The organism is Micromonospora sp. NPDC049900, from assembly GCF_044461025.1.
Lineage (GTDB): Bacteria > Actinomycetota > Actinomycetes > Mycobacteriales > Micromonosporaceae > Micromonospora.
This window is the reverse complement of sequence record NZ_JBITKM010000018.1, coordinates 1-57,671: the sequence shown is the minus strand read 5'-3', so window position 1 is coordinate 57,671 and position 57,671 is coordinate 1. Positions and strand designations below refer to the sequence as shown.

Below are 57,671 nucleotides of genomic sequence, written 5' to 3'. Positions count from 1 at the left end.
CGGCGCAACGACAGGTCTTCGAGCGGGTGCTGCCCATCCTGGTCGCCGACGGCAACGTCCGCACCGACACCGAGGCCCGCGCGGCGCTGGACAGCATCTTCGAGCCCCGCTTCGCCCAGGCGCGGGCCGAGCCGTGAGCGCGGGCAGTCCGGTGGCGGTGCAGCCGCCACCGGCCCGCCCGGTCGAGCCACCGGCCCCGGCCACCGCCGGAACCGGCCGGGGCTGGACCACCCGGATGGGGTACGCCGTCGCCGGGCTGCTGCTTCCGTTGGCGCTGCTCGTCGGCTGGCACCTGCTGGCCACCTCCGGCGGCTACTCCCGCGCACAACTGCCGCCCCCGTACGACGTGCTGCTGGCGCTGCGGGAACTCCTCGCCCGGGGTGAGCTGTGGCAGCACCTGGCGATCAGCGTGCAGCGGGTCCTGCTCGGGTTCACCGCCGGATCCGTCGCGGGACTGGCGCTGGGTGCCCTGGTGGGGCTCTCCCGGGCAGCCCGCTCGCTGGTCGGCCCGACCATCCAGGCGGTCCGGGCCATCCCGTCGCTGGCCTGGGTGCCGCTGCTGCTGCTCTGGTTCGGCATCGGCGAGACGCCGAAGATCACCCTGGTTGCGATCGGGGCGTTCTTCCCGGTCTACACGACCGTGGCCGCCGCGCTGCGGCACGTCGACCCGCATCTGGTCGAGTTGGGCCGGGCGTACGGCCGTTCCGGCGTACGGCTGCTCGGCACGGTGCTGCTGCCCGCTGCCACACCGCCGGTGCTGGCCGGGCTGCGTCTGGCGATGGCGCAGTCGTGGCTCTTCCTGGTCGCGGCCGAGCTGATCGCCTCGTCGATGGGGTTGGGTTTCCTGCTCATCGACAGCCAGAACACCGGCCGCACCGACGTGATCCTGCTCGCGATCGTGCTGCTGGCGGTGCTGGGCAAGCTCGCCGACACCCTACTCGGCCTGCTGGAGCGGCGTTTCCTCGCGGTCTGGACGTGACCCGCCGTCGGACGGACGAGGCGCCGGGCCGGTCAGAGCTGGCCGTGACGCGGCGGTGGAGTGCCGTCGAGCAGCCACCGACCGATGTGCTGGACCTTCCACCGAGTGGGATCGTGCAGCGTGTGGGTACGCGCGTCGCGCCAGTACCGGGACAGGTTCAGCGCGCCGGCGGCCGAGCGGGTGCCGCCGAGTTCGAACAGCGCCGAGGAGACCTCCACCGAGGCGCGGGCACCGGCCACCTTCGCCACGGCGGTCGCCACCGAGGCGCGGGCCGTACTGTCGTCGGTCAGGTCCGCCTCGGCCGCGTCGATCGCGGTCGCCGCCTCACGCAGCAGCGCCTCCGCGCCGCGTACCAGGATCTCCAGCTCCCCGGCCTGCTGGACGAGCAGCGGCTCGTCGGCGGCCCGGTCGACACCGGACTCGAACCACGGCCGCGCCCGGGCCACCTGCGCCACCGCGGCGTCCAGCGCGCCCCGGGCGATCCCGGTGTCCAGGGCGGCGTGCAGCACCTGGGCCCGCGCGCCGTAGGTGGTCGCCGCACCGAAGATCGACGTGTACGGCACCACCTGCGTCTCGTCCACCGGCACCTGCTCCAGCAGCACCGTCCCGCTGGCGGTGGTGCGCTGCCCCATCCCGTCCCAGTCGTCGCGCACCGTCACCCCCGGGGTGTCCCGAGGCAGGTAGGCCAGCACCTTCGCGGGTGGGCCGCCGTTCGCCGCCGGGTCGCCGTTCGCGCCGGAGTCACGGAGCGCAGCAGGATTGTCGGACGCCGCGTGACCGTCGGGCTCGGCCGGGTCGGCCAGTACGGCCCGGACCACCAGCCAGTCGGCGAACAGCGCACCCGTGCAGTAGAACTTCTCGCCGTGCAGCACGTATCCGCCGTCGGCCCGGCGGCGCAGAGTGGTGGCGTCGTCGGCGACGGTCCGCCCGCCGCGCTCGGACTGGGCGTTGGCGAACCGCTGCCCGGCCAACGCGGCGGCGAAGTAGCGCCGCTGCTGCTCCTCGGTGCCCTGCAGGCGCAGCGCCTGGAGGAAGACGACGTGACTGTGCGGGATCTGGGCGAGGCTGGCGTCGGCCGCCGCGAGCGTCCGGAACACCTCGGTCAGCGTGGCGACCGACACCTCGGCGCCACCGAACTCGGCGGGCACCGTGACGCCCAGCAGACCGGAGGCGGACAGCTCGTCCACCTCGGCCTCGGGCAGTCGTCGGTCCCGGTCCCGGACGCCGGCCTCGTCGGCGAAGACGGCCGCCAGTTTCCGGGCGACCTCGACGGCCTCCTCGTCCGTCCGGATCACACGCGTCATCCCGCCGACCACCTTCCCACCGAAGACTGTGAATCCTATCGGTTGAATAGGGTTAGTCTCGCCCTCGGCGGCGCCTGGCGTCAATTCCGCCGTACCACCAGACCGCGCTGCCGTTCCGACGTGATCTCACCGCCAGCTCGGACAGCACCCGATCCCGGATCGAGTGGTCTCATGGTCGTGGGAAGGCCACTCGATCCGGGATCGAGCACGATCTTGCGCGGTACGCGTCGGGATCGACGAGGCGCTCGCTAGTGCGACGGCGCGAGGGTCGGTTCCTCCGAACGCTGGGCGGGCGCGGTGACCGTGGTGGTGGGGCTGCCCGGCGTGATCCGGATCCGCACCGGCGAGTCGACCTGGATCCCGAGCGCGTGGAACTCGTTGCGGGTGAGCGTCACGATCACCGGCTGACCGCCGGAGGTGGTCACCTCGACCCGGATCTCGAAACCGATCCGGGTGATCCGGGTGACCCGGCCGACCACGCCCGCGCTGTCGCCGCCGTCGGCGGTGAGCTGGAGGTCGTGCGGACGCACCAACTCGTCGCCGAGCTGGGTGACCGGACCGAGGAAACGCATCACGAACTCGTTGGCCGGACGGTCGTACAGGTCGTCGGGCGAGCCGATCTGCTCCACCCGCCCCTCGTTGATCACCACGATCTCGTCGGCGACCTCCAGGGCCTCCTCCTGGTCGTGGGTGACGAAGACGGTGGTGACGTGCACCTCGTCGTGCAGCCGGCGCAGCCAGTCGCGCAGTTCCTTACGGACCTTGGCGTCCAGCGCGCCGAACGGCTCGTCGAGCAGCAACACGGTGGGCTCGACGGCCAGCGCGCGGGCCAGCGCCATCCGCTGGCGCTGGCCGCCGGAGAGCTGCGACGGCAGCCGTTCGGCGAACTGTCCGAGGTGGACGAGCGCCAACAGCTCGTCCACCCGCCGGGTGATCTCGTCCTTGGTGCGCTTGCGGATCTCCAGCCCGAAGGCCACGTTGCGCCGGACGGTCAGGTGCTTGAACGCCGCGTAGTGCTGGAACACGAAGCCGACGTTGCGTTTCTGCGGCGGCAGGTTGGTGGCGTCCACGCCGTCGATCTCGACCCGCCCGGTGTCGGCACGTTCCAGTCCCGCGACGATCCGCAGCAGCGTGGACTTTCCGCCGCCGGAGGGACCGAGCAGCGCCGTGAGCCGACCGGCGGGGATGCTGACCGATACGTCGTCGAGCGCGACGAAGTCTCCGAAACGCTTGCCGACCTGGGAAATCTCGATGCTCAACGGTCTTCCTTCGGCCTGAGGACGGATACGACGATGATGCAGGCCACGGCGACGAGGGCGAGGAGGAAGGCGGTGGCGTACGACCCGCCCTTGTCGAAGTTGAGGTACTTCTCCTCGACCACGAGGGTGGCCGTCCGGGTCGCCCCGAGCACGTTGCCGGAGACGATCTTGACCGCGCCGAACTCACCGAGCGAGCGGGCCAGACTGAGCACGACGCCGTAGATCACGCCCCACTTGATCGACGGCAGGGTGATCCGGCGGAACGTCTGCACGGCGTTCGCACCGAGACTGCGGGCGGCCTGCTCCTGCTCGTCGCCGACCTCCTCGAGGACCGGGACGACCTCCCGGATGACCAGCGGCAGCGCCACGAACACGGTGGCCATCACCATGCCCGGCACGGCGAAGATGATCTGGAGCCCGGCCGCTTCGAGCGTCGGGCCGAACCAGCCGTCCCGGCCGCCGTAGACCAGGATCAGCGCCAGGCCGACGACGATCGGTGACACCGACAGCGGCATGTCGAGCAGGGCGTTCAGCGTCCGTTTGCCGGGGAAGTCGTAGCGGACCAGCAGGAGCGAGATACCGACGCCGAAGACGGTGTTGATGACCACCGCGACGACCGCGACGAGGACGGTCAGTTGCAGCGCGTGGATCACGTCGGGGTCGGTCAGGATGTCGTTGAGGTTGACGAAGCCGTCCGCGAACGCGTTGCGTCCGACCAGGTACAACGGCCAGGCCACCAGGAAGAACAGGTACGTCGTCACGACGAACCGCAGGACGTACCGGCCGGGACGTCGGCCGACCCGGGTCCGGGTGCCGGTGGAGCGCTCAGCCACGGCGCATCACCCTCCGCTGAATGACGTCGAGTACGACGATGACGGCCAACGAGACGGCCAGCAGCACCACCGCGACCGCCGCCGCGCTGTCGGGGTTGTCGTTCTCGATGCTGCTGAGGATGCGCACCGAGGCCACCTCGGTCCGCATCGGCAGATTGCCGGTGAGCAGGACCAGCGACCCGTACTCACCGACGGCGCGGGCGAACGACAACGCGGCGCCCGCCGCGATGGCCGGGGTGAGACTGGGCAGGATGATCCGCCGGAAGGTGGTGAACCGGCTCGCGCCCAGCGACGCCGCCGCCTCCTCGGCGTCCGGGTCGAGTTCGGACAGCACCGGTTGCACGGTGCGCACGATGAACGGCAGCGTGACGAAGAGGAAGGCGAGGAAGACCGCGATCCGGGTGTTGGCGATGTTGACGCCGAGCGGGCTGTCCGGCCCGTACAGCGACAGCAGCACCAGGCCCGCGACGATCGTCGGCAGGGCGAACGGGACGTCGATCAGGATCTCCAGTGCCCGTTTGCCGAAGAAGCGGTCCCGCACCAGCACCCAGGCGATCAGCGTACCCATCACGACGTTGACCAGCGTGACCAGCAGTGCGGCGCCGACGGTCAGCCGGAGCGTGGCGGCGGTCTGCTCGTTGGTGACCGTCCGCCAGAATCCGCCCCAGCCGCCCTCCGAGGCGGTCACCACGACGGCGGCGAGCGGGATGAGGACCAGCAGGCTGAACCAGACCATCGCCACGCCGAGCCCGAGTCCGGAGACCCGGGTGAGCGGGAGGCCGGCCCGGGCCGACCGGCGGTTGCCCGCCGGTCGGTCCGGAACCAGGGTCGCCGAGGTCACTTCGCCTTGCCGGAGGCTGCGATGATCTTGGTTACGATGCCGTCACTCTCGTCGAAGAACTTCTTGGACAGCGCCGACCAGCTCTCGAAGTCCTTCTCCACGGTCAGCAGCTTCTGCGGGGCCGGGAACGGGTTGTTCGGGTCGATCGCGCCCTCGACGCCGCTGGTGTCGACGCCGTCGATGATCGGCCGGAAGCCGGTCAGCGCGAACTGCCGCTGCCCCTGCGGGCCGAGCACGAAGTCCAGCCACTCCTTCGCCTTCGGGTCGGCGTCCTTGAGGATCGCGCCCGGGTTCTCGATCAGCATCGTGGTCTCCGGCAGGACCCAGTCCAGCTTCTCGCCGTTCTGCCGGGCCAGGATCGTCTCGTTCTCGTACGCGAGCAGCACGTCACCGGTGCCGCCGAGGAACGCGGTGGTGGCGTCCCGCCCGCTGTTGGGCAGCGACACGACGTTGCCGAACAGCTTGGTCACGTACTCCTGGGCCTGGGCCTCGGTGCCGCCGTTGGCGGCGATGTGCCCCCAGGCGGCCAGGGCGTTCCACCGGGCCGCACCCGAGGAGGCCGGGTTCGGGGTGACGATGCCGATGCCCGGCTTGATCAGGTCGTCCCAGCCCTGGATGTTCTTGGGGTTGCCCTCGCGGACGGCGAGCACCACCACCGACGACGAGACGATGCCCTTGGTCGGGCCGTCGTCCCAGGTCGCCTCGACCAGTCCGGCGTCGACCAGGCGGGTCACGTCGCTGCTGACGGAGAAGTGCACGTAGTCGGTCTTCAGGCCGGCCACCACGGCGCGGCTCTGGTCGCCGGAGGCGCCGTACGAGGTCCGGAACCGGACCCCCTTGCCGGCCTCGGTCTTGTTCCACTCGGCGGCGATGGCCTTGTTGGCCGCCTCGGGTACCGCGAAGCCGACGATGCTCAGCGTGGCGGAACCGCCGCCGGCCGCCTCACCACCGCCGCAGCCCGACAGCGCCATGCCGGTGACCATGGCGAGAGCGATGGCCGCTCTGATCCGGTGCCTCATCGGAAGCCGTCCTCCTCCAGTGCGTGACCGCACTACATAAATCCGACCGATTAAATAGGGAATATGCCCGTTTTGAGCTGCCGTGGACCGAGCAGTGGTGGGTGCGGCCACGGACCGGGCGTCGATGCCCGGCCGGCACGACGCCGATCCCCGTCGCACCCGACTCCACATCGGGCGCGGCAGGTCTGATCGTCCGCGCCGACCGCGCACCGAATATCCCACTAACTCGACAGGTTTTCAAGCCTTGGGGGACCGGGGTGACCGACAGGCTCGACGCGGCGATCCGTCACGCCACCCGGGGCGGCCGATCGACGGCCTCCCGCCCCCGCCCGTCGGCGGGCGCGAGCAGATCCGCCAGAGTGGCGTGGTCGACCACGTCCTCGATCGCCCGGTGCACCGACAGCCACACCTCACCCAGCCCGGCGGCCACGCCGTGATAGCTGGCCACCTCGGCGGGCGCACCCCGGACCGTCGTCAGCGCCCCACCCGTGGCGCGCAGCACGTCGCCCACGGTGATCCCCTCCGGCGGGCCGGTCAACGCGTAGCCGCCGTCCGCGCCGCGCAGGCTGTGCAGCAGGCCGGCCCGACGCAGGTCCAGCAGGATGCCCTGAAGGAAGGAGTACGGAATGTCCTGGCTCGCGGCCAGCACCGCCGCCTTCACCACCGCCGGGTGACGCTCGGCCACCGCCAACATCGCCCGCACGGCGTAGTCCGATCGCGCTGAGACGTACACGTCACCCCACCAGCACCCTACATAATCCATCAAACATATAGGAATGGTGGACAGTCGGAGGCGGTCCGTCAAGGTGTCGGGCCGGGTCGGCTACTCGGCGCGCATCGCGCGGACCGCCTCCCCGGCGAACAGGCAGGCGGCCCGGTGCCCCGGAGCGACCTCGACCGGCGGCGGATCGGTCTCGGCGCAGTCCGGCCGGGCCTGCGGACACCGCGTCCGGAAACGGCAGCCCTCCGGCGGGTCCACCGGGCTCGGGATGTCACCACCCAGGATGATCCGCCGCCGGGCCCGCTCGACCTGCGGATCCGCCACCGGGATCGCCGACAGCAGCGCCGCAGTGTACGGATGCGCCGGCTGCTGCCAGATCCGGGACGGCGTACCGGACTCCACGATCCGCCCCAGGTACATCACCGCCATCCGATCGCTCATGTGCTCCACGGCGGCCAGGTCGTGCGCGATGAACAGATAGGTCAACCCCAGGTCCCGTTGCAGCCCCCGCAGTAGGTTCATGATCTGCGCCTGCACGCTGAGGTCCAGCGAGGCGATCGGCTCGTCCAACACGATCAGGTCGGGCTCACCGGCCAGGGCGCGCGCGATGCCGACCCGCTGCCGCTGACCGCCGGAGAGCTCGTGCGGATGCCGGTCGGCGAGATCATCACGCAACCCGACCATGTCCAGAAGTTCTTCGACCCGCCGCCGTCGCGCGGTGCCCCGATCGGTGAGCCGGTGCACGGCCAGCGGTTCGGCGATGCTCGCGCCCACCGTACGGCGCGGATCGAGGGACGCCTGCGGATCCTGGAAGACCATCGCCACCCGGCGACGCAGCGCGCGCAACCGCCGCCGCGACCAGTCGGTCACGTCTTCTCCGGCCACCCGCACCGTGCCCGAGGTCGGGTCGACCAGCCGCAGCAACGCCAGCCCGGTGGTCGACTTGCCGCTGCCCGACTCACCGACCAGACCCAGCGTCTCGCCCCGGCGTACCCGCAGCGACACCCCGTCCACCGCGCGGACCACGCCCGCCGGGGTCGGGAACCACACCGTCAGGTCGTCGAGTTCGGCGACCACGTCAGCCGGCCCGCCGGGCCGATGGCCGGTCAGGTGCGGCTCGGTCCGCTCCGCCGTCATCGGGCCTCCCCGTCGTGCCGTCGCGGATAGAAGGTGCGCACCTCGTGCCGCGCCGACACCGGCACCAGCGGCGGCGGCTCGTGTTCACAGCGGGCGTCACCCCGCACCGGACAGCGAGGCCAGAAGGCACACCCGGGCGGCAGGTCAAGCGGACTCGGCGGGGCACCCCGGATGGTGACCAGTTCGCCGCCGCCCGCCGCCGGGTCCGGCCGCGCCGCCAACAGCGCGCTCGTGTACGGGTGTGCCGGCCGGCCGAACACCGCGTCGACCGGCCCCTGCTCGACGATGCGGCCGGCGTACATGACCGCCACCGTGTCCGCGATCCCGGCGACCACGCCCAGGTCGTGGGTGATCCAGACGACCGCCGTGCCGAGTCGTCGCCGCAGGTCCGCCACCAGCTCCACGATCTGCGCCTGCGTGGTCACGTCCAACGCGGTGGTCGGCTCGTCGGCGATCAGCAGATCCGGCTCGCAGGCCAACGCCATCGCGATCACCACCCGCTGCCGCATACCACCGGAGAACTGGTGCGGGTACGCGTCCACCCGCCGCTGCGCCGACGGGATGCCGACCATGTCGAGCAGTTCGACGGCGCGGGACCGGGCCGCCTGCCGACTCAGGCCGAGATGCTCCTCGCTCGCCTCGGCCACCTGCCGGCCCACCGTCAACACGGGGTTGAGCGACGTCATCGGATCCTGGAACACGAAACCCACGTGCCGCCCACGCAACCGACGACGCTGCGCCTCCCGCAGCCCGGTGAGCTCCGTACCGAGCAGGTGCACCCGCCCGGTCACCCGGGCCGAGCGCGGCGCGAGCCCGGTCGCGGCCAACACGCTCATGCTCTTGCCGCTGCCCGACTCGCCGACCAGGGCCAGCGTCTCCCCCGCCCGCACCGACCAGTCCACCCCGACGACCGCCCGCGCCGGTCCTTGGCGGGTACCGATCGTCACGGTGAGGTCCTCGATCCGCAGCACCTCACTCCGGTCGCTCACGCCGGCACTCCGCTACGCTCCGCGCCGCCATGAGGCACCACCACACCGCACCGACGATTCACTCGCTGACGCTCGCTCATGCCGGCACTCCGCTGCGCTCCGCGCCGCCACGAGGCACCACCGCGCTGAACCTGATGATTCGCTCGCTGACGCTCGCTCATGAGGTGCTCCTTCGGGCTTCGGCGACGGTGAGCTGTCGGGGATCGAGCACGTCCCGCAACGCGTCGCCGACCAGGTTGAACGCCAGGACGGTGAGGAAGATCGCGGCCCCCGGGAAGACACCCAGCCACCACGCGTCGGTGACGAACTCCCGGCCGTCGAAGAGCATCCGGCCCCAGGCCGGTTCCGGCGGCTGCACGCCGAGACCGAGGAAGGAGAGCGCCGCCTCGGAGAGGATCGCGAAGGCCAGCGACAACGAGGTCTGCACGATCAGCGGCGCCGCGATGTTCGGCAGCACGTGTTGACCCATGACGCGCAGGTCAGACGCGCCGATGGAGACCGCCGCCCGGACGAAGACCTGCTCCCGCACCGACAGCACCCCGGCCCGGGTGACCCGGGCGAAGATCGGGGTGTAGACCACCCCGATCGCGATCATCGCGGTGAGCAACCCGGGGCCGAGCACCGCCACGATCGCCACCGCGAGCAGCAGCACCGGGAACGCGAACAGCACATCCATGCACCGCATCAGGATGTTGTCCAGCCAGCCGCCGTAGTAGCCGGCGAGCAGCCCGAGGGTCACCCCGACGGCCAGGGCGATCCCGACGCTGACCAGCCCCACCTGGAGCGACACCCGGGCCGCGACCATGACCCGACTGAGCACGTCGCGACCCAACTCGTCGGTGCCGAACGGGTGCGACCAACTCGGCGGCTGGAACATCCGGTCGACGTCCACGTCGTTGATGCCCGACGGTGCCAGCCAGGGACCGGCCACCCCCACCACGACCAGCAGGACGAGCACCGCGCTGCCGCTCAGCGCCAGCGGATCGCGCCACAGCGCCGACAACGCGCGACGCACCTGACCGTCACCGCCGCCGCCTCGCAAGCCCCGGCCGGTCCACGGCGGTACGAATCGTCCGAGCCGCCCGCTCATCGGACCCTGATCCTCGGGTCGAGGCGGGCGTAGAGAACGTCCACCAGCAGGTTGACCAGCAGGAACAGTGCCGCGACCAGCAGCACCGCGCCCTGTAGCACCGGATAGTCCCGGGCCCGGACCGCGTCGAAGGTGAGCCGGCCGATGCCGGGCCAGGCGAACAGCACCTCGATCACGATCACACCGCCGAGCAGGCTGGCCAGTTGCACCGCGACGACGGTCACCACCGGGATGAGCGCGTTGCGCAGCACGTGCCGCAGCACCACCACCCGGGCCCGCAACCCCTTCGCCTCGGCGGTGCGGACGTAGTCCTCAGAGAGCACCTCCAGCATCGAGGAACGGATGAAACGGGTCAGGATCGAGGCGGTGACCAGGCCGATCGTGGCGGCGGGAAGGACCACGTGCGAGGCCCACCGTGCCGGGTCCTCGGTCAGCGCCACGTACCCCGACGGCGGGAACCACCCGAGCACCCCGGCGAAGAGCAGGATGCCCATGATGCCCATCCAGAAGTCGGGCACCGAGACCCCGAACTGGCTGAACACCCGAACCGCCTGGTCGACCAGCGTGCCCCGGCGGATGGCCGAGACGATCCCGAGCGGGAACGCCACGAGCATCGCGAACAGCACCGCGGTGAGCGCCAGCGACAGCGTCGCCGGCAGCCGTTCCAACAGGATCGCGGTGACCGGTCGGCCACTGCGGAAGCTCACACCGAGGTCGCCGGTCAGCGCCCGGAAGAGGTAGTCGAAGTACTGCGGGACCAGTGGCTTGTCCAGCCCGGACCGGGCCCGCAGCGCCTCGTACGTCTCCTGGTCGAACCGGGTGCCCAGCGCGACGCGTACCGGGTCACCCGGCACCAGTTGGATCAGCAGGAACACCACCAGGGTCACGCCGATCAGCACGACACCGGACTGCACCAGCCGGCGGATCACGAAGCGGGCCACCTGCGGTCCCCGCCCCGGTCACTTCGCCAGCGCCGCGTCGCGGAACCGGATCGCCCGGTCGGTGCGTACCTCGTAGCCGGTCAGACCGCTGGACCAGCCCTGCGCCACGTCCGGGTTGTAGAGGTAGATGTAGCTGGCGTCGTCGACGATCTGCTTGGCCACCTGCTCGTACCGCTGCTTGCGGGCGCCCTGGTCGGTCTCGGTGCGGGCCTGGTCGAGCAGCCGGTCCACGGTGGGGTTGGCGTACTTGTGGAAGTTGAAGGTGCCGCCACTGTGGTGCTGGGCGTAGTAGAACTCGTCCGGGTCGATGTTGCCCAGCCAGCCGAGCATGAACGCGTCGAAGTTGCCGTTGCCCTGCTCGTCGAGCCACTGCGCGAAGTCCAGCGTACGGATCTTGACGGTGACGCCGACCTCCGCCAACTGTGAGGCGATCACCTGGGCGGCGGTGACGGTCTCCGGGTACTCGCTGGTGACCATCAGGTCCAGGGTCAGCCCGCTGACACCGGCCTGGTCCAGCAGTTGCCGGGCCTGGTTCACATCGTGCGTGTACGGCGCGTACTCGTAGTGGTAGGCGCTGTTCTGCGGGATGGCGGTCTGGTTGACGGTGGCCAGCCCGAACTTGGCGGCCTTGGTGATCGCCTCCCGGTCCAGGGCGAAGGCGATCGCCCGGCGCACGGCGACGTTGTCGTACGGCTTACGGGCCTGGTTGAGGGCGAGGTACCAGTAGTCGGTGGACGGCACCGAGCGCACCGTCAGCTCGTCGGCGTCGAGCAGCGCGGGCACCTGCTGCGGCGGCAGGTTGTCGGTCCAGTGGACCTCACCGCCGCGCAGGTTCTGCAGGGCCACGGTGGGATCGCTGACGAAGGTGAAGTGCACCCCGTCCACCTTGGGCTTCTCGCCCCAGTAGTGGTCGTTGCGGACCAGCCGGATGCTGTCGCCGCTGGTGTAGGAGCCGATCGCGAAGGGGCCGCTGCCGACCGGCTTGGTGGTCACCTCACCGGACTCGACGTTGGCCTTCTGCACGATCGCCACGCCCTTGAAGCCGCCCAGGTTGGCGAGCAGGTTCGGGGTGGGGGCGGTCAGCGCGACGACCACCGTGGTGGGATCGGGCGCGGTCACCGACTTGACGGTGCCGAACTTGTAGGCGGTGTTCAGCTTCTCGTCGATGATCCGGGTGTACGAGTAGACGACGTCCTCGGCGGTCAGCGGTGACCCGTCGGAGAACTTGACGCCCTCGCGGAGGGTGAACGTCCAGGTGAGCTGGTCGTCGCTGGTGGTCCACCCGGTGGCCAACGCGGGCTGCATCTCCAGGTTCGCGTCCGGCTCGACCAGGGTGTCGTAGACGTTCTCCAGGACCTGGAAGCTGTAGTAGGCGGAGGTCTTGTGCGGGTCGAGTTGGTCGGGCTCACCGCCGATGGCGGCGTTGAGGACGCCGCCCGCGTTCGCCCCGTCGGCCCCGTCGACGTCGACCCCCTCGCCCGTGGTGCAGCCCGCGACCGCGACGAGCATCAGGGTGAAGGTGGCGCCGGCCAACCGGAATCTGGTGCTGGACATGGTCCTCCCCTGGATTCTTTCGGCTACTACTGAAAGATTTTGGCGAGTCTGGCCTGCTCTCCGGCGGTTGTCAACATAAATCGGGGTATATCTGGCAGGACGCGGTGCCGCCGGCTCCCTCCTGGACCTCACGCTAACCGCAAACGGCCGTGACGGCAGGACGCGTACGGCGGCGGGATCACAGGCAGGACCAGCAGTAGAGGTGTTCGTCGGCGTCCCGGGCCCGTCGGGCGAGCGCGCTGACCTCCTCGATCACCGGCTGCATCTGGTCGTCGGGGAGCGGCCCGTCCCAGGCGAGTTCCGCACCGCTCCCCCACCGGGCCGACAGCTCCGGCACCTGGTCGGCGGTGATCGACGCCAGCGTGTCCCGGGTCGCATCGTCGAGCACGGTCAACCAGGGGCCGTCCTCGGCGCCGCTCCACACCAGCCGGTCCTCCACCAGGTCGTCGGCCTCGGCCGGACCTCGCACGAGAGCCACCAGCTCCCCCAGCGTCGCCGACGGGTCGATGCCCTTGCAGTCGATCGCGTCGACCCCGGGTCGTCCGTCGGCCACGACGACCGGCCCGCCGTCGATCTCCGCCATCAGCCGCACCGCCGCGGCGTCGTCGGCCGCGCGAAAGTAGTCGTACAGAACACCCATGCCGGTATCCCAGCAGAGGGGTCCGACACTGCCGTCCTCGCAGCTTCCTCAGGGTTGCCCGTCGGGGCAGTTGTTGCTGGTCAGCTTCATCGTGTACTCGGCGTCGTCGCTGGTGATGCCGGACGGCACGCCGTCGAACCAGGTCTCCACCTTCTGCCAGCCCACCCGCTGCTCGTAGTGCAGGTGCGGGGCGCCCGAGTTGCCGGTGCTGCCGATCCGCCCGATCTGCTCACCCTGGGCGACCCGCTGCCCTTTCTCGACCAACGGCGGTTCGAGCAGGTGCAGGTACTGCGTCTCCCAGCGTCCGCCGTGATCGATCTTGACCCAGTAGCCGCCGCCCCGACCCCGGGGGCCGTCCGGGTTCTCCGGAGTACGCCCACCCAGCGACCCGTTGATGCCGGCCACCGTGACGGTGCCCCCGTACGAGGCGAGCACCGGCTGCCCCCACTGCTCACCCTGAAGCGGGAAGAAGTCGACGTCGTACTCGCCGTGGCCGGGGTAGGTGCCCACCTGCCACGTCTCGCCGCAGCCCACCGGCATCTGGAACAGCGGGCGCGGACCTGGCGGCAGCAGTTGCGGCACCACCACGTAGGCGACCGCGCCCAGGGCCGCGACGGCACCGAGCGCGAGCAGGAGCCACCAGGGACGGCGGGTACGACGATGGGTGCGGGGATGGCCGGTCGTCACCCTGCCAAGCATGGCAGAGCCCGACGAGTGGCCCCACCGCTGCCGGGCCGGACCGCGACGGCCACGTTCGACGGGGCCGAGTTCGGGTAACGCCCCGGTATGGCGCGGTACACGAAACCGGAGCTCCGGGAGCAGATCAAGGCGGAGATCATGGCCTCCGACCGGGGCGGACGCCCCGGCCAGTGGTCGGCCCGCAAGTCGCAACTGCTCACCAAGGAGTACGAGCGGCGCGGCGGAGGCTTCCTGGGGCCGAAGGACTCGCGGCAGCGGTCGTTGGAGCGCTGGGGCGCGGAGAAGTGGCAGACCAGCTCCGGCTCCACCCGGGCCCGCAAGGGCAACGAAACGGCACGCTACCTGCCGAAGAAGGCGTGGGACAAGCTCTCGGACGAGCAGAAGCGCGACACCGAGGCCAAGAAGCGGCAGGCGTCGCGAACCGGTCGGCAGTTCGTCGCCAACACCGGACCGGCCAAACGTGCCCGCAAGGAGGTGACCTCGCCCCGAGGCCGGGCTGCCACCTCGGCCGAGCGGCTGACGGAGCTGACGGTCCCCGAGGCCAGTCGACTCGTACCCGGCCTGGACAAGAACCAGCTCCGGGCGGCGCTGCGACGCGAACGCGGCGGCAAGGCCCGCAAGACCCTCCTGCAACGCCTCCAGTCGGAACTCGACCGCCGCTGATGCGCACGCGTCCCTCGGACGCGCATTGGTGCAAGGAAGGGTCCCCTGCTAACGCCTGGTGCATAGCAGGGGACCCTTCCTTGCATTCTCGCGGGCGCAGGGCGCGAGGCGCGGGCGCGCAGTCCGGGACGCACTCGCCGACACGATCCGCCATCCCGACGCGCCCGGGACGGTCGTCTCGCTGGCCGCCACCCTCGGGGTGAGCTGAGCCGAGCGATCAGCTACGGCACAGCAGGGCGTCGGGTTCCCTGCCGGGAGACCAGATCCAGGCGCGGTAGGCGACCCCGACGAGGTGCTCACCGACGGCACACTGTCCCTTGTGGTGGCCGGTGGCGAAGTCGCCGCCCGGGTTGCCGGTCGGCCGGTTGTCGCCACGGTCGAACCAGACCGTTCGTCGGGTGCCGCCGACGGTGGTGCCCGCGTCGCGGCAGAGCACCGACGACAGGTTGGCGCCACGGACGGCGTACCCGACGACCGTCTGGTGCGGCGGGCACTGCAGCTTGGTGAAGCCGGAGGCCCAGTCGACGTCGACGTACGACTCGTCGCGGACCACCACGTGACCGCCGGTGTCCGGGGCGTCGGTGCACAGGCCCCGGTTGCCGGTACGGCTCAGGCCGATCAGCCGTTGGTCGTCGGGGCAGGCCGCCTTGCGGGCGCCGGCGTCCCAGTCCGGTACGGCGCGCATCCGCACCGACTGGTTCAGGTCGGCGTGGTCGAGGGTCAGCATCGACCATTCCCGCACCGGGGCGATCGGACCGGTCCGGCCACCGGAGACCAGGCGACGCCAGGTGTCGGCCCGCCAGTCGTCGCCGTCGTAGAGACCCATCCGGTGGCCGGTGGCGTCCCAGTGCAGCAGCGCCCAGCCGTTGCCGCGCCGGTTGTCGTGCCAGCCGACCAGGGGCCAGTACGCGAAGTCGGCGTCGACGGCGATCAGGTGGTCGACGAAGTGGTGGAACCAGTCCCGCGAGCGCTGATCGGTGTTGTCCCGGCCACCGACACCGAACTCGCTGATCCAGACCGGTGCGGTGAAGTGCCGGTCGGCGTCGAGCGCCACGTACGTCGCCTGCCGGCGGACGGTCTCCACGAGCTGGTCGCGGGTGAGGTCCTGGTAGCGGGGGTCGCTGGTCTCACCGATGCCGGTCGCGCCGCTGTGATTCGGGCCGGTGTAGCCGTAGAAGTGCGCCGAGTAGACCAGTTTGTGGGAGCGCACGAGGGTGTGTGAGAGCCGGCCGACCGGTTCGAGGGTGGGGCGCCCGTGCGGGAACCCGTCCACCGGCAGGCCGTACCAGTTGATGCCCTCGATGATGATCAGCAGGTGGGGGTTGGCCTCGGTGAGGATCCGGTCACCGGCCCGCTGGGCGGCGGCGTGCCAGTCGTGCCGGTCACCGAGTCCCCAGTTCGGGTCGTCGAGGACGGTGCGGCGTACCTCGTTGTAGAGATCGGCGCCGACGACCCGGGGGTTGCCGACGTACCGGCGGGCCATCGACAGCCAGTCCTGTTCCCACTGGGCGGTGCTCTGGCTGGCGTTCCAGCGTTCGTTGCCGTCGACTCCGCAGCACCAGCGCGAGGTGTTGGTGTGGTTGTTGAGGATGACGGCGAATCCCTCGGCGGTCAGCGCCCGGACCGTCTCGTCGTACACCTGGAGCGGGGTACGGCCGCGGAGCTGCGGGTTGGCGCGGACGGCGGCGTCCGGCACCGGGCGGGTGTCGCGGATCATCTCGTTGGAGAACGGCAGCCGGACGCTGTTGAGGCCGAGTTCGTGGAAGCCGGCGAGGATGTCGGCCATCGGGGCACGGTCCAGGCCGATCGGGATCTGGTCGGCCATCTCCCCGGCGTGGTGGTTGGCCGGGTCGGCGCGGTCGCCGCTGCCGGTCCAGGTGCCGCTGGCACCGTGCCAGTTGCCGGACTTGAGCTTGAAGCGGTTGCCGTGGACGTCGACCACGTACCGACCCCGGGTGCTGAGCGGGCCGGTCCAGGAGGCGGCGAGGTCGCTGCCCGCCGTGGTCGGGGTGGTCGGGGTGCGGGCGCTGCCCGCCGGGGTGGACGCGCGGGCGCTGCCTGCGGCGGGCGGCGTGACCACCAGGAGGAACCCGGCCAGCAGGCCGGACACGGTGACGAGGCACAGCATCGACCTGCGCATGGCGACCTCCCGACGCCGACCTGATCACCGTAGATAGTAGACGGTCGATCAGGTGCACGCACCGGCCGCGAGCCCGCCCACGGCACGGAGACCGGTGGGCGGGCTCGCGGTGCCGGTCGGTCAGGCCGCGTCGAGACGGGCCAGTTCCTCGGCCGAGAGTTCCAGGTCGGCCGCGCCGACGGAGTCCCGGATCGTCTCCGGGCGCGACGAGCCGGGAATCGGGATGACCGTGGGCGACTTCGCCAGCATCCAGGCCAGGCAGACCTGCTGCGGGCTGACCCCGCGCTCCCGGGCGACCTCGGCGAAGACCGCGAACCGGGAGCCCAGTTCGGCGGCGTTGGAGATGCCGCCGAGCGGACTCCAGGGCAGGAACGCGATGCCGATTTCGGCGCAGAGCGTCAGCTCCGGTTCGCTGGACCGGAAGGCGGGAGAGAACTGGTTCTGCACGCTGACCAGTCGACCGCCGAGGATCTCGTTGGCCTGCCTGATCTGGTCGGGGTCGGCGTTGGAGATGCCGGCCATCCGGATCTTCCCGGCGTCGAGCAGGTCGCGCAGCGCCCCGACGGAGTCCGCGTACGGGGTGTTCGGGTCGGGGCGGTGGAACTGGTAGAGGCCGATCGCCTCGACCCCGAGCCGCTTGAGTGACGCCTCGACCGCCTCCCTGAGGTGCTCCGGCCTGCCGTTCAGCGTCCAGAGGCCGTCGCCGGGGCGTACGTGGCCGCCCTTCGTGGCGATCAGCACGTCGGACGTGTCGCCGCCGTAGCTCGCCACGGCGCTGGCGATCAACGACTCGTTGTGACCGGCGTCGGCGGGGCCCAGGTGGTAGGCGTCCGCGGTGTCGATCAGCGTGACCCCGGCGTCCAGCGCGGCATGGATCGTGGCGATCGAACGCTGTTCGTCGGGACGGCCCTCGATCGACATCGGCATGGCGCCGAGGCCGATCGCGCCGACGGCGACGTCACCGATACGGCGGGTCTGCATACAGGCTCCTCCTCGAAGCGGTGTGGTTCGGCGGGCGGGCGGTGGCCCGCAACGCCCGGATTCCACCTTCTACCCCGATAGCTAAGCTGTCCAACAGAAGAATCTGATTCCAGCAATCGGTGACGGTGATGAATCGTGGAGTTGCGCCAGCTTGAGTACTTCGTGGCGGTCGCCGAGGAACGGCACTTCACCCGCGCCGCCGAGCGGCTGCACGTGGCGCAGTCCGGCCTCTCCACCTCCATCCGCTCGCTGGAACGTGAGCTGGGCGCCAGCCTGTTCGTCCGCAACACCCGCAGCGTGGAGCTGACCGACGAGGGCCGGGCACTGCTCAGCCAGGCCCGGCACGCCCTGGCCAACGTGGCCGCCGCCAAGGACGCGGTGGCCGCCGTACGCGGGCTGCTGCGCGGCACGCTTGCCATCGGCACCCTGCAGTGCCTCGGCGCGGTCGATCTCGCGGCGACGCTGGCCCGCTTCCACGCCGCCCACCCCGGTGTCGAGATCCGGTTGCGTCAGGGCGGCTCGCCCGACCTGATCGAACGGGTCCGCACCGGCGACCTGGACCTGGCGTTCGTCTCCGCGCCCGCGAGCGCGGTGCCCGGCGTCGCGTTGGCCCCGTTCCGGGCCGAGCCGCTGGTGCTGGCGTGTGGGCCCGCCCATCCACTGCGGGACCGCGCCGCGGTCGACCTACGGGAGTTGCCGGGCGAGACGTTCGTCGACTTCTCCCCCGGCTGGATCAGTCGCGACGCCGTCGACCAGGCGATGGCCGCCGCCGGGGTGGAGCGGCGCGTCGCGTTCGAGGTCAACGACGTGCACTGGTTGCTCGACCTGGTCGGTCACGGGCTCGGCGTCGCCGTCGTACCGCAGGTCTTCCAGGGCAAGCGGACGGCCGCGCGTTTCGTGCCGCTCACCGACCCGCCGCACTGGCAGCTCGCGGTGGCGACCGCGGGCGGCCGGCATCCCAGCACCGCCGCGACGGCGCTGCTCGGCCTGGACGACATCCGGGCCGCCGCGACGAGCCGACCGGCCTGACCGACGCCGGGTCGGCGCGGCGGTACGCGTCGCGCGCCGACCCGGCGCACGCCGTCGAACCGGTCCGTACACACTGGATCGTCACGCCTGACGACACCAGGACGACCGGATGCCGCATATCGCTTCTTTTGTACGCGGAACAAATAATCTCCGCCTTCTCAGGGCAGCGGCACCCCTCCCGACACCCCTCGAACCACCGCCACGAAACGGGCATCCGCCCTGTTCGCAGTGGTGTTCACGGTCGCCCGATACCAACTCGTTACTTGACTCAATAGTTCGTTCGCCGTAGGAAGGAAGTGTGACTGACGTGGTGACGCCACCAACGAGCCCGGTGAGCCGGGAGCGGTCGAAGGAGATCAAGCGCCTCTCGGTGATCTCCACCGCCCGCCAGGTGCGGCTGCTCTCCCGCGCCGAGCTGACCGAGCTGACCGGGTTGAGCCCCGCCACGCTCACGCCCCTCGTGCGGGAACTGATCGCCGAGGGCTACCTGATCGAACGCGGCCCGGGCACCTCCCGGGCCGGCCGCCCCCGGGCCATGCTGGAGTTCAACCCGCGCGCCGAACTGGTCGCCGCGGTGGCGCTGGAACCCACCCGGATCAGTTGCGAGATCGCCGACAGCGACGGCGCCGTCATCGCCCACCGGGCGGTCCGGCTCAGCGGGGACATCGTCGAGACCATCTGCCGCTCCGTCCCCGAACTGGCCGGCGACGGGCTGCCCGCGCTGCGTGGGGTGGCGATCGCCGCGCCGGGTGTCTCCTCGGGCGGCACGGTCCGGCTCGCCCCCTCGGTGGGGCTGGTCGAGGGCCGGCAGATAGGCGAATCGGTGCAACGCCACCTCGGCGTACCGGTCGTGGTGGACAACGACGTCAACCTGATGGCGGCCGGCGAGCACGCCGCCGGGGCCGGCAGCGACGTGGCCGATCTGCTGCTGTTGCACGTCGCCGACGGCATCGGCGCCGGACTGGTGCTGGACGGTCAGGTCCGCCGGGGCGCCGGTGGCGCGGCCGGCGAGGTCGGCTTCCTGCCGCTGGACCCGACCGACCGGGGTCACGACGGGATAGGCCCGTTCGAGGCCCGGTGGTCGGAGAACGCCGTCGCCGAACGGGTCGTCGCGCTGGCCCCCGGCCGACGGCCGGACGAACCGGTGGCCGCCCTGGTCGAGCTGGCCCGCACCGACGCGCGGGCGACGGCCTACCTGGACGAGGTGTTGGCCGCCTGGTCCCGGCTGATCGTCTCCTGCGCCTGCGTGGTCGACCCGGGCCGGGTCCTGCTCAGCGGTGCCGCCGCCCAGCTCGACGACGACGCCGTGGCCCGCCTCCAGACGCTCGTCGACGCCTCCGCGCCCGCCGCCACCGAGGTACGCCGGGCGGTCCTCGGCGACCGCGCGGTGTTACACGGCGCGATCAGTTACGCCCTGGCCGCCGCGGCGGCCGGCACACCCCAGCTCCTTCCCACCCCTTGATCCCCTCCGGAGGTACCTCATGAAACGTCGACTTCTCCTGGCCGGGGCGCTCGCCTCGGTGCTCGCCGTCGGCACCGCCTGCGGCGGTGGCGGCTCGGACGACGCCGCCGGTGACGTTCAGCAGCTCACCATCTATACGGCTCGGGACAAGAAGGTCACCGACTTCGTGGTGGAGAAGTTCACCGCGAAGTACCCCGAGTACCAGGGCAAGGTCGAGATCCTCAACATCGGCGCGCAGGAGATCCTGGAGCGGGTCCGTGCCGAGAAGGCCAACCCGCAGGCGGACGTCTGGTGGGGCGGCACCCAGCAGGGCCTGTCCGCAGGCGCGGCCGAGGATCTGCTGGCCCCCTGGCAGCCGTCGTTCGCCGAGCAGATGGACGAGCAGTACAAGGACGCCGAGGGCCGCTGGTTCGGGGAGATCCTGCTGCCCGAGGTCATCATGTACAACAACGCGGCGCTGACCCCGGAGCAGGCCCCGAAGGACTGGGACGACCTGCTCGACCCGCAGTGGAAAGACAAGATCATCATCCGGGACGTGGCCGCGTCCGGCACCATGCGGTCGATCTACGCCTCGATGATCCAGCGTCTCTCCCCCGACGGCAGCAACCCGCAGCCCGGGTACGACTGGCTCAAGCGCCTCGACGCCAACACCGGCTCGTACGCGGCCAACCCGGCCGACCTGTACCTGAAGCTCTCCCGCCAGCAGGGCACGCTCAGCGCCTGGAACCTGCAGGACGTGCTCTTGCAGGCCAACCAGTCGAACATGCCCTTCGGCTACGTGATGCCCACCTCGGGCGCGCCGGTGCTGGTCGACGGCCTCGCCGCGGTCAAGGGCGGCAACTCCGAGGGTGCGCAGAAGTTCATCGAGTTCCTCTTCGACGACGGGCTCCGGGCCGATCTGGCCAAGGACTTCTTCCAGATCCCCGCCATCGAGATCGCCGACCAGCCGGAGTGGCTGGCCCAGCTCGACCTGCGCCCGATGAACGTCGACTGGAACGTGATCGCCGAGCACGAGACCGAGTGGATCAACCACTGGAACAGCCAGATCAAGAACAAGGGCTGACCCTGTCGGTACCGGGCCGGGTACGCGTACCCGGCCCGGCCGCCGATGCAAGGAGGGGTCCCTTCCTATACCGGAGGCGTTAGGAAGGGTCCCTTCCTTTCATCGCGGCCGGCAGCACGAGAAGGAGGACATCATGATCGATGTCACGCTGGAGTCGGTGAGCAAGCGATTCGCCCGCGCCGGCGACACCGCGGCCGTCGACGACGTCGACATCAGCATCGCCGCCGGTGAGTTCTTCACCCTGCTCGGCCCGAGCGGCTGCGGCAAGACCACCACCCTGCGCATGGTGGCCGGGTTCTACTTCCCGACCTCCGGCCGGATCCGCTTCGGCACCGAGGACGTCACCCGTCGCCCGCCGAACAAACGCGACACCGGCATGGTGTTCCAGAACTACGCACTGTTCCCGCACATGTCGGTGGCGCAGAACGTCGCGTACGGGCTGAAGATCCGCAAGGTCGGGCGGGCCGAGTCCCGGCGACGTGTCGAGGAGGCGCTGGGCGAGGTGCACCTGGGCGGGTACGGCGAGCGGCGCATCGACCAGCTCTCCGGCGGTCAGCAGCAGCGCGTGGCGTTGGCCCGGGCACTGGTCATCCGGCCGCGTACGCTGCTGCTCGACGAGCCGCTGTCCAACCTCGACGCGAAGCTGCGCGAGGAAACCCGCACCGAGATCCGCCGCATCCAGAAGGAGAGCGGCACCACCGCCATCTACGTCACCCACGACCAGGCCGAGGCGATGGCGATGTCGGACCGGATCGCGGTGATGGAGTCCGGCCGGGTGCAGCAGATCGGCGCCCCGCAGGAGATCTACCACCGGCCGACCAACGCCTTCGTGGCCCGGTTCATCGGCCGCAGCAACGTGCTGTCGCTGCCGGTCACGGCGGTCACCGACGAGACGGTCACCGTCGGCCGCCCGGACGGCACCGAGATCGCGGTGGCCGCGCCGGTCGGGCACGGCCTGCGGCCCGGCGAGGCCGCGCTGGTGTCGGTACGCCCGGAGCACATCGGCCTCACCTCGGCCACCGAGGCGGGCGCACTGCCCGGCCGGGTGACCGAGCTGGAGTTCACCGGCATGGCCACCAACCTGGTGGTCGAGGTGGCCGGTGAGTCGGTGCAGGTGGCCTCCATCGACGTGCCGTCCGGCATCGCCGTCGGCGACCAGATCGGGCTGCGGCTCAACCGGGAGCGCATGTGGGTGGTGCACCCGTGACGGCCGCACCCAGCGCCGCCACCGTCCCGCCGATCACCGAGGACCCGACCCCGGCCGGAGGCGGTCGTCGTCCCCGGCTGGGCGGACGCTTCGCCGGTGGCGCCAGCTCCCGCTGGTTCCCGTACGCGCTGGTGTTCCCGCTGGCGCTGATCCTGTTCGGATACGTGGTCCAGCCGATGTTCGCCACCTTCGCCGAGAGCGTCGGGGTGGACGGGGTGGCCAACTACACCGAGTTCCTGCGCGGCGAGGGCGTGGCCCGCTCGTCGCTGCTCACCTCGTTGGGCATCTCGGCGGCCAGCGTGCTGCTCTGCGGGATCGTCGGCGTGGCGATGGCGTTCCTGCTCAAGCGCTTCCAGTTCCCCGGCCGCCGGTTGATCGAGGCGATCATCCTGGTGCCGGCCGCGTTGCCGCCGCTGATCGGCGCCATCTCGTTCCAGTTGCTCTACAGCGAGACCGGCATCCTGCCGCGCGGGCTCCAGCAGTTGTTCGGCACCGAGAGCCCGGTGCTGCCGTTCACCGGTATCGCCGGTGTGCTGGTGGTGCACACCTTCACCATGTACCCGTTCTTCTATCTCGCCGCCTCGGCCGCGCTGGCCGGGATGGACCCGTCGGTGGAGGAGGCCGCGTACAACCTGGGCGCCGGTCGGGTCCGGGTGTGGCGTACCGTGCTGCTGCCGATGCTCACCCCGGCGCTGGTCTCGGCGTCGCTGCTGGTGTTCATGACCTCGCTGGCGTCGTACACCGCTCCGCTGCTGTTCGGGGTGGACCGCACGATGACCATGCAGATCTACATCAACCGCACCAACGGCGACCTGCCGATGGCCTCCACGTACGCCTCGGTGCTGGCGGTGGTGTCGATCCTGTTCCTGCTCGGTATGCGCTGGTACGAGGGGCGGCGCAGCTACCGCTCGCAGTCCAAGGGTGTCGCCGCGCACCGGCGGGAGATCACCAACCCGTTCGGCAAGTGGGCCGCGTTGGCCGCCTCGATCCTGGCCACGGTGGTGCTGCTGGCGCCGGTGGGCACGATCGGGCTGGTGGCGTTCGCCGAGGACGGCTCGTGGACGACCGAGGTGATCCCGTCGGCGTACACCTGGCAGAACTTCGTCACCATCTTCTCCGACCCGAGGGCGTTCCAGCCGATCCTCAACTCGTTGCAGATGAGCCTGATCGCCACGGTCGCGTGCGTGGTGGTCGGCGTGCTCATCGCGTACGCGGTGCGGCGGTTGGACTTCCGGGGCCGGGCGCTGCTGGACGTGGCGGTCATGCTGGCGTGGGCGCTGCCCGGCACGGTGGTGGCGATCAACCTGATCTCGGCGTTCAGCACCGGCAACGCGTTCAGCTTCGGGCAGGTGCTGATCGGCACCTTCTGGATCATGCCGCTGGCGTACTTCGTGCGGTTCCTGCCGCTGGTGTTCCGGTCCAGTTCGGCCACGCTGGCGCAGATCGACCCCTCGCTGGAGGAGGCGGCCCGCAACCTGGGCGCCTCGTGGTGGCGGGCGTTCGGCACGGTCACCCTGCGGCTGATGGTCCCCGGGGTGGCGGCCGGGGCGCTGCTGGCCTTCGTCAACGGCGTCGGCGAGTTCGTCGCCTCGGTGCTGATCTACACGTCGCAGACGGCACCGATCTCAGTCGAGATCAACAATCGGATGTACTCGTTCGAGGTCGGCACCGCCGCCGCGTACGGCATGCTCCAGGTGGCGCTGATCTTCGTGGTGATGGTGGTCTCCGGTCGGTTGCAGAGCGGCCGGTCGGCGTCCCGGGAGGCGGCGAAGTGGACGGCGTGACGCACACCGAGGTGACGGTGAGCTGGCCGGAGTCCGGCCTGCTGCCGGTCGGCCGGGTGCCCGGTGGCGAACTGGCGGCGGTGGCCGCCGCCGCGGACTTCGCGGTGCTGCCGGTCGGCGCGGTCGAATGGCACGGCCCGCACCTGCCGCTGGGCACCGACCTGATCCTGGCCGAGGGGTTCGCCGCCGAGAGCGGCGCGAGCGGCGACGGTCCGCGCGGGGTGCTCTTCCCCGCCGTGCCGTACGCGGCCTGCCCGGGGCAGACCCGCCCCTGGCCGGGGACGGTGGCGATCCGCCCGGAGATCGCGGTCGGCTACCTGGCCGACGTGATCGAGGGGATCGTCGCCGCCGGTTTCCCCCGGCTGCTGATCGTCAACGGGCACGACGCCAACATGTCCACCGTCCGGGCCGCGATGGAGTGGGTCTCCGGCCGCCGCCAGGCCAGCCTGCTGCTGGTCAACTGGTTCCAGTTGGTCACCCCGGCGGAGACCATCCAGCTCTACGGCGAGCTGCCCGCGCGTGGGCACGGCGGGGCGTACGAAACCTCCGGCGTGCTCGGTTTCGACCCCGACGCGGTACGCCTGGACGCGGTCGAGGACCTGCCGCCGAAGCCGAAGCTGCCGGTGGCGCACCCGTACGTGCTGGTGGAGTCCCGGCCCGACCCGTGGCAGGGCTGGTCCGGGCACATCTCGCTGGCCGACGTGGCGCGCGGCGAACGGGTCCGGCACCTCGCCGGTGCCCGGCTGCGGGAGATCGTGGCCGCCTGGGTCGCCGCGCCGCCACCCGCGCCGCCCACCGCCGATCCCCTGCCGACCGATCCGCCGCCGTCCGGTGATCCGCTGTCCGGGGAGGAGGGGTGACCGTGGACCGGGGACTGGACGTCGTCGACTTCCACCTGCACTTCCGCATCGGCGCCGACGAGACGGTCCACGCCTGCGAGGAGGCCGCCGGGATGCATCCCGGCGGGGCGTCCGAGCGGGCCGCCCGCGCCGCCGCCTCCGCCCCGTACGCGCGGGCCTGGCGACAGGCGTGGTCGTTCCCGGAACCGGAGCCGCCCGCCGCGCACTGGCCGGACGAGGCCGACCGCTGGGCCGACGAGTTGCGCCGGGTCGGCGTACGCCGGGCGGTGTTCGTCACCGGCGGCGGCAACGACGCGGTGGCCGACGTGGTCGACCGGCACCCGGACCTGCTGCTGGGCTTCGCCCACCACGACCCGTACGCGCCGGACGCCGCCGCCGAGCTGGAACGGGCGGTCACCGAACGCGGCCTGCGCGGGTTGAAGCTGTTCGCGCCGTTGCTGCGCGGACCGCTCGACGGGCCGGACCTCGATCCGCTCTGGGGCACCGCGCAGCGACTCGGTGTGCCGGTGCTGATCCACATCGGGCACTACGGCAGCGCCGGTGGCCTCACCTTCGGCCGGCACGGCGGCCCGGAGGAACTGGCCCGGATGGCCCGCCGGTTCCCGGAGCTGCCGGTGGTGGTGCCGCACTTCGGCGTGCAGTACGTGCAGGAGCTGCTCTTCACCGCCTGGGGCTGCCCGAACGTGCACGTCGACACCTCCGGCTCCAACCAGTGGGTGCGCTGGATGCCGTACAAGCTGACGCTGGAGGACCTGTTCCGGCGCTGCTACGAGACCATCGGCCCGCAGCGGATCGTGTTCGGCAGCGACTCGTCGTGGTTCCCGCGCGGGTACGTCACCCGCTACCTCGACGACCAGCTCCGCATCTGCCGGGAACTGGGCCTGCCCGACGAGCACCTGCGTGCGATCTTCGCCGGTAACGCCGAGCGCCTGCTCGGCCTCGACGACTGACCGGCCGACCGTCCGGGACGGCCACCACGCCGGCCCGGCCTGGAGAGGAATAAGGAACTCCGTCATGAGCACACCCGCGCTGACCACCTACCAGCGGCACCACCTGCGCCCCACCTACGACCACCACGTCGGGCACCTCTTCCCGGCGATGGTGCGGGCCAGCCAGGCACACGTGGTGATGCTGACCGAGCAGGGACTGGTCCCCGCCGAGCGGGGCGCCCGGTTGCTGCGCGGACTGGCCGAGCTGCGCGCCGACCAGGCCGACGCGCCGCCCTTCGACGGCACCTTCGAGGACACGTACTACCTGGTGGAGAAGCGCCTCGCGGCGGCCTGCGGGGTGCCCACCTCGGAGCTGGACGTGCAGATGGCGCGCAGCCGCAACGACCTCGACGCCGGGGTGTTCCGGATGCTGCTGCGCGACCAGGTGGCCGGGGTGCTCGACCGGGTGCTGGACGCCGGGACGGTCGCGCTGGACGCCGCGGACCGGTACGCGGACGTGGTGATCACCGGTTACACCCACCGGCGTCCGGCCCAGCCGACCACCATCGGGCACGCCCTGGCCGGGTACGCCGAGGCGCTGGCCGGGGAGGCGGTCGCCTACGCCGACCTGATCGAGGCGCTCAACGTCTCCCCGTTGGGGTCCTGCGCGTTCGCCGGCACCGACCTGGACATCTCCCCCGCCCGGGTGGCCGAGCTGCTCGGTTTCGCCGCCCTGGTGACCAACTCGTACGAGGCGGTGGCCGGCGCCGACCACCTGGTGCGGGTCGGCACCCTCAACGCCCAGGCGCTGGCCACCGGGGCGCGGTTGGCACGTACCCTGATGGACTGGCTGAGCTGGCAGTGGGTGACCACGCCGGGTGACTTCACCCAGGGCAGCAGCATCATGCCGCAGAAGCGCAACCCGGTGGTGCTGGAACACCTGGTCTCGTACGCCGGGCAGGCCGCCGCCGACGCCGCCTCGGTGCTGAACAACGTGGGCGCGGCCTGGTGGGAGGACTCGAACAACGCCACCACCGACGTGCAGGTGCGGCTCTGGGAGAGCAACGACCGGGCGGACCGCTTCTTCGCCCTGCTCGGCGGCTTCCTCGCCGAGATCGCGCCGTTGACGCCGCCGTCGGCGGCCGAGATCGTCGCCTCCGGGGCCACCACGACCGCCGCCGCCGACGCCCTGACCCGGCACGGTGTGCCGTTCCGGGCCGCGCACTCGGTGGTGGGTCGACTGGTGCGCGGTGGTGATCCGCAGGGCTGGACCGCCGACGAGGTGCGGGCCGCCGCCGAGGGGCTGGTGCCCGGCGGGCTCGACGACCCCGCCGTGGACGACCTGATCGCCGCCGCCGTCCGACCGGAGCTGGTGCTGGGCCGCGCCCAAGCCGACGGGCCGGGCAGCGACGCGGTACGCACCCAGGTGGCGACGCTGCGGAGCGGCTTCGACGCGGCACGGAAACGGCTGGCGGCGGTCCGCGACCGACTCGACCGGGCCGACGCCGCGCTGGACGCGGTCGCCGCCGAACTGGCGGCCCGATGAGCGTGCAACTGGCGCGGCCCGAGGCGGGCGCGCACACCGACGGGCTGCTGCTCGGCATCGACTTCGGCGGGACCAAGATGGCCGTCGGGGTGGCCGACCGGCGGGGCCGGCTGGTGGCCCGGGAGCGGGTCCCCACGTACGCCGAGCGCAGTGCGCCGCAGGCGCTGGAACGGGCGTTGCACCTGGCCGCCCGGTTGGTGGCCGAGGTGGGCGGCCCGCTGCTGGCCGCCGGGGTGGCCTCGCCCGGGGTGATCCGGCCGGACGGCATCGAGCTGGCGCCGAACGTCCCCGGCTGGGAGGGACTGCGGCTGGCCGACGCGGTCCGGGAGGCGCTCGGCGTGACCGAGGTGGCGGTGGACAACGACCTCAACGCCGCCGCCCTGGCCGAACTGCGGCTCGGTGCGCTGCGCGACGCCGACCCGGGCCTGGTGCTGGGGTTGGGCACCGGGGTTGCCGCGGCGATCACGGTCGGCGGCGCGGTGGTCTCCGGCCACCGGGGCGCGGCCGGTGAGATCGGGTACGCGGTCTCCGGCGGCCCGTGGCCGGGCACCATGCTGGAGCTGGACTTCTCCGGCCGGGCCCTGGACGGGCTCGCCGCCGAACTGGGACTGGTCGGCGGCGCGGCGGCTCTCACCGAGGCGGCCGGACGCCCCGGGCCGGAACGGCGGGCGTTGACCGCCCGGCTCGACGAGTTGGCCCGGCACCTGGTGACGAGTTGCCTGCTGCTGGACCCGCAGCGGGTGGTGCTGGTCGGCGGGGTGGCCGGCAGCGCGCTGATCCGGGAACTGCTCGTCGACCGGCTCACCGAGGTGCTGCCGCACCGGCCGGAGGTGGTACTGTCCCGGTTCGCCGACGACGCCGCCCTGCTGGGCGCGGTCACGCTCGCGCGGGAAGCGGTGGTGGTCACCGGCTGACCGCCGGGACGACACCCGCTACCGGATGGCGTCGAGCCACGACCACAGGTTAGCCTAACCTAACTTGTGGAGAGTGAGGCGAGATGGCACAGCCGACGGCGGAGGTCCGCCGCACCGACCGACGGCGGGTGAGGTGACCGTGCGGATCAGTCCGACCGGCCGGTTGTTCGGCGAGATGTTCTGGCGGCAGCGCCGGGACACCGCGCTCTGCACCGCCTTCTGGTCGCTGCACCAGGTGTGCGAGGCACTGGTCCCGGTGGCCATCGGCCTGGTCATCGACCAGGCGGTGAGCACCGGGTCCACCTCGGCGATGATCTGGTCCGTCCTCGGGATCTTCGCGTTGTTCACCGCGTTGACCATGGGCTGGCGGTCCGGGTTCTGGTTCCTGTCCAAGGCGGTGACCGAGGAGTCGCACCTGCTGCGGATGCGTGTGGTCCGGCGCCTGCTGGGCGGGCAGGGCATCCGCACCGGTCGGCAGAGCGGTGAGCTGCTCTCCATCGCCACCACCGACACCCAGGCCGCCGCCGACTCACTGGAGCTGGGCAGCCGGGTGGTCTCCGCGCTGCTCGGGTTGGTCGTCTCCACGATCGTCCTGCTGCGGATCGACTGGACGCTCGGGCTCGGGCTGGTCATCGGCATCCCGGTGCTGGTGCTCGGCCTGCACGCGCTCGGGCCGGTGGTGGAACGCCACACCTCGGCGCAGCAGCAGGCCATCGGCCGGGCTGCCGCGACCGCGTCGGACCTGCTGCGCGGGCTACGACCGCTGCGCGGGTTCGGCGGCGTCGACGAGGCGTCGCGGCGTTACCGCAGCGCCAGCCGCACCTCGCTGCGCGCCAACGTCGGCGCGGTCAAGGCCGGTGCCGCGTTCGTCGGCGTGTCGACCTTCACCACCGGCCTGCTGATCACCGTCGTGGCCGCCCTGGCCGGTTGGTTCGCCCTGGAGGGGCGGATCACGGTCGGGCAGCTCATCACCATCGTCGGCCTGGCCGCGTTCATCACCGACCCGGTGCTGAACCTGGCCGACTGCGTCTTCCGGCTGGCCACCGCGCGGGCCAGCGCGACCCGGGTCGCCGAGGTGCTGGCCGCGCCCGAGCGTGCCGCCTCCGGCGTACGGGCGGCGCAGCCCGGCCCGCTGGTCCTCGCCGAGGTGCACACCCCGGGCCTGGACGGTGCCACTCTCGAGGTGCGTCCCGGGGAGGTGCTCGGAGTGGTCACCGGGCAGACCACCACCGCCGACGACGTCACCGACCTGCTGGCCGGGGCACGGGCACCGGAGCGGGGCAAGGTGACCCTGGCCGGCACACCGTTCGGCGACCTCGACGTCGCCTCGCTGCGGCAGGTGGTGCTCGTCGAGCCGCACGCGGTCGACCTGTTCGGCGGCACCCTGCGCGAGGTGCTGCAGAGCGGGGACGACCGGGACGACGCGGCACTGCGGCAGAGCATGGCGGCGGCCTCCGTCGACGACCTGCTCGCCGAGGGCGGCACCGGCCTGGACCGTGAACTGCTCGACCACGGGCTGAACCTCTCCGGCGGGCAACGGCAGCGGATCGCCCTGGCCCGGGCGCTGCTCGCGGACCGGCCGGTCACCGTGTTCCGCGATCCGACGACGGCGGTCGACGCGGTCACCGAGCACGCCATCGCCGAGGGGATCCGCTCCCGCCGGTCCGGGGACGAACGCGCCACCGTGCTGGTCACCACCAGCGCTCCCCTGCTCGACCGGTGTGACCGCGTCGTCTTCCTCGACGCCGGGCGGGTGGCCGCCGTCGGATCGCACCGGCACCTGCTCACCCAGTCCGCGTACGCCGAGGTGGTCCTGCGATGAGCGCGACGACGATGCTGCCGGTCGCCTCCGGCCGGGAGACCCTGGCCACCTTCTGGCGCAACCTGCGCCGCTATCCGCTGCTGGCCTGGGCGTCGGTCCTGACATCCGTCGCGGCCAGCGGTGCGGCCGTGGTGGTGCCGATCCTGCTCGGTCGCCTGGTCGACCTGGTCGTCGCGGGCGGCACCGTCGACGCGCTGCTGGTGACCTCGGCCTGGATCCTCGGCATCGGCCTGCTGGCCGCGGTGCTGACCGGCGTGTCCCGGTGGCTGGTCACCGAGTGGGGCATGCGGGCCTGCGCCGACCTGCGGGAGGAGGTGCTCGACCGGGCCCTGCGGATGGACTCGGCCCGGTTGGAGAGCGCCGGCTCCGGCGACGTCGCCGCCCGGGTCACCGACGACGTGGAACAGGTCACCGACTCGGTGCGGCTGGCCGCCGGGATCTTCACCGCCCTGGTCACCGTCGTCATCACGTTCGCCGGTTTCGCCACCCTGGACTGGCGGATCGCGCTCGCGTTCCTGGTCGTCTTCCCGGTGCACGTGCTCAGCCTGCGCCGGTTCGTGCCCCAGGCGAAGCGGCTCTACGCCGCCGAGCGCGAGGCGGCGGCGGAGCGGACGCAGAGCCTGCTGACCACGTTCACCGGTGCCCGGACGGTGCACGCCTACGGCATGGCGCAGCGGCAGGGCCAGCGGGTGGACGGGGCGTCACGCAAGGCGGTCACCGCCCGGCTGCGGGCGGTACGCGGATTCCTGTGGTTCGCGAACATGATGAACTACGCGGAGGCGATCGGCCTCACCGCCGTGCTGCTGACCGGCTTCCTGCTGGTCCGCGCGGGCGAGAGCAGCGTGGGTGACGTCACCGCCGCCGCGCTGCTGTTCCACCGCCTCTTCGGCCCGCTCGGCATGCTGCTGATCTCGTTCAACGACGTCCAGTCGGCCGGTGCCGCGCTCGCCCGGCTGGTCGGCATCACCGGACTCGACGTCCCGGAGTCGCGCCCGCGTGCCGGGGACCGGCCGGCGGGCGGGATCGGCGCGAAGTCGATCGGGCACCGCTACCCCGGCGGGCCCACCGTCGTGCACGACGTGTCGGTGGAGATCGCCGAGGGTGAGTCGCTGGCCGTGGTCGGCGAGAGCGGTGCGGGCAAGACGACGCTGGCGGCCATCCTCGGCGGGGTGTTCCCGGCCGCCGAGGGCGAGGTGCTGCTCGGCGGGCGGCCGATCGCCGACCTGGATCCGGTGGAACTGCGTCGTACCGTCGGCGTCGTCACCCAGGAGGTGCACGTCTTCGCCGGCACTCTCGCCGACGACCTGCGGTTGGCGGTGCCGCACGCGGCCGAGGAGCAGATGTGGGACGCGCTGCGGCTGGTCGGTGCCGACCAGTGGGTCGCCGCCCTGCCGGAGGGGCTGCACACCCGGGTCGGCGAGGGCGAGCACCCGGTCACCCCGGGGCAGGCGCAACAGGTGGCGCTGGCCCGGGTCGCGTTGCTCGACCCGCCGATCGTGGTGCTGGACGAGGCGAGTGCCGAGGCGGGCAGTGCCGGGGCCCGGCAACTGGAGCTGGCCAGTGCCGCCCTGGTGCGGGGACGCACCGCGGTGGTGGTCGCGCACCGGCTCACCCAGGCGCAGAGCTGTGACCGGATCGCGGTGATGGCACACGGGCGGATCGTCGAGCTGGGCACCCCGGCGGAACTCGTCGCCGCGGGCGGCCGGTACGCCGAACTCTGGGCCGCCTGGCAACGCTGACCGTACGGCCGCCGGTCAGGGTCGTCCGGCGAAGGTCAGGGTCGTCCGGCGGGGGCGGTCAGTCGGCGGCCGGTTCCGCCCGACCGGCCCACCGGCCGCGTACGTGGCCGATGTGCACGCGCATCAGCCGTTCCAGGCCGACCCGGTCGCCCGCCTCGATCAGGTCGAGCATCTCGACGTGCTCGCGGGCGGACGGCACCAGTTCCCCGGTCTCGGCGAGCCGGGCCAGGCCGAACAGCCGCGACCTCGCCCGCAGCTCACCGACGAGCGAGACCAGATGGCTGTTGCCGGCCAGCGCGAGCAGTTCCAGGTGGAACCGGCGGTCGTGCTCGATGTAGGCGATCAGGTCCCGGCGCTCGGCGACCTCGACGATCCGGTGGGCGACCGGCCGCAGCCGCGCGACGTCCTCGGCGGTGGCCACGCCGATCACCCGCACGGTGGTCGGCACCTCGATCAACCGCCGGATCTCGGTCAGGTTGTCGAGTTCCCGGTCGGACAGTTCGGTGACCCGGAAACCCTTGTTCCGCACGGTCTCGACCAGGCCCTCCTTGGCCAGGTCGAGCATCGCCTCGCGGACCGGTGTGGCGGAGACGCCGAGTCGGGCGGCGAGCGTCGGTGCGGAGTAGACCTCGCCGGGGCGCATCCGGCCGGCCACCAGCGCGGCCCGCAGGGCGTGCGCGACCTGCCCGCGCAGGCTCGTACGCGCCCCCAGCGCCGGCAACTCCAGGGCGTCCGTCACCACCACGTCTCCTTCTCGGCGGCGGCGTGCAGCGCCGCCGACCGCCCGGCGGGTGGTGCCGCCGCCCAGCCGGACTGCGCGGCGCGGGCCGCCTCGGCGGCCGTGCCGACGTCCTCGGCGGTCGCGGCGGGCACCGAGACGACGACGTCCTCGGGACGCTGGGGGCAGGCGGACACGACGACGGACATGAGAACTCCGGTGCTGGTCAGAGCTGGAAGCCGGCGGGGAACGGGTCGGTGGGGTCGAGGAGGTACTGGGCGGTGCCGGTGATCCAGGCGCGGCCGGTGACCGTCGGGACCACGGCCGGTCGACCGGCCACGGTGGTGCGCTCCAGCAGCCGGCCGACGAAACGGCTGCCGATCAGCGACTCGTTGACGAAGTCGGCGCCCAGCGCCAGCTCGCCCCGGGCGTGCAGTTGGGCCATCCGCGCGGAGGTGCCGGTGCCGCAGGGCGAGCGGTCGAACCAGCCGGGGTGGATGGCCATGGCGTGCCGCGAGTGCCGGGCGTCCGAGCCCGGTGCGGCGAGGTAGACGTGGTGGCAGCCGGCGATCGTCGGGTCCTCCGGATGCACCGGTCGGAGCTGGTCGGTGACCGCGTCCATGACGGCCAGCCCGGCGTCGAGCATCCGCTGCCGGGCCTGCGGGTCGGTGGGCGTGAAGGCGATGCCGAGCCGGTCGAGGTCGACGACGGCGTAGAAGTTGCCGCCGAAGGCGAGGTCGAGGGTGACCGGTCCGTACCCGGGCACGTCGACCGTGGCGTCCAGCTCCGACACGAAGGCGGGTACGTTGCGCAGGGTCACCGACTCGGCGTGCCCGTCGCGGACCGCCACGTCGACCGTCACCAGCCCGGCCGGGGTGTCGAGCCGGATCGCGGTGACCGGCTCGGTGACGGTCACCATGCCGGTCTCCACCAGCACGGTGGCGACCCCGATGGTGCCGTGCCCGCACATCGGCAGGCAGCCGCTGACCTCGATGAAGAGCACGCCCCAGTCGGCGTCGGGCCGGGTGGGCGGTTGCAGGATCGCCCCGCTCATCGCGGCGTGTCCACGCGGCTCGCACATCAGCAGGGTGCGGAGGTGGTCGAGGTGCGCGACGAAGTGCCGCCGCCGCTGCGCCATCGAGTCGCCGGGGACCACACCGATCCCGCCGGTGATCACCCGCGTCGGCATGCCCTCGGTGTGCGAGTCGACCGCGTGGAACACCCGGGTGCTGCGCATCGCCCTACCGCCCTTCCGGTCACCGGCCGACGGCCGCCACCGCCCTCTCGGTGGCCTCCCGGACGATGCGCTCCTGTTCCGGCGTGAGGGGCACCCGCGGCGGGCGGCACGGCCCACCGTAGCGCCCGACGAGGTCCATCGAGAGCTTGATCGCCTGCACGAACTCGGTCCGGGAGTCCCAGCGCAGCAACGGGTGCAGCGTGCGGTAGAGCGGCAGCGCGGTGGCCAGGTCACCGTCGGCCGCCGCGTCGAACAGCCGGACGCAGACCCGGGGCAGCGCGTTGACGTACCCGGCGATCCAGCCGGGCGCACCGGCCACCGCGAGTTCCAGGGTGACGTCGTCGGCGCCGACGATCAGGTCCAGGTCGGGTGCCGCCTCGGCGAGCCGGTAGGCGCGGCGCACGTCGCCGGTGAACTCCTTGACGCCGACGATCAGGCCCTCGCCGTGCAGCCGGGCGAGCAACTCCGGGGTGAGGTCGACCTTGGTGTCGATCGGGTTGTTGTACGCCACCACCGGCACGCCGACCCTGGCGACCTCGCGGTAGTGCGCGACCACGGCCCGCTCGTCGGCCCGGTAGGCGTTCGGCGGCAGCAGCATCACCGCCGCGCAGCCGGCCTCGGCGGCGTCCTCGGCCCACCGCCGCGCCTCGATCGCGCCGTACGCGGAGATGCCGGGCATCACGGTGAAGCCGTCGGGTGCCGCGTCGACCGCGACCCGGACCAGCGTGCTGCGCTCCTCGGGGGTGAGGGTCTGGTACTCGCCGAGCGAGCCGTTCGGCACGACCCCGTCGCAGCCCTCGTCGGCGAGCCAGCGGACATGCGCGGCGTACCGGTCGACGTCGACCGCGAGTCGCTCGTCGAGCGGCACCGTGGTGGCCACCAGGACACCGTGCCATGGTCTGGACCGAGGGGGCATCGGGGTGCTCCTATCCGGTTCGGCCAGTACAATGTCACACACTACAACGGCGTCCCACCACCCTCCAGCCCTCGACGTCGGAGGTGCCATGCCTGCGCCCCGCCCCTGCGGCACCGGCCGATCCCTCCGGTGGTCGCGTGCGTAGCGGAGCGGTGGACCTGGTCGTGGTGGGCGCGGGCATCGTCGGCGCGGCCTGCGCACACCACGCGAGCCGGGCGGGCATGTCGGTCACCGTCGTCGACAGTGGACCGATCGTCGGCGGCACCACCGGGGCGGGCGAGGGGAACATCCTCGTCTCCGACAAGGAGCCGGGCCCGGAACTCGACCTCGCGCTGCACTCGCACCGGCAGTGGCGCGCCCTGGCCGACCTGCCGGTGCAGGACACGACCTTCGGTGAGCTGGTGGAGATGGAGGCCAAGGGCGGGCTGGTGGTCGCCACCGACCGGGCGTCCCTGGACGGCCTGGCCCGGCTCGCCACGCGACAACACGACCTCGGTGTCGAGGCGGTCGCGGTCGACCGGGACCGACTGCGGGAACACGAACCGCACCTGGGCGACGACCTCACCGGCGGCTACCGCTACCCCCAGGACATGCAGGTGCAGCCGATGCTCGCCGCCGCCCACCTGCTGCGGCTGGCCCGCCACGACGGCGTCACCGTGCTGCCGCACGAGCCGGTCACCGGCCTGCTGCGCGACGGTCCACGGGTGGTCGGCGTGCGAACGCCCCGACGCGACCTCCCCGCCGCCGCCGTGCTCAACGCCGCCGGCTCCTGGGCCGGTCAGGTCGCCGCGCTGGCCGGTGTCGCGCTGCCGATCGCGCCCCGACGCGGCTACATCCTGGTGACCGAGCCGCTCCCGGCGCTGATCCGGCACAAGGTGTACCTCGCCGACTACGTCGCCGACGTGGCCAGCGACTCGGCCGCGCTGCGGACGTCCACGGTGGTCGAGGGCACCCGGGCCGGCACCGTGCTCATCGGCGCCAGCCGGGAACGCGTCGGTTTCGACCGGAGCGTCTCGATCCCGGCCCTGCGGCAGCTCGCCGCCGGTGCGGTCCGCCTCTTCCCGGTGCTGCGCGACGTCGCGGTGATCCGCGCGTACCGGGGCTTCCGGCCGTACTGTCCCGACCACCTGCCGGTGATCGGCCCGGATCCGCGCGCACCCGGGCTGCACCACGCCTGCGGTCACGAGGGCGCCGGGATCGGTCTGGCCCCGGGCACCGCGCGTCTGGTCACGCAGACCCTGCTCGGCACCCCGCCCGAGCTGGACCTGACCCCGTTCCGGCCGGACCGGTTCGACCCGGAGGTGTCCCGGTGAGCCGTTCCGACGAGTTCGAGATCCTCTTCGACGGCACGCCGGTGCCCTGCCGCGACGGCTGGACCGTCGGTGCCGCCCTCACCGCCGCCGGGGTGCTGTCCTGGCGGAACACCCGCGTCGGCGGGCGACCCCGGGGGCTGTTCTGCGGCATCGGGATCTGCTTCGACTGCCTGGTGACCGTCAACGGACAACCGTCGCTGCGGGCCTGCCTGGTGCCGGCCACGCCCGGCGACGACGTCCGCACCCAGCGGGGCACCGGCCGATGACGGGCACAGAGGCGGACGTGGCGGTGGTCGGGGCCGGGCCGGCGGGACTGGCCGCCGCGCTGGCCGCGGCCGAGGCCGGGGCCCGGGTGGCGATCGTCGACGCGGGCGTACGCCCCGGCGGGCAGTACTGGCGCTCCCCCGCTCCCGGCACCGGCCGGTTCCGGGCGGCCACCCTGCACCACGGCTGGACGCGGTTCACCTCCACGGTCGGTCGTCTCGCCGCGCTGGCCGACGCGGGTCGGGTCGTGCGGCTGGCCGGGCACCACGTCTGGTCGGTCACGCCGGAGGACGACGGCTGGGCGCTGCGCTGCCTGGTGGGCGCCGAGCCCCGACAGCACGGCACCCCCGGCCCGGTCACCGTGTCCGCCCGCCGACTGGTGCTCGCCACCGGCGCGTACGACCGGCAACTGCCCTTCCCCGGCTGGGACCTGTCCGGCGTGCTCACCGCGGGCGGGGCGCAGGCCCTGCTCAAGGGCCACCTCGTGGTGCCCGGACGGCGGGTGGTGGTGGCTGGCACCGGCCCGTTCCTGCTGCCGGTCGCCGACGGTCTGGCCCGGTACGGCGCGCGGGTGGCGGCGGTGCTGGAGGCGAACGGTCCGCTCGCCCTGACCCGGCATCCCCCGGCGTTGCTCGGCGCGGCCGGAAAGGTCGGCGAGGCCGCCGGGTACGCCGTCCGGCTGTTGCGGCACCGGGTGCCGGTCCGGCACCGGCACGTGGTGCTGCGGGCCACCGGCACGGACCGGCTGACCGGTGTGGTCGTCGGCCGGCGCACCCGGGACGGGCGGATCAGCCCCGGCACCGAGCGGCGGATCGACTGCGACGTGCTGGCCGTCGGCTGGGGGTTCACGCCGCAGCTCGACCTGGCGCTTCAACTCGGCTGCGCGACCCGGGTCGACGTCGACCAGAGCCTGGTGCTCTCCGTCGACGAGGACCAGACCACGAGCGTGCCCGGGGTGTGGGCGGCCGGTGAGGTCACCGGTGTCGGCGGTGCCGACCTGGCGACCGTGGAGGGCCGGATCGCCGGTGCCTCGGCAGCGGGCTCGCTCGACCTCGCAGCGCCGCCCGGCGACCGGGTGGCACGTCGGCGACGCCGCGCCCTGCGCCGGTTCGCCGCCGCGCTGCACCGGGCCTACCCGGTCCCCGCCGACGTGCTCGCGCGGTGTGCCGACGAGACCGTGGTCTGCCGGTGCGAGGAGGTCGGCGCGGGCGAGATCCGGCAGGCCGTGACCGGGTTGGGCGCCACCGAGGCCCGTACCGTCAAGCTGCTGGCCCGGCCCGGGATGGGGTGGTGCCAGGGCCGGGTGTGCGGGTTCGCCACCGCCTGCCTGACCGCCCGGTTCGCCGGCCGGGCGGTCACCGAGGCGGACCTGCGCGCCTTCGCGGAACGACCGATCGCCGCGCCGCTGTCGCTGGGGTGGCTGGCCGCGTCCGAGGACGACGGATCCGACGTCGACCACGGCTGAGAGGGCGTCTCCACAGTGCCCGGAACCCCAGTTGACCGGGCGTGTGAGCGCTAACATCACCTCGTTACCCGCAGGTGTCGGAGTCCGCACTTTGCCGGGTCGCAGGGATTGACGAGCGGAAAGTTAACGCTCACACTCGCTGACAATCCGCCTCTGCGCCACCGCACCGGTCGAGCCGTACCCCACCTGGAAGGACGATCCTAAGTGGCTGAATCCGTTGAGATCCCCGTGAGCCGACGTCAGGTCCTACAGGTGTCCGCCGCCGGAGTGGCCGCGGTCGCCACCGCGGCTGCGTTCCCGGCCGCCGCACAGGCGACGCCGATCCCGGGTTCGAGCCCCGGTTCGCCTGCCCCGGGCGGCGTCGTCGCCGACCCCGGTCCGGGCGGCACCGCTCCGGTCCGGCCGTTCCCGCTCCGTGACGTCCGGCTCGGCGACGGCCTGCTCCAGGAGAAGCGGGACCGGATGAAGAACTACCTGCGGCAGCTCGACGAGCGGCGCTTCCTGGTGCTGTTCAACAACCAGGCGGGCCGCCCCAACCCGGCGGGGGTCACCACACCCGGCGGCTGGGAGGACGGCGGGCTGCTCAGCGGCCACTGTGCCGGGCACTTCATGACCGCCCTCGCGCAGGGGTACGCCGACCTGGGCGAACCGATCTTCAAGAACAAGCTCGACTGGATGGTCGGCGAACTCGCCGCCTGCCAGGCGGCCATCACCGCCCGGATGGGCACCGGCGACCCGGGCGGGGACCCGCAGGAGCCGGAGCAGCCCGAGATCGGCCGGGTGACCGGCCGGTTCGGCAGCGGCCTGCGACTGGGCGGACCCAGCCGGGCCGAGCACGTGACGCTGCCCCAGGAGGCGATCAGCCAGCTCACCGACTTCACCATCGCCACCTGGGTCAACCTGGCGGCCACGCAGAACTGGAGCCGGCTGTTCGACTTCGGTCAGAACAGCACGGTGAACATGTTCCTCGCCCCACGCGCCGGGTCGACCGGGAACGCGCCCCGGTTCGCCATCACGGTCGGCGGCAGCAGCGGCGAACAGCAGATCAACGGCACCACCGCGTTGCCCGTCAACCAGTGGGTGCACCTGGCCGTCACGCTCACCCAGAACACCGGCACGCTGTACGTCAACGGCGTCCAGGCCGGCCAGAACACCAACATGACGCTGAGCCCGGCGAACCTCGGGAACCCCGGCAACCGGTGGATCGGACGGTCGCAGTACGGCGACCCGATGCTCAACGCCACCGTCGACGAGTTCCACATCTTCGACCGGGCGCTCAGCGCCCAGGAGGTCGCCTCCCTCCAGGACTCCCCCGCCGGCAGCACCGGTGGCGGCTCGATCGCCTGGTACCGGTTCGAGGAGGAGGGCGGGTCGACGATCCTGGACTCGTCGCCGAACGGGCGCGACGGCGGCATCGTCGCCACCCAGAGCGGCGGGACCGAGCTGTGGGTGCCGACCCACCCCGGTTACCTCGGCGCGATCCCGGAGGACGCGGTGCTGCGGCTCGGGCCGCCCCGGTGGGCGGTGTACGGCAGCAACGCGGCCACGAACACCTGGGCACCCTGGTACACCCAGCACAAGATCATGCGGGGTCTGCTCGACGCGTACTACCACACCGACAACGCCACGGCGCTCGACGTGGTGACCAGGATGGCCGACTGGGCGCACCTGGCGTTGACGGTCGGGGACAAGAACCACCCCGACTACCCGGGGCCGATCACCCGGGACAACCTGAACTACATGTGGGATCTCTACATCGCCGGTGAGACCGGCGGCGCGAACGAGGTGTTCCCGGAGATCTACGCGCTCACCGGCGACAGTCGGCACCTGGAGACCGCCAGGCTGTTCGACAACCGCGAGTCGCTCTTCGACGCCTGCGTGGAGAACCGCGACATCCTGGTCACCACCCCGGCCACCAACCCGGGCCGACGCCGCCCCGACCGGCTGCACGCCAACTCGCACGTGCCGCAGTTCGTCGGCTACCTGCGCGTCTACGAGCACAGCGGCGACACCGAGTACTTCCAGGCCGCGAAGAACTTCTACGGCATGGTGGTGCCGCACCGGGCGTACGCCAACGGGGGCACGGGCGGCAACTACCCCGGCTCGAACAACAACATCGAGCTGTTCCAGAACCGGGACAACATCGCCAACTCGATCGCCCAGGGCGGCGCCGAGACCTGCACCACGTACAACCTGATCAAACTCGCCCGCAACCTGTTCCTGCACGAGCAGGATCCGGCGTACCTGGACTACTACGAGCGCGGCCTGATCAACCAGATCGCCGGTTCCCGCGCCGACACCAGCACGGTCAGCAACCCGCAGGTCACCTACTTCCAGCCGCTGACTCCGGGGGCCGCCCGTGGCTACGGCAACACCGGCACCTGCTGCGGCGGCACCGGCATCGAGAACCACACCAAGTACCAGGAGACGATCTACTTCAAGTCCGCCGACGACTCCACCCTCTGGGTCAACCTGTACGTGCCGTCGACCCTGACCTGGTCGGAGAGGGACCTCACGGTCGTGCAGGAGACGGACTACCCCCGTCAGGACCACGTCCGGCTGACCGTCGACGGCGACGGCCCACTGGATCTCAAGCTGCGCGTGCCGGGCTGGGTGCGCAAGGGCTTCCAGGTCAGCGTCAACGGGGTCGCGCACGCGCACACCGCCACCCCGGGCAGCTACCTGACGCTGAGCCGCACCTGGCGCTCCGGCGACACGGTCGACATCCGGATGCCGTTCAGCCTCCGCGTGGAACGCGCCATCGACCGCCCGGACACCCAGGCCGTGTTCTGGGGACCGGTGCTGATGCAGATCCTCGGCAACCCCGGCGGCGGCGCGTTCCGGGAGCTGTCGTTGTACCGCCATCTCAAGCGCGACGGCGACTACAGCCGGGCCGCCATCACCCCGAGCAGCAGCACCGCCGCCGGTGACCAGCTCTTCGCCACGCACGGGTTCACCCTGCGGCCGTACTACATCGCCGACACGCAGGCCGTCTCGTCGTACTTCCGGCGCGTCGAACCGACGGTCGTGTTCGGCGCTATCGACACCGGCGTGCCCAACCACAAGCGCAACGACGGCCTGCCCGCGTACGACGTCCCGGTCACCGGCGTGTCGTCACCCGGCACCGACGGTCCGACCTTCCTCGACCTGCTCTGGGACGAGGCGCCGTTCGCCGGCCACGGCCAGTTCGTCACGGCCGTCACCCGCCTCGCCGACGCGTTCGTCGAGGCGGACGTCTTCACCGCCGCGCAACGCGACCGGATCGTCGCCGACGCCGACCGGGCGAGGACGGAACTCGACCCCGGGTCCTCGTTCGAGGTGGAGGTGACCGCGAAGACGCAGCGCGTCGGCACCAACGCGTACCTCTCCGTCTCCGCCCGCAACGCCGACCAGGTGCCGCTCACCATCGAGCTGGTCACCGCCTTCGGCTCGCGGACGGTGACCGGTGTCGCCCCGGGCCGGACCGCGTTCCAGCAGTTCAACACGCGCAGCACGGCGGTAGCGGCCGGCACCGCCAGCGTGCGGATCACCGGCACCGTCGACGGCGAGGAGATCACCACCGAGGTCGAGGCCCCGTACCCGGCGCTCGACTAGTGCGTGTCCTGCCGGGTGGCGGCGCCCGCCGGGGCGTCGTCACCCGGTCTGCCGGGCGCCTGCGCGCCGCGAAGTTGCCGAACTGCCCGACACGACGGCCGTTCCCGGTGGAGTCTGCCAGGGAGGAGACGGCGGGGGAGGCGGGATGCGGCAGCGCAGGCGGGCGGGACTGCTGCTGCTCACCGCCGTGCCGCCGACCGTCGAGGCCACCGTCCTGGTCGCCCTGGGCTTCGTCGCCGCCACCGGGCTCGCGCCGCAGACCTCAGCGGTCTGGCCGTACGACACCTACCACGACCTGCGGTGGCTGTACGTCTACCACGAGTCCTGGCCGAAGTTCCTGCTCTGGTTGGGCGTGCTGGTGGCGGCGCGGGGTGTGTTCCACACCGTGCTGGTGGTGCTCGCCTGGCCGGACGGGGTGCCCCGGCCACCGGTGCGATGGCTGTTGCGGCGCAGTCTGGGGCTGGCCCTGCTGGTGGCGGTGATCGTGGCACCGTGGGCGTTGATCTCGGTGGCCGCGTCGGTGGTGGCGCTGTCCTGGGTGCTGCTGGCCTCCCTGCTGCCGATGTTCCTGCTGGCGCCGTTCCTGCAACGGGCCGCCGTGGTGGGCCCCTGGTGGCGTGGCCTGCCGTCGCTGTCCCTGGTCGGCTGGTCGCTGCTGAACTTCGTGGTGCTGACCATGGCCGGAGCCGTCTGCTGGAGCGTGCCGGGCTGGTGGACGGTGCCGGTCGCCGCCGCCGCCGGGGTGGTGAACGGGTTGCTGTGGGACCGGACGGTGCACGCCGCCCTGTGCACGCCCCGGGTCCGGTTGGCGTGGCTGCCGGCGACCCCGGTCGCGGCCGTGCTCGCCCTGGCGGTGCCGCTGCTCATCCCGCCGCTGGTGCACGCGGTCCCCGGCAAGGACCTGCGGGCCGAGGCGGTGGTGCTCGATCATCCGCTGCCCCCGGAGGTGCCGCAGGCGGTCATCGTCCTGGCCGGCTACGGCTCCGCGTACGGCGGCGAGGCGCCGGTCGACGACCGCGTCGAGCGGTTCTCCTACCGGGGACTGGACCCGGACGGCACGCCCCTGCCGTACGGGCCGCGGGACACCACGATCTCGGTGGCGCAGAGCGTACGGCTGCTCGGCGAGCAGGTGCAGCGGCTGCACGGGCGTACCGGTCGGCCGATCGCGTTGATCGGTGAGAGTGAGGGGGCCATGGTCGCCCGTACCTACCTCCAGGAGGGCGCCCATCCGGCGGTCGACGCGCTGGCGATGTTCAGCCCGCTGATCAACGCGGGACGCGCCTACTATCCGCCGCCACACCAGGACCGGGGTTGGGGTGTGGTCACCGGATGGCAGTTGCGGCTCATGTTCGGCGTGCTGCACAAGGGCACCGGACCGGACGAGCCGTTCATCCGTTCGCTGGTCGACAACGCGCCGTTCTACCGCAACCAGCTCATGTGCCCGGTGCCGGGCGTACGGATGGTCGCCTTCGTCCCCACCTCGACCGCGGCCGAGGCGCCACCCGGCGACTACTCCGACATCCCGGTGTTCCAGATGCCCGGGGTCCACGGCGGCCTGCTGAACCGCGCCCTGGTCGAGGACCGGCTGGTCGCCTTCCTGTCCGGCGAACCGATCCGGCAGGAGCGCGACGAGTACCCGCTGTTGCAGCGGCTCGGTGCCGCGTGGCAGGCGCCGCCGTTGGCCATCGCCGCCAACCCGGCCTGGGCGGGGTTCCGGCAGCCGGACCCCGCCTTCACCGGGAAGGTCTGCCTGCCGACCCGTTGACCCGGCCTGACGCGACGGGTCGACGGGTCAGCGGGGCGCGGTGCAGGAGGATCAGCCGGGCGGCGGCCAGCGCCGGCCCGAGCACCAGCACCGTCTGCACCGGGTGGTAGGTGAACAGGAACAGGTGCAGCACGACGAAGACCGCCACCGCGGCCAGCGCGAGCAGCGCCGACCAGCGGCGGCCGAGGGGTACGAGCGCCCCGGCCAGTGCCGTACCCACCCCGGCGGCCAGGCGCAGCCAGACCCACCCGGTGATGTCGTGCTGGTGGACGACGCCGGCGCCGATCGAGACGTACCGGTCGCCGGTGAGGTCGGCGCCGGCCGCCACCGCGTCGAAGATCCCGGCCGCGCCGAGCAGCACCCCGGCCAGGAGCAGCGCCCGTCTGCGTACGTCGTGCGTCGTCACCGCTCCCCCGTCGTGCGCCGGACCGTGGCGTGGCCGTCCGGTCGGCGCGGTCCGCTCCGGCGTCCGCCGACCTCGTCCCGTGTGCGGCGCGCTCAGCGGGTGATCTCCAGATAGCGGTCGAGCATGGCGTTCACCTGTGCCGGCACCTCCAGTTGCACGAAGTGCCCGGAGCCGGCGGTCTGCCCGATGTGCGACTCGGGGACGAGTCGGCTGAGGTGCGCGTAGTCGGCGAACGGTGCGTCGGTGCCGACCATCAACAGCGGCCGGGCCCAGGTGGTCAGCGCCGCCACGTCGCCGCCCTGCCGCACGTACGCGGCCAGTCCGGCGATCGGCTCGTAGGCGATCCGGGTGGCGGGTCGGCCCATCGCCCGGACCACCCGCTCCACCAGGCGTGGCTCGGAGTAGGGCCGGAAGTACGAGCGGACGATCTGCTCCCGCGCCGCACCTGACGTGTCGTCGCGCAGGGATTCGGCCACCTCGCCGATCGCGTCGGCGGCCCCGGGCGGCCCGGCCACCGCGGAGTCGAGCAGCACCAGGCCGGTGAACCGACTCCGGTCGGCGGCTGCGGCGGCCAACGACCAGACCCCGCCGAGGCTGTGCCCGATCACCGTGACCCGGCGCAGGTCCAGCGCCTCGGCCAGGGCGCGCAGGTGACCGCCCATCTGGTCGACGCCGTACCCGTTGGGCGAGGGCTGGCTGTCGCCGTGGCCGGGCATGTCGACGGCGATCACCCGGGCCGGTCGGGCGGCCAGGTGCCGGGCCACCGGCTCCAGGTACGTGTGGTCGCCGCACCAGCCGTGGACGAGCAGGAACGTGCCGCCCCGTCCGGGCCCGTACGTGCGGTAGTGCATTCCTGCCGCGATCCGTCCGTCCACCGTCGCACCTCCCCGACTGATGTGGCCGTACTTCCACTGAAGCACGACCGCACACCAGGACACAATTATATGTTGTATGTCCGATTTACTGCATTGCCGGCGCGGCGGTACACGGGGAGGGGCAGGTGGACGGACTGCTCGACAGCTTCTTCGCCAGCCTCGCCGAGACTCCGCCCGGCCGCCTGCCCACCACCCCCACCGGGGTGCTCCGCTTCGACTTCGACGGCGACGACACCTGGTTCGTCACGCTCGCCGACGGCCGCGCCCACGCGCACCGGGACGGCACCCACGCCGACTGCCGGGTGGAGATGAGTCGGGCCTCCTTCGAGCGTCTGCTCGCCGGCCACGACCACTTCGTCTCCATGCTGTTCCGGGGCGTGCTCTCGGTCGAGGGCGACCTCGTCCTGATGCACCTGTTCCGCCGCCTGCTGCCGGTGGCCGCCTACAGCGGGGCCGTCGAGCCGGTCGCACCGGGCACGACCTTCGCCGAGCCCGGTCTGGTCGGGCTCCAGCAGGCCACCCGCATCTTCGCCGGCAGCCTGTTCGTGATCAGCGAGGCCAACGGGAACGTCGGGACCACGCCGACCACCCCGATGGGCCTCTACTTCTTCGACACCCGGTTCCTGTCGACCTGGGACCTGACCCTCGACGGGGAGCAACTCTCGGTGCTCTCCCACGACGCGGTGCACACCTGGGAGTCCCGCTTCGGGCTGGTGCCCGGCGAGCCCACCCACTACGTCAGCGCGACCACCTCGGTCATGCGGCGACGCCGGGTGGACAAGGAGTTCCAGGAGGAGATCACCCTGCTCAACCACGCGCCCACCGCGAAGCGCTACACCATGCGGCTGGCGGTCGCCGCGGACTTCGCCGAGGTCCCCGAGGTCCGTAGCGGGCTCCGCCGGGACCGACCGGTGGTCGCGACGGTGGAGCGGGACACGTTGCGGCTGCACTACAAGCGGGAGAGCCTGCACCGGGAGACCGTGGTCACGGCCAGCGAACCGGCCGTGATCGACGAGGACGGTCTGACCTTCACGGTCACGATCGACGCGAAGAGCGCCTGGAGCACCCGGCTACGGGTGCTCACCCTCGTCCGTGACCTGCACAGCCGTGACCTGCGGGAGCGGCTGAACAGTTCGACCGGAAGTCCCGACACCCGGCTCCTGAACGACATCACCCGGCTGACCGAGTCGGCACCCCGCCTGCGCGCCGACTACGCGCCGCTGCAACAGGCGTACGAGCGGTCCGTGCCCGACCTCGCCGCGCTGCACTACCCCGGCCTCAACTACCTCGACGCGCTGCCCGCCACCGGCCTGCCCTGGTCGATGACGCTGCTGGTGCGGGAGAGCCTGATCAGCAGCTTCCAGGCGCTGCCCGTCCTGCCGGAACGGGCCGCCCGGACGCTGCGGATCCTGGCGCTGACCCAGGGCGCGCGGGACGACCCGTTCCGGGGTGAGCAGCCGGGCAAGATCGTCCAGGAGTGCCGGTACGGCGACTCGGCCGCCTTCAACGACACCCCCGAATCGGCCAACTTCACCGCCGTCGACACCACCGCGCTCTTCGTCATCCTGCTCGACGAGTACGAACGGTGGACCGGGGACGCCGACCTGGTCCGCGGGTACGAGTACGAGGTGCGGGCGGCCATCGACTGGCTCGACGGTCCCGCCGATCCGCTGCGCACCGGGTACGTCTGGGCCGGGTGTCAGACCGGCCGCACCGAGCAGGTGGGCGGCACCTGGCGCAGTTCGGCGGAGGCGATCTGTTTCGCCGACGGTCGCCCGGCCGGGTTTCCCCAGGCGACCTGCGAGGTCCAGGGCTACACCTACGACGCCAAACGGCGGGCCGCCCGGATGGCGCGCCTGTTCTGGCGGGACCCGGCGTGGGCCGACCGGTTGGACCGCGAGGCGACCGAGTTGCAGGGCCGCTTCGACCGGGACTTCTGGCTGCCGGACCGGGGCCACTACGCGGTGGCGCTGTCCGCCGACGGCCGACCGGTGGACGGGCTGGCCTCGAACATGGGCCACCTGCTCTGGAGCGACATGATCCCGAGGTCGCGGCGCGACGACGTGGTGCGGCACCTGTTCGGTCCCGGCCTCTGGTCGGGCTGGGGCATCCGCACGCTGGCCGAGACCGAACCCGGCTACAACCCGCTCGGGCGGCACACCGGAGCGGTCTGGCCCTGGGACAACTCGATCATCGCCTGGGGCCTGTGCCGGGCCGGGTTCCGGCGGGAGGCGGCGCGCATCGCCGAGGGCATGCTGGAGGCGAGCCGCTACTTCGACGGTCGGCTGCCCGCGTACCTCACCGGCTACGACCGGGCCGTCACCAAGGTCCCGGTGCCGTACGGGCTCGCCGACAGCCCGTACGCCCCGTCCAGCGGTACGCCGCTGATGCTGGTGCGGACGCTGCTCGGCCTGGAGCCGTACGCGAACCACCTGGCGGTGGAGGCCGGGGTGCCGGAGCAGATGGGCCAGATCGAGCTGCTCGACATACCCGGCCGGTGGGGGTACACCGACGCGCTGGGCCGAGGCCGCGCGTTCCGTGCGCGCCGGACGCCCTGAGGTGTAAGGAGGGGACCCCTGCTATACACGAGGCGTTAGCAGGGTGCCCTTCCTTACATCCGGTCGGCCCAGCGGCGGGCGATCCACGCACCGACGACCAGTTGGATCTGGTGGTAGATCATCAGGGGTAGCACCAGCAGGCCGAGCGCCTCGGGCTGCACCAGCACGGCGGCCATCGGCAGCCCGGTGGCCAGGCTCTTCTTGGCTCCGCAGAACAGGATCGTCACCCGGTCGGGTCGGTCGAAGCGGAGCAGCCGGCCACCGCCGTACAGCAGCCCCAGCACCAGCGCGAGCAGCCCGGCGACGACGGCGATCAGGGCGGCCAACCGCCCCGGCGAGACCTCGTCCCAGACTCCGGCCACCACGCCGGCGCTGAAGGCCGAGTAGACCACCAGCAGGATCGCGCCCCGGTCGACCCGGCCGGTCAGTGCACGGTGCCGCTCGATCCAGCCGGCGGTCCAGCGGCGGGACAGTTGCCCGGCGACGAAGGGCACGAGCAGTTGCAGCACCACCGTGCCGATCGAGCCGGCGTCGACGCGTACCTCGCCGGAACTCTGGAGCAGCAGGGTGACCAGCAGCGGGGTGAGGGCGATGCCGGCGATGTTGGAGAAGGAGGCGGTGAAGACCGCCGCGGGCACGTTGCCCCGGGCGATGGCGGTGAACGCGATCGAGGTCTGCACCGTGGACGGCACCGCGCAGAGGAAGAGGAGCCCCTGGTACAGCTCGGGGGTCAGCACCGCCGGTCGCAGCGGCGCGGCGGCGAGTCCGAGCAGCGGGAAGAGGACGAACGTGGCGAGCAGCACCACCGCGTGCAGCCGCCAGTGCCGGGCACCGGCGAGCGCCGCCCTCGGGGCGATCTTGGCGCCGTGCAGGAAGAAGAGCAACGCCACCGCGACCTGGGCCGCCACCCGTCCCGCGTCGGCGGCCGTGCCGCGCAGCGGGAGCAGGGCGGCCAACGCCACGGTGCCGAACAGCGCCGCGATGAACGGGTCGATCGGCAGCCGACGGGGCCAGCGCATCGCCTCTCTCCCCTCCGGTCGCCCGCGCCGTCCGGCGCGTCTCGGCGGCTGCCGACCATTGTCGGCCCGGATGGATCAGTGGGAAAGGCGATCATCATGCTGACTGCGATCACGGAACGTGATAGCTTCGCCGGGTGTACGACCCGGTGCAGTTGCGGAGCTTCCTGGCGGTGGCCCAGGCCCTGAGCTTCACCCGGGCCGCCGCCCGACTGGGCCTGCGCCAGTCCACGGTGAGTCAGCACGTCCGGCGATTGGAGGCCGAGACCGGCCGACCGCTGTTCGTCCGGGACACGCACAGCGTCGAACTCACCGTCGACGGCGAGGCGATGGTGACCTTCGCCCGGGACATCCTGGACGCGGGCGACCGGGCCCGACGACACTTCGCCACCGGCCCGGTACGCGGCCGACTGCGGCTCGGCGTCTCCGACGACCTCATCTCCACCCACCTGCCCCGGGTGCTGCGCGACTTCCGGCACCGGCATCCGCTGGTGCACCTGGAGCTGACCGTCGACCTGAGCGGCACCCTGCACCACCGGCTCGACGCGCAGCAACTGGACGTGGTCTTCGCCAAGCGCCTGGTCGGGCAGGACCGGGGTCGGCTGGTCTGGCGGGACCGGCTGATCTGGCTGGCCGCCCCCGGTCACCGGCTCGGTCCGGACGAGCCGGTGCCGCTGGTCGCGTACCCACCGCCCAGCATCTCCCGCGCGCAGGCCCTGGACGCGTTGGGCGCGGCCGGTCGTGCCTGGCAGCTCGCCTGCACCAGCACCAGCCTGGGCGGGCTGGTGGCGGCGACCCGCGCCGGTCTCGGGGTGATGGCGCACTCCGCCGAGTTGGTCCCGCCCGGTCTGGTGCCGGCCCCGACCGGACACCGGCTGCCGCCGCTGGGCGAGGTGGAGTTCGTCCTGCTGCACCGCGACGGCGCACCCGCCGACACGGTGGCCGCACTGGCCGAGGCGATCCTGACCGCGGGCGCCCGCACCGCATCCGCGTCCTGAGCGGCGCCGCAGCGACGCAGCCCGGTCGACCATGATCACGACGGGCGTCGCCGTACTAGGCTCGCGCCGTGGACGACACCTCGACGGCGTACCGCGAGGCGGTGCGACGGCTCACCACCACCGCGCCCGGCGCACGGTTCGCGGCGGCGCAGGCACTGGTCGCCCTCGGCGCGACCGACCCCGCACGGCGACAGCCGATCACCGACGCGATCTGCGCGTGGCTGCGGACCGCGCCCGCGCCGGACGGCCACGACGCCGAGGAACGTCGTACGGCGCTGCGCCTGCTCACCGATCGGCTGCGCGGCTCCGGCCCGGCCCCGAGGACCCCGCCCTGGGACGGGATCAGTGTGGACCTGTCCGGCGCGACGCTGCACGACGCGGACTTCCGGGCCTGTCGGCTGTGGGCGGCCCGGTTCGCCGACACCCGGTTCGCGGGGGTCACCGCCTTCGAGGGCGCCGCCGTCGACACCGACGTGTCCTTCGCACGGGCGGTCTTCGCCGACGACACCACCTTCACCGGCCTGCGGGTCGGCGGCGACGCCGCCTTCGGCCGGACCCGGTTCCGGGGACGGACGGACTTCACCGGCGCCGTCTTCGCCGGCATGGCCTGGTTCGGCCGGGGCGCCGAGACCTGGTGGGAGGAGGACGAGGCGTGGGACACGGTGGACGAGATCACCCCGGCACCGTGGGACGAGCCCAACGAGGACGACCCGCACTGGCCGGTGGCGGTCCTGATCGAGGACTACCAGGACTGGGAGGAGGGCGGCGACGGCGCGCGGTTCGCCGGTGACGTCTCGTTCCGGGACGTACGCTTCGACGGCCCGGCCTGGTTCCACCACGCCCGGTTCGGGGCGCGGGCGTCCTTCGCCGGTGCCCGGTTCGCCGGGCGGGTCCACCTCGCCCATCCGGGTAGCGACCTGACCGGCGCCCACTGGGCCGGCGGGACCGACGACGGCGAGTCGGAGTGGCCGTTCGGCTGGGCGGTGGTCGCCACGGGCGGTCCCCTGACGCCGGACGCCTCGGTCACGCCCTACTCCCGGCAGTTGGCCGACGCCGACCCGGTGGTGCGTGCGGCCGGGCTGCGGATCCTGGCCCGGCTCGGGGACGACCGGCCCGAGCTGCGGCAGCCCATCGTGGCGGCGTTCTGCGCCTTCCTGCGGGTGCCGGTGCCGTTCCCGGTGGACGCCGAGGCCCGTACCGCCGGCCAGGATGCCCTGCTGCGGGAACGGCGGCTGGCGCAGCGGTTGCTCGCCGACCGGCTACGGCCCGGCCCGGGACAGTGGCGCGGGGTGCACCTGTGGCTCTGCGGCGCCACCCTGGTCGACCTCGACCTGCGCGGCGGAGAGGCGGAGTACGTCGACTTCACCGGGGCCCAGTTCCACGGCACCACCCGACTCGACGGCAGCCGGTTCGACCACGTCTCGTTCACCCTGGACGGGCCGTCGGGGCGGGCAGTCTTCCACGGTGACGTGGTGTTCGGCACCGCGCCGCCGGATCACGTGGTCCTGCACGGCGCGGTGGCCTGACACCGCATCCGGCGGGCCCGGCGGTGGTGGTGCCGCCGAGCCCCGCCGGGTCACGGGTCAGCGGGCCGGGAAGCGCAGCACCCGGTCGTCGCCGTCGCGGACGTCGCCGCGCCCGTCGGTGTTGGACGTGGTGACCCAGAGCGCCCCGTCCGGGGCCACCTGCACGGTGCGCAGCCGCCCGTACCCGTCGAGCCGCGCGGACGGCTCACCGAGCCGGTCGCCGTCGAGCGGCACCACCCAGAGCCGCTCGCCGCGCAACGCCGCGACGTAGGCGTTACCGCCGGTGATCGCCATGCCGGACGGCGACGCCTCCCGGGTGGACCAGGTGACCAGCGGGTTGGTGTAGCGCCCGCCCGCGGTGTCGCCCTCGCCCTCGACCTCGGGCCAGCCGTAGTTACGCCCGGCCTCGATCAGGTTGACCTCGTCGACGTCGTTCTGCCCGAACTCGGTGGCGAAGAGTCGACCCTCCGGGTCCCAGGCCAGGCCCTGCACGTTGCGGTGCCCGAGGCTGTAGACCGGGGAACCGGCGGTCGGGTTGCCGGGTGCCGGTTCGCCGTCCGGCGTCAGCCGCAGGATCTTGCCGGCCGGGCTGGCCGGGTCCTGCGAGCTGCCGGTGTCCCCGGCGTCGCCGGTGCCGACGTACAGCATGCCGTCGGGTCCGAAGGCGATGCGTCCGCCGTTGTGGAAGCCGGCCTTGGGGATGCCGGAGAAGACCACCTCCGGCTGGCCGCCGTCGAGCCGGAACCGCACGATGCGGTTGTCGTCGGCGGCGGTGAAGTAGGCGTAGACCAGATCGTCGTCGGCGAAGTCCGGTGACACGGCGAGCCCGAGCAGTCCGCCCTCGCCATCGGCGGTCACGCCGGGCACCGTGGTGACCTCGTCGGGCGTGCCGCCACCCGGGGAGATCCGCAGGACCCGGCCGGTGTTGCGCTCGGCGACCAGCGCGTCGCCGCCGGGCAGGAACGCCAGGCCCCACGGCACGTCGATGCCCCGGGCCAGCTCCTCCCCCGCGTCGAGGTCGGGGGTCGCCGACGGGGAACTGCTCGCCGTACTGGTGGCCACCGGGCTCGGGCCGGTGGCGTCGGTGTCACCGTCGCCGCACGCGGCGGTCCCGGCCACCAGCAGTACGGCCAGGGCCGATCCGGCCCACACTCGGTATCGCATTCGTCTCCTTCAACGGTCTGCTGCGTCGTCCCGGTTCTGCGAGCAGCGAACCAGGCGGTGGCGAAAATTGAGGAAAAGACCCGGGCGGGTGCGGTCGACGACCGCTCGGGTCACGAGGCCAGGGTGGAGATGTCGATCACGAACCGGTAGCGGACGTCGGCGGCGAGCACCCGCGCCCAGGCGTCGTTGACCTGGGCGGCCTCGATCACCTCCACCTCGGGGGCGATCCCCCGCTCGGCGCAGAAGTCGAGCATCTCCTGGGTCTCGCGGATCCCGCCGATGGTGGACCCGGCCAGCGACCGCCGGTTGTCGAAGAGCGTGAACATGCGGACCGGCATCGGCTCCGGCGGCGCGCCGACGGTGACCAGCGTGCCGTCCAGGGCGAGCAGGTTGAGGTGGTCCTCCAGGTCGATCTGCGCGCTCACCGTGTTGACGATCAGGTCGAAGCCGTACCGCAGCCGGGTGAAGGTCTCCGGGTCGTTGGTGGCGTGGTAGTGCGCGGCACCGAGGCGGATTCCGTCGTCGCGCTTGTTCAGCGTCTGCGACAGCACCGTCACCTCCGCGCCCATCGCGGCGGCGAGCTGCACCGCCATGTGGCCGAGACCGCCGAGGCCGACCACCGCGACCCGGCGGCCGGGACCGGCCTTCCAGTGCCGCAGCGGCGAGTACGTGGTGATGCCGGCGCAGAGCAGCGGCGCGGCCTTCTCGAACGGGATCGACTCGGGGATCCGCAGCACGAAGTGCTCGTCCACCACGATGTGCGTCGAGTAGCCGCCCTGGGTGACCGAGCCGTCCCGGTCGGTGCCGTTGTAGGTGTCGGTGAACCCGCGCAGGCAGTACTGCTCCTGACCGGCCTGGCAGTTGGCGCACTCCCGGCACGAGTCGACCATGCAGCCGACCCCGACCCGGTCGCCCACGGCGTGCCGGGTCACCTCCGCACCGACCTCGGTGACGACGCCGACGATCTCGTGCCCGACGGTCAGCGGGTACGGCACGGTGCCCCAGTCGCCGCGCACGGTGTGGATGTCGGAGTGGCAGATTCCCGCCCAGGCGATCTGGATCAGCACGTCGCGCGGTCCCACCTCCCGCCGACGGATCTGACCCGGCGCGAGGGGCGCGGTCGCGGACGAGGCGGTGTAGGCGCTGACGAGGGTCACAGCTCTCCCAGGTAGGACGGGTCGACGCAGGCCGCGTACGGGGTGCGGCGAGGGCGGCATGATCGAGCCTAGCCGCGCCTGCGCACCGGGGCAGAGCACGACGACGCGCCGCGACAGCCCGCGACGAGGCGGGTACGCGGCGCGCGCACGGCAGCGCGGCGGTCAGCCGAGTGCGCGCAGGCGCTCGGCCAGGACGTCGCGGAAGAAGTCGAGGAACCCGTCCGGGTCGGGGCCGGCGTTCTGCAGCACGATGTGGTCGAAGCCGGCGTCGACGTAGGTGCGGACCGCCTGGACGTACGTGTCCGGGTCGGGGCCGACGGCGAACAGCGCGCGGATGTCGTCCGGGGTGACGGTCCGCGCGGCGGCCTCGAAGTTGACCGGGTTCGGCAGTTCGCTCATCACCTTCCAGCCGGTCACCGCCCAGCGGCTGGTCTCCCAGGCGGCCCGCACCGCCTGCTCCTCGTCGGTGGCCCAGGCCATCGGGACCTCCGCGTAGCGCGGTCCCTGACCGCCCATCCGCTGGTAGGTCTGCACCAGGTCGGCGACCGGCTCGGTGGCGAACAGCCCGTCGCCCAGCTCGGCGGCGATGGCCACCGACGCGCCACCGCTGGCGGCGACCGCGATGACCGGTGGACGGTCCGGCAGGTCGAACACTCGCGCGTCCTCCAGGTGCAGGTGCTTGCCCTCGTACGAGTGGTAGCCGCCGGACCAGAGCAGCCGGATGATGTCCAGCGCCTCGCGCAGCCGCTCGTGCCGCCCGCGTGCGCTGGGGAAGCCCTGGCCGACGACGTGCTCGTTGAGGCGCTCACCGGCGCCGACGCCGAGGGTGAACCGGTTGTCGGAGATGATCGCGAGGGTGGCGGCGGCCTGCGCGATGATCGCCGGGTGGTAGCGCACCGTCGGGCAGGTCACCCCGGTGGCCAGACCGATCCGGTCGGTACGCGCGGCGACGGCACCGAGCACCGTCCAGGTGAACGAGGAGTGGCCCTGGTCGTCCAGCCACGGGTGGAAGTGGTCGCTCATCTCCACGAAGTCGAACCCGACCTGCTCGGCGCGGACCGCCTGCCGGATGATCTCCGTCGGCCCGAACCCCTCGCTGGCCAGCTTGTATCCGATCCGCATCGACTCCCCCGCCCTGCGACCCGTGCTCCCTCGACCACTGTCGCACTGTCCGGCCGACCGGGCGGGGGTTTCGGGACACGCCCCGGATGCCGACGACCCGCCCTCCGTCGGTGATCCCGGTAGGTGGGGAAACTCCGGATTCCTCCGCGCCAACCGGACCCTATGGTCGGTCGCACCGCCGCTGACCCGACCTGACCGGACCACGCCGCCGGTCGGCGGTCGGAACGGCGGGTCGTGTCCCCCGGCGGCGAGGAGTCCCTGGTGCGCAAGCTTGTCCCGGTCGTCCTCACGGTGGTACTGCTGCTGGCTGCCACGGCCTGCACCGGCAGGTCACCGTTCGACCCCTTCGGTGTGACGCACGAGGACCCGTACGGCGAGTCCGCACTGCGGTACGGGATGGCGCCGGTGCCGCACCCCGACCTGACGTACCAGCCGGACGTGGTGCTCGTCGGCGGCGGTGGCCGCGCGGTGCGCTCGGTGACCGCCGACGGCCTCACCTGGCGCATCGACGCCGCCGCGCCCCGCGCCGACGACCTCGCGCCCGGGAAGGTCATGTTCGTCACGGGGCGTGGCGTCGGCCGGGTGCTCGACCTGCGGCGCGAGGGTGGGGACCTGCTGGTCACGATCGGGCCGGTGACCGTCACCGACGTGATCCGCGACGGCACGCTGGCCCGACAGGACATCGCGATCGACGACCCGGTCGCCTACCGGGCCGGTGAGCCGATCTGGGCGCTCGACGAGGAGGAGGCCGACGCGGTGCTGGCCAGCCCGTCGGGTCGGGCCGGTCGCCACGGACCGCTGCGGCCCGCGCCGCTGCCGCCCCGGCCGGCACAGCCGGCACCGGTCCGGGGCGGCGGCGAGGTCACGACGGTGGTGGCGAACTTCTCCACCGGGGTCAGCCTGCACGGCGGGGCCGAGGTGAGCTTCCACTACGACCGCGACGGCACCAAGCTGTCCGGCAGGGCGGCGCTCACCTTCGACCAGCCCAGGGCGAGTTTCCACCTGGACATCAGGGGCGGCAGCGTGAGCCGGGCCGAGCTGTCGATCGCCGGTGGCTTCGGGGTCCGGTACACCTTCGAGGCGGGCATCCGGAACGGGCACAACCTCAAGGCGGTCCTGCCGATCCCGGTCGAGTTCGCCATCCCGATGGGCACCGTGATCGGCGTGCCGCTGGCGCTGACGATCAGCCAGACGGTCAAGGTCACCACGGCCTTCGGCGCGAAGGCGGGGACCGTCAAGGGCAACGGCGAGTTCTCCCTGGCCGGCTCGCTCGGCTACGGGTACGCGGGCGGCACGTTCGGCCCGCAGGTCAGCAAGAACTTCCAGCGCAAGGAGAGCCTGATCAACTCGCTACGCGGGGTGCCGGTCGGCGTGATGGGGCTGCTCATCGAGCACCGGGTCCGGTTCGACCTGGGATTCAGCGCGTTCGTGCTCAAGGCCGGTCTCTTCTTCGAGGTGTCCACGGCCTACGGGACGACGATCGGGTCGGCGCTGGGCGCGCCGCTGGCGGTGTGCCGTGGGGTGGGTATCGGCGTCTGGGCCTCGTACGGCATCGGCTACACGATCCTGGCCCCGGTGGCGAAGGTGATCAACAAGTTCCTGCGGTTGCTGAACGTCACGCCGATCAACCCGTCCGGCCGGTTGGGGCCGCCGCCGTACCGCATCCACAGCGCCGAGGAGGTCATCCCGCCCGGCACCACGCTCTGCAGCACGCCGAAACCGTCCGGCGACTGAGTCTTCTGCGACACCTGTCGAGACGTCGGACACGATCACGGGCAACGGCTCCGGCAATTGCCGAGCCAATGTCCGACAATTGTCGAACCACCTACCGGGCACCCGTGCACGTGCGCGCGAAAATAGTCGGCCAAGGAACCGGGAGACGGCCACCCGAGCGTCTGTTGAGGAACTCTTGAGATTGCCCAGCGCCACGTGCAGGCCCCTTTCGACAATTGACCGAGACGCTGCCGAAAATACTGTCCAGACATTCGGCCGCAATCAGTGGCCGATTCCTCTTCGACGCATTGCTAGCGGCCCTGACCTGTGCTTAGGTGACGGACTAGATCCACCCGATCACTGTGGAGGACATTCATGCGCCCAGCCATGCCGGCATCACCGACACGTCGGGTCAAGCGTTCTGTGGCGGTTGCCGCCGCACTACTCATCGGCGCTCCCGGCGCCGTGGTGGCACTCACCGGACCGGCCGTCGCCCAACCCCTCGAATCGCACTGCGGAAACGAGACCGGCAACAAGTCGGTCCAGGGTTTCATCAGCCACGAGGAACTCCGCCGCAGCCTTCGACAGATCGAACACACCAGCAACGGCAAGGTCCGCGTCGACGTGGCCGGCCACTCGAACCACGGCCGGGAGATCTGGACCGCCCGGGTCGGCGAGGGTGACACGGTCGTGCTGATCCAGAGTCAGATCCACGGCAACGAGATGCACGGTACGGCCGCCGTGCTCGACGCCCTGCGGACGCTGGGCAACAACTCGAAGCGGTCCGCGGAGATCCGCAAGGCGGTCACCGTGGTGGCCATCCCCAAGCTCAACCCCGACGGCAGCGAACTGGACATCCGGCAGAACGCCCGCACCTGGGCCGACGTCGTCGCCGACTTCCCGCAGTTGACCGACGCCCGGACCGCCTGGAACTACAACACCCGGGTCGGCGGGTTCGACGTGAACCGCGACTTCAACCCCGACCTCGACTACGTGCCCCGGTCCGCCGACTTCCCGGGCAACAGCGCCTCGGTCGGCTGGTACATCACCCCGGAGGCCCAGACCGCCCGCGACGTCTACCGCTCGCTGGAGCGGGAGTTCGGCACCGTCGACGTCTTCGCCGACCTGCACAACCAGGCCGCCTGCTACACCGGTGTGGGGATGGACGACTACACCACGCTGTCCATCTCCGGGCGCTTCATCACGGACCCCGCGCAGCACGGCAACTGGCCGAAGTTCGACTACGACGCCTCCCGCCGGGTGAACGTCGCCGTCTACGACGCGCTCCAGTCCGGCAACTCCCCGCAGAGCAAGGTGACGCTCTACCCGCAGAACACGAACCTGCCCGGCACCGCGCTCGGTTCGTTCGCGCTGCGCGGCAGCGCCACCATCCTGTTCGAGACGCGTGGCCAGACCCAGTCCTGGGGCCAGAAGCAGCACGGCATGCTGACCAAGCAGGTCGAGGACGGACTCTTCGGCATCGTCGACTCGATCACCGACGGCACACTGGACGACATCGACCCCGCGCGGTACGACCTGATCCCCGCGCGGATGAACGTCCCGCGGAGCTGACCCTCGGACGACCACCGTCGCCCCCGGCCCGGGGGGGGGGGGGGCGCCGCGGGCCCCCCCCCGGGCCCCCTTATGATCGGGGCGGGGGCCCCCGGGGTCCCACAAACAGGGGACCGGCGGCCCCCGGCCGGGCGGGGCCGGGCCCGC

The 57,671-nt window shown here is 72.1% G+C and carries 49 protein-coding genes (1 of these 49 running past the window's edge); 24 read left to right on the top strand and 25 right to left on the bottom strand.

Going from position 1 to position 57,671, the window contains the following annotated elements; all coding sequences use genetic code 11:
- A protein-coding gene (locus tag ACIBMZ_RS27000) for an aliphatic sulfonate ABC transporter substrate-binding protein (RefSeq protein WP_396698507.1) crosses the window boundary here: on the top strand, positions 1 to 137 show its end. 853 nt of this gene lie to the left of the window's left edge; 137 of the gene's 990 nt are visible here — the last part of the coding sequence; the start codon falls outside the window, past its left edge; its stop codon occupies positions 135 to 137.
- Entirely contained in the window at positions 134 to 979 is an 846-nt protein-coding gene (locus ACIBMZ_RS26995; protein ID WP_396698505.1) for an ABC transporter permease, read from the top strand. Before ACIBMZ_RS27000 ends, ACIBMZ_RS26995 begins: the two co-directional genes overlap by 4 nt.
- Before the next feature lie 32 nt (positions 980 to 1,011).
- Here the strand turns inward: ACIBMZ_RS26995 and ACIBMZ_RS26990 are convergent, their stop codons facing one another.
- The 13 genes from ACIBMZ_RS26990 to ACIBMZ_RS26930 all read right to left on the bottom strand — a co-directional run bounded on the left by ACIBMZ_RS26990 (position 1,012) and on the right by ACIBMZ_RS26930 (position 13,994).
- The gene (locus tag ACIBMZ_RS26990) at positions 1,012 to 2,283 is read right to left on the bottom strand and encodes an acyl-CoA dehydrogenase family protein (protein WP_396698503.1); all 1,272 of its coding nucleotides are present in this window, start codon (positions 2,281 to 2,283) and stop codon (positions 1,012 to 1,014) included.
- 248 nt (positions 2,284 to 2,531) lie between these two features.
- Positions 2,532 to 3,542, bottom strand: a complete 1,011-nt coding sequence (locus ACIBMZ_RS26985) for a sulfate/molybdate ABC transporter ATP-binding protein (protein ID WP_396698501.1) — start codon at positions 3,540 to 3,542, stop codon at positions 2,532 to 2,534.
- Positions 3,539 to 4,375: a sulfate ABC transporter permease gene (locus tag ACIBMZ_RS26980; RefSeq protein ID WP_396698499.1), complete on the bottom strand. Its 837-nt coding sequence runs from the start codon at positions 4,373 to 4,375 to the stop codon at positions 3,539 to 3,541. The genes ACIBMZ_RS26985 and ACIBMZ_RS26980 overlap by 4 nt, the downstream gene beginning before the upstream one ends.
- Entirely contained in the window at positions 4,368 to 5,216 is an 849-nt protein-coding gene (gene cysT, locus ACIBMZ_RS26975; RefSeq protein WP_396698497.1) for a sulfate ABC transporter permease subunit CysT, read from the bottom strand. The genes ACIBMZ_RS26980 and cysT overlap by 8 nt, the downstream gene beginning before the upstream one ends.
- Complete coding sequence (locus ACIBMZ_RS26970) at positions 5,213 to 6,235, bottom strand: sulfate ABC transporter substrate-binding protein (protein WP_396698495.1); 1,023 nt, start codon at positions 6,233 to 6,235, stop codon at positions 5,213 to 5,215. Before ACIBMZ_RS26970 ends, cysT begins: the two co-directional genes overlap by 4 nt.
- A gap of 286 nt (positions 6,236 to 6,521) precedes the next feature.
- Positions 6,522 to 6,968 (bottom strand): RrF2 family transcriptional regulator, encoded by a 447-nt coding sequence (locus tag ACIBMZ_RS26965; RefSeq protein ID WP_396698493.1) that lies wholly within the window; start codon positions 6,966 to 6,968, stop codon positions 6,522 to 6,524.
- Positions 6,969 to 7,058: 90 nt separating this feature from the next.
- Entirely contained in the window at positions 7,059 to 8,093 is a 1,035-nt protein-coding gene (locus tag ACIBMZ_RS26960) for an ABC transporter ATP-binding protein (RefSeq protein WP_396698491.1), read from the bottom strand.
- Positions 8,090 to 9,082, bottom strand: a complete 993-nt coding sequence (locus ACIBMZ_RS26955; RefSeq protein WP_396698489.1) for an ABC transporter ATP-binding protein — start codon at positions 9,080 to 9,082, stop codon at positions 8,090 to 8,092. The genes ACIBMZ_RS26960 and ACIBMZ_RS26955 overlap by 4 nt, the downstream gene beginning before the upstream one ends.
- 157 nt (positions 9,083 to 9,239) lie before the next feature.
- Entirely contained in the window at positions 9,240 to 10,172 is a 933-nt protein-coding gene (locus ACIBMZ_RS26950) for an ABC transporter permease (RefSeq protein ID WP_396698487.1), read from the bottom strand.
- Positions 10,169 to 11,113 (bottom strand): ABC transporter permease, encoded by a 945-nt coding sequence (locus tag ACIBMZ_RS26945; protein WP_396698485.1) that lies wholly within the window; start codon positions 11,111 to 11,113, stop codon positions 10,169 to 10,171. The genes ACIBMZ_RS26950 and ACIBMZ_RS26945 overlap by 4 nt, the downstream gene beginning before the upstream one ends.
- A gap of 18 nt (positions 11,114 to 11,131) precedes the next feature.
- Complete coding sequence (locus ACIBMZ_RS26940; RefSeq protein ID WP_396698483.1) at positions 11,132 to 12,667, bottom strand: ABC transporter substrate-binding protein; 1,536 nt, start codon at positions 12,665 to 12,667, stop codon at positions 11,132 to 11,134.
- 178 nt (positions 12,668 to 12,845) lie between these two features.
- Positions 12,846 to 13,307, bottom strand: coding sequence for a hypothetical protein (locus ACIBMZ_RS26935; RefSeq protein ID WP_396698481.1), 462 nt, complete (start codon positions 13,305 to 13,307; stop codon positions 12,846 to 12,848).
- 48 nt (positions 13,308 to 13,355) lie between these two features.
- Positions 13,356 to 13,994: a M23 family metallopeptidase gene (locus tag ACIBMZ_RS26930; RefSeq protein WP_396698479.1), complete on the bottom strand. Its 639-nt coding sequence runs from the start codon at positions 13,992 to 13,994 to the stop codon at positions 13,356 to 13,358.
- A 99-nt stretch (positions 13,995 to 14,093) separates the two neighbouring features.
- Here ACIBMZ_RS26930 and ACIBMZ_RS26925 point away from each other — a divergent pair, with 99 nt between their 5' ends.
- Positions 14,094 to 14,669 (top strand): DUF5872 domain-containing protein, encoded by a 576-nt coding sequence (locus ACIBMZ_RS26925; RefSeq protein WP_396698477.1) that lies wholly within the window; start codon positions 14,094 to 14,096, stop codon positions 14,667 to 14,669.
- Positions 14,670 to 14,886: 217 nt separating this feature from the next.
- On the opposite strand, the gene ACIBMZ_RS26920 is transcribed toward ACIBMZ_RS26925, so the two are convergent.
- Positions 14,887 to 16,809 carry a glycoside hydrolase family 5 protein gene (locus tag ACIBMZ_RS26920; RefSeq protein ID WP_396698475.1) on the bottom strand — a complete coding sequence of 641 codons (1,923 nt, stop codon included), beginning with the start codon at positions 16,807 to 16,809 and terminating at the stop codon, positions 14,887 to 14,889.
- Between the two features lie 120 nt (positions 16,810 to 16,929).
- Positions 16,930 to 17,790 (bottom strand): aldo/keto reductase, encoded by an 861-nt coding sequence (locus ACIBMZ_RS26915; protein ID WP_396698473.1) that lies wholly within the window; start codon positions 17,788 to 17,790, stop codon positions 16,930 to 16,932.
- 135 nt (positions 17,791 to 17,925) lie between these two features.
- On the opposite strand from ACIBMZ_RS26915, the gene ACIBMZ_RS26910 reads away from it, so the two are divergent.
- From ACIBMZ_RS26910 to ACIBMZ_RS26860, 11 genes are all read left to right on the top strand, one after another.
- Positions 17,926 to 18,819, top strand: coding sequence for a LysR family transcriptional regulator (locus tag ACIBMZ_RS26910; RefSeq protein WP_396698471.1), 894 nt, complete (start codon positions 17,926 to 17,928; stop codon positions 18,817 to 18,819).
- A gap of 298 nt (positions 18,820 to 19,117) precedes the next feature.
- Complete coding sequence (locus ACIBMZ_RS26905) at positions 19,118 to 20,281, top strand: ROK family protein (protein ID WP_396698469.1); 1,164 nt, start codon at positions 19,118 to 19,120, stop codon at positions 20,279 to 20,281.
- A gap of 19 nt (positions 20,282 to 20,300) precedes the next feature.
- Positions 20,301 to 21,344 carry an extracellular solute-binding protein gene (locus ACIBMZ_RS26900; protein WP_396698467.1) on the top strand — a complete coding sequence of 348 codons (1,044 nt, stop codon included), beginning with the start codon at positions 20,301 to 20,303 and terminating at the stop codon, positions 21,342 to 21,344.
- A gap of 133 nt (positions 21,345 to 21,477) precedes the next feature.
- Positions 21,478 to 22,551 (top strand): ABC transporter ATP-binding protein, encoded by a 1,074-nt coding sequence (locus ACIBMZ_RS26895; protein ID WP_396698466.1) that lies wholly within the window; start codon positions 21,478 to 21,480, stop codon positions 22,549 to 22,551.
- Positions 22,548 to 24,335 carry an ABC transporter permease gene (locus ACIBMZ_RS26890; RefSeq protein ID WP_396698464.1) on the top strand — a complete coding sequence of 596 codons (1,788 nt, stop codon included), beginning with the start codon at positions 22,548 to 22,550 and terminating at the stop codon, positions 24,333 to 24,335. Before ACIBMZ_RS26895 ends, ACIBMZ_RS26890 begins: the two co-directional genes overlap by 4 nt.
- The gene (locus tag ACIBMZ_RS26885) at positions 24,332 to 25,195 is read left to right on the top strand and encodes a creatininase family protein (RefSeq protein ID WP_396698463.1); all 864 of its coding nucleotides are present in this window, start codon (positions 24,332 to 24,334) and stop codon (positions 25,193 to 25,195) included. The genes ACIBMZ_RS26890 and ACIBMZ_RS26885 overlap by 4 nt, the downstream gene beginning before the upstream one ends.
- Before the next feature lie 2 nt (positions 25,196 to 25,197).
- The gene (locus ACIBMZ_RS26880; RefSeq protein WP_396698461.1) at positions 25,198 to 26,145 is read left to right on the top strand and encodes an amidohydrolase family protein; all 948 of its coding nucleotides are present in this window, start codon (positions 25,198 to 25,200) and stop codon (positions 26,143 to 26,145) included.
- A 64-nt stretch (positions 26,146 to 26,209) separates the two neighbouring features.
- Positions 26,210 to 27,670: an argininosuccinate lyase gene (locus ACIBMZ_RS26875; RefSeq protein ID WP_396698459.1), complete on the top strand. Its 1,461-nt coding sequence runs from the start codon at positions 26,210 to 26,212 to the stop codon at positions 27,668 to 27,670.
- Positions 27,667 to 28,584, top strand: a complete 918-nt coding sequence (locus ACIBMZ_RS26870) for an ROK family protein (protein WP_396698457.1) — start codon at positions 27,667 to 27,669, stop codon at positions 28,582 to 28,584. Before ACIBMZ_RS26875 ends, ACIBMZ_RS26870 begins: the two co-directional genes overlap by 4 nt.
- 139 nt (positions 28,585 to 28,723) lie before the next feature.
- Positions 28,724 to 30,406: an ABC transporter ATP-binding protein gene (locus ACIBMZ_RS26865; RefSeq protein ID WP_396698455.1), complete on the top strand. Its 1,683-nt coding sequence runs from the start codon at positions 28,724 to 28,726 to the stop codon at positions 30,404 to 30,406.
- Entirely contained in the window at positions 30,403 to 32,145 is a 1,743-nt protein-coding gene (locus ACIBMZ_RS26860) for an ABC transporter ATP-binding protein (protein ID WP_396698453.1), read from the top strand. The genes ACIBMZ_RS26865 and ACIBMZ_RS26860 overlap by 4 nt, the downstream gene beginning before the upstream one ends.
- Positions 32,146 to 32,203: 58 nt before the next feature.
- On the opposite strand, the gene ACIBMZ_RS26855 is transcribed toward ACIBMZ_RS26860, so the two are convergent.
- From ACIBMZ_RS26855 to ACIBMZ_RS26840, 4 genes are read right to left on the bottom strand one after another with little or no spacing between them, the layout of a single operon-like run.
- Positions 32,204 to 32,884, bottom strand: coding sequence for a GntR family transcriptional regulator (locus tag ACIBMZ_RS26855; RefSeq protein ID WP_396698451.1), 681 nt, complete (start codon positions 32,882 to 32,884; stop codon positions 32,204 to 32,206).
- Entirely contained in the window at positions 32,881 to 33,072 is a 192-nt protein-coding gene (locus ACIBMZ_RS26850; protein WP_396698449.1) for an aldehyde dehydrogenase family protein, read from the bottom strand. Before ACIBMZ_RS26850 ends, ACIBMZ_RS26855 begins: the two co-directional genes overlap by 4 nt.
- A 17-nt stretch (positions 33,073 to 33,089) precedes the next feature.
- Positions 33,090 to 34,100 (bottom strand): proline racemase family protein, encoded by a 1,011-nt coding sequence (locus ACIBMZ_RS26845; RefSeq protein WP_396698447.1) that lies wholly within the window; start codon positions 34,098 to 34,100, stop codon positions 33,090 to 33,092.
- Between the two features lie 19 nt (positions 34,101 to 34,119).
- Complete coding sequence (locus tag ACIBMZ_RS26840) at positions 34,120 to 34,980, bottom strand: dihydrodipicolinate synthase family protein (RefSeq protein ID WP_396698445.1); 861 nt, start codon at positions 34,978 to 34,980, stop codon at positions 34,120 to 34,122.
- Positions 34,981 to 35,153: 173 nt separating this feature from the next.
- On the opposite strand from ACIBMZ_RS26840, the gene ACIBMZ_RS26835 reads away from it, so the two are divergent.
- The 5 genes from ACIBMZ_RS26835 to ACIBMZ_RS26815 all read left to right on the top strand — a co-directional run bounded on the left by ACIBMZ_RS26835 (position 35,154) and on the right by ACIBMZ_RS26815 (position 43,417).
- Entirely contained in the window at positions 35,154 to 36,329 is a 1,176-nt protein-coding gene (locus ACIBMZ_RS26835; protein ID WP_396698443.1) for an NAD(P)/FAD-dependent oxidoreductase, read from the top strand.
- The gene (locus ACIBMZ_RS26830) at positions 36,326 to 36,595 is read left to right on the top strand and encodes a (2Fe-2S)-binding protein (protein ID WP_396698441.1); all 270 of its coding nucleotides are present in this window, start codon (positions 36,326 to 36,328) and stop codon (positions 36,593 to 36,595) included. Before ACIBMZ_RS26835 ends, ACIBMZ_RS26830 begins: the two co-directional genes overlap by 4 nt.
- A complete protein-coding gene (locus ACIBMZ_RS26825) occupies positions 36,592 to 38,058 on the top strand; it encodes an FAD-dependent oxidoreductase (RefSeq protein WP_396698439.1) in 1,467 nt (488 codons plus the stop codon). Before ACIBMZ_RS26830 ends, ACIBMZ_RS26825 begins: the two co-directional genes overlap by 4 nt.
- A 204-nt stretch (positions 38,059 to 38,262) precedes the next feature.
- Positions 38,263 to 41,652 carry a beta-L-arabinofuranosidase domain-containing protein gene (locus ACIBMZ_RS26820; protein WP_396698437.1) on the top strand — a complete coding sequence of 1,130 codons (3,390 nt, stop codon included), beginning with the start codon at positions 38,263 to 38,265 and terminating at the stop codon, positions 41,650 to 41,652.
- Positions 41,653 to 41,797: 145 nt separating this feature from the next.
- Positions 41,798 to 43,417 carry a hypothetical protein gene (locus tag ACIBMZ_RS26815; protein ID WP_396698435.1) on the top strand — a complete coding sequence of 540 codons (1,620 nt, stop codon included), beginning with the start codon at positions 41,798 to 41,800 and terminating at the stop codon, positions 43,415 to 43,417.
- Here ACIBMZ_RS26815 and ACIBMZ_RS26810 read toward each other — a convergent pair.
- Positions 43,386 to 43,823 carry a hypothetical protein gene (locus ACIBMZ_RS26810; RefSeq protein ID WP_396698433.1) on the bottom strand — a complete coding sequence of 146 codons (438 nt, stop codon included), beginning with the start codon at positions 43,821 to 43,823 and terminating at the stop codon, positions 43,386 to 43,388. The genes ACIBMZ_RS26815 and ACIBMZ_RS26810 overlap by 32 nt on opposite strands.
- Positions 43,824 to 43,915: 92 nt before the next feature.
- The gene (locus ACIBMZ_RS26805) at positions 43,916 to 44,698 is read right to left on the bottom strand and encodes an alpha/beta fold hydrolase (protein WP_396698431.1); all 783 of its coding nucleotides are present in this window, start codon (positions 44,696 to 44,698) and stop codon (positions 43,916 to 43,918) included.
- 125 nt (positions 44,699 to 44,823) lie between these two features.
- On the opposite strand from ACIBMZ_RS26805, the gene ACIBMZ_RS26800 reads away from it, so the two are divergent.
- Positions 44,824 to 47,256, top strand: a complete 2,433-nt coding sequence (locus tag ACIBMZ_RS26800) for a glycogen debranching N-terminal domain-containing protein (protein ID WP_396698429.1) — start codon at positions 44,824 to 44,826, stop codon at positions 47,254 to 47,256.
- A 53-nt stretch (positions 47,257 to 47,309) separates the two neighbouring features.
- On the opposite strand, the gene ACIBMZ_RS26795 is transcribed toward ACIBMZ_RS26800, so the two are convergent.
- Entirely contained in the window at positions 47,310 to 48,275 is a 966-nt protein-coding gene (locus ACIBMZ_RS26795) for a bile acid:sodium symporter family protein (protein WP_396698427.1), read from the bottom strand.
- A 134-nt stretch (positions 48,276 to 48,409) separates the two neighbouring features.
- On the opposite strand from ACIBMZ_RS26795, the gene ACIBMZ_RS26790 reads away from it, so the two are divergent.
- Positions 48,410 to 49,270, top strand: coding sequence for a LysR family transcriptional regulator (locus tag ACIBMZ_RS26790; RefSeq protein ID WP_396698425.1), 861 nt, complete (start codon positions 48,410 to 48,412; stop codon positions 49,268 to 49,270).
- A gap of 68 nt (positions 49,271 to 49,338) precedes the next feature.
- Positions 49,339 to 50,796 carry a pentapeptide repeat-containing protein gene (locus ACIBMZ_RS26785; RefSeq protein WP_396698423.1) on the top strand — a complete coding sequence of 486 codons (1,458 nt, stop codon included), beginning with the start codon at positions 49,339 to 49,341 and terminating at the stop codon, positions 50,794 to 50,796.
- Positions 50,797 to 50,853: 57 nt separating this feature from the next.
- On the opposite strand, the gene ACIBMZ_RS26780 is transcribed toward ACIBMZ_RS26785, so the two are convergent.
- The 3 genes from ACIBMZ_RS26780 to ACIBMZ_RS26770 form a co-directional block, all read right to left on the bottom strand.
- Positions 50,854 to 51,960, bottom strand: a complete 1,107-nt coding sequence (locus ACIBMZ_RS26780; protein ID WP_396698421.1) for a PQQ-dependent sugar dehydrogenase — start codon at positions 51,958 to 51,960, stop codon at positions 50,854 to 50,856.
- Positions 51,961 to 52,070: 110 nt separating this feature from the next.
- Complete coding sequence (locus ACIBMZ_RS26775; protein ID WP_396698419.1) at positions 52,071 to 53,117, bottom strand: NAD(P)-dependent alcohol dehydrogenase; 1,047 nt, start codon at positions 53,115 to 53,117, stop codon at positions 52,071 to 52,073.
- A 162-nt stretch (positions 53,118 to 53,279) separates the two neighbouring features.
- Positions 53,280 to 54,239: a TIGR03557 family F420-dependent LLM class oxidoreductase gene (locus ACIBMZ_RS26770; RefSeq protein ID WP_396698417.1), complete on the bottom strand. Its 960-nt coding sequence runs from the start codon at positions 54,237 to 54,239 to the stop codon at positions 53,280 to 53,282.
- 261 nt (positions 54,240 to 54,500) lie between these two features.
- Between ACIBMZ_RS26770 and ACIBMZ_RS26765 the strand changes: the two genes are divergently transcribed.
- Positions 54,501 to 55,973 (top strand): hypothetical protein, encoded by a 1,473-nt coding sequence (locus tag ACIBMZ_RS26765; protein ID WP_396698415.1) that lies wholly within the window; start codon positions 54,501 to 54,503, stop codon positions 55,971 to 55,973.
- A 402-nt stretch (positions 55,974 to 56,375) separates the two neighbouring features.
- Complete coding sequence (locus ACIBMZ_RS26760; protein ID WP_396698413.1) at positions 56,376 to 57,524, top strand: M14 family zinc carboxypeptidase; 1,149 nt, start codon at positions 56,376 to 56,378, stop codon at positions 57,522 to 57,524.
- Positions 57,525 to 57,671: the final 147 nt, after the last annotated feature.

Bases quoted from the DNA above. Each gene is read 5' to 3' on its own strand.
- ACIBMZ_RS26990 (WP_396698503.1), bottom strand. From the start codon at position 2,283: ATGACGCGTGTGATCCGGACGGACGAGGAGGCCGTCGAGGTCGCCCGG.
- ACIBMZ_RS26970 (WP_396698495.1), bottom strand. From the start codon at position 6,235: ATGAGGCACCGGATCAGAGCGGCCATCGCTCTCGCCATGGTCACCGGC.
- ACIBMZ_RS26960 (WP_396698491.1), bottom strand. From the start codon at position 8,093: ATGACGGCGGAGCGGACCGAGCCGCACCTGACCGGCCATCGGCCCGGC.
- ACIBMZ_RS26950 (WP_396698487.1), bottom strand. From the start codon at position 10,172: ATGAGCGGGCGGCTCGGACGATTCGTACCGCCGTGGACCGGCCGGGGC.
- ACIBMZ_RS26940 (WP_396698483.1), bottom strand. From the start codon at position 12,667: ATGTCCAGCACCAGATTCCGGTTGGCCGGCGCCACCTTCACCCTGATG.
- ACIBMZ_RS26935 (WP_396698481.1), bottom strand. From the start codon at position 13,307: ATGGGTGTTCTGTACGACTACTTTCGCGCGGCCGACGACGCCGCGGCG.
- ACIBMZ_RS26925 (WP_396698477.1), top strand. From the start codon at position 14,094: ATGGCGCGGTACACGAAACCGGAGCTCCGGGAGCAGATCAAGGCGGAG.
- ACIBMZ_RS26920 (WP_396698475.1), bottom strand. From the start codon at position 16,809: ATGCGCAGGTCGATGCTGTGCCTCGTCACCGTGTCCGGCCTGCTGGCC.
- ACIBMZ_RS26915 (WP_396698473.1), bottom strand. From the start codon at position 17,790: ATGCAGACCCGCCGTATCGGTGACGTCGCCGTCGGCGCGATCGGCCTC.
- ACIBMZ_RS26900 (WP_396698467.1), top strand. From the start codon at position 20,301: ATGAAACGTCGACTTCTCCTGGCCGGGGCGCTCGCCTCGGTGCTCGCC.
- ACIBMZ_RS26895 (WP_396698466.1), top strand. From the start codon at position 21,478: ATGATCGATGTCACGCTGGAGTCGGTGAGCAAGCGATTCGCCCGCGCC.
- ACIBMZ_RS26875 (WP_396698459.1), top strand. From the start codon at position 26,210: ATGAGCACACCCGCGCTGACCACCTACCAGCGGCACCACCTGCGCCCC.
- ACIBMZ_RS26870 (WP_396698457.1), top strand. From the start codon at position 27,667: ATGAGCGTGCAACTGGCGCGGCCCGAGGCGGGCGCGCACACCGACGGG.
- ACIBMZ_RS26860 (WP_396698453.1), top strand. From the start codon at position 30,403: ATGAGCGCGACGACGATGCTGCCGGTCGCCTCCGGCCGGGAGACCCTG.
- ACIBMZ_RS26850 (WP_396698449.1), bottom strand. From the start codon at position 33,072: ATGTCCGTCGTCGTGTCCGCCTGCCCCCAGCGTCCCGAGGACGTCGTC.
- ACIBMZ_RS26845 (WP_396698447.1), bottom strand. From the start codon at position 34,100: ATGCGCAGCACCCGGGTGTTCCACGCGGTCGACTCGCACACCGAGGGC.
- ACIBMZ_RS26825 (WP_396698439.1), top strand. From the start codon at position 36,592: ATGACGGGCACAGAGGCGGACGTGGCGGTGGTCGGGGCCGGGCCGGCG.
- ACIBMZ_RS26815 (WP_396698435.1), top strand. From the start codon at position 41,798: ATGCGGCAGCGCAGGCGGGCGGGACTGCTGCTGCTCACCGCCGTGCCG.
- ACIBMZ_RS26795 (WP_396698427.1), bottom strand. From the start codon at position 48,275: ATGCGCTGGCCCCGTCGGCTGCCGATCGACCCGTTCATCGCGGCGCTG.
- ACIBMZ_RS26780 (WP_396698421.1), bottom strand. From the start codon at position 51,960: ATGCGATACCGAGTGTGGGCCGGATCGGCCCTGGCCGTACTGCTGGTG.
- ACIBMZ_RS26770 (WP_396698417.1), bottom strand. From the start codon at position 54,239: ATGCGGATCGGATACAAGCTGGCCAGCGAGGGGTTCGGGCCGACGGAG.